The organism is Romboutsia sp. 1001713B170131_170501_G6 (genome assembly GCF_015668195.1).
Taxonomy (GTDB): Bacteria; Bacillota; Clostridia; order Peptostreptococcales; family Peptostreptococcaceae; genus Romboutsia_C.
The window spans coordinates 440,800-498,470 of sequence record NZ_JADPFC010000002.1 but is presented as its reverse complement, the minus strand read 5'-3'; the positions used below and the strand labels follow the sequence as shown (position 1 = coordinate 498,470).

General features: G+C 28.6%; 56 protein-coding genes and 2 other annotated features (2 of these 58 only partly in view). All 56 genes read left to right on the top strand.

The window, feature by feature from the left end; translation table 11 throughout:
- Positions 1-1,053 carry the 3' portion of an EF-P 5-aminopentanol modification-associated protein YfmF gene (yfmF, locus tag I4U89_RS08175; RefSeq protein WP_195939886.1) on the top strand. The gene continues 213 nt to the left of window position 1, outside the view, so only the last 1,053 of its 1,266 coding nucleotides appear in the window; the start codon falls outside the window, past its left edge; it ends in the stop codon at positions 1,051-1,053.
- 13 nt (positions 1,054-1,066) lie between these two features.
- On the top strand, positions 1,067-2,359 hold the full coding sequence (yfmH, locus tag I4U89_RS08170; protein ID WP_195939885.1) for an EF-P 5-aminopentanol modification-associated protein YfmH: 1,293 nt from the start codon (positions 1,067-1,069) through the stop codon (positions 2,357-2,359).
- Between the two features lie 263 nt (positions 2,360-2,622).
- Entirely contained in the window at positions 2,623-3,387 is a 765-nt protein-coding gene (lgt, locus tag I4U89_RS08165) for a prolipoprotein diacylglyceryl transferase (RefSeq protein WP_334298965.1), read from the top strand.
- A 24-nt stretch (positions 3,388-3,411) separates the two neighbouring features.
- Entirely contained in the window at positions 3,412-4,347 is a 936-nt protein-coding gene (rsmH, locus tag I4U89_RS08160; protein WP_195939883.1) for a 16S rRNA (cytosine(1402)-N(4))-methyltransferase RsmH, read from the top strand.
- 280 nt (positions 4,348-4,627) lie between these two features.
- Complete coding sequence (locus I4U89_RS08155) at positions 4,628-4,981, top strand: hypothetical protein (RefSeq protein WP_195939882.1); 354 nt, start codon at positions 4,628-4,630, stop codon at positions 4,979-4,981.
- A gap of 15 nt (positions 4,982-4,996) precedes the next feature.
- Positions 4,997-6,976, top strand: a complete 1,980-nt coding sequence (locus tag I4U89_RS08150; protein WP_243279174.1) for a stage V sporulation protein D — start codon at positions 4,997-4,999, stop codon at positions 6,974-6,976.
- A 225-nt stretch (positions 6,977-7,201) separates the two neighbouring features.
- On the top strand, positions 7,202-8,575 hold the full coding sequence (locus tag I4U89_RS08145; RefSeq protein ID WP_195939881.1) for a UDP-N-acetylmuramoyl-tripeptide--D-alanyl-D-alanine ligase: 1,374 nt from the start codon (positions 7,202-7,204) through the stop codon (positions 8,573-8,575).
- A gap of 38 nt (positions 8,576-8,613) precedes the next feature.
- Entirely contained in the window at positions 8,614-9,585 is a 972-nt protein-coding gene (mraY, locus tag I4U89_RS08140; protein ID WP_092924153.1) for a phospho-N-acetylmuramoyl-pentapeptide-transferase, read from the top strand.
- 16 nt (positions 9,586-9,601) lie between these two features.
- Positions 9,602-10,963 (top strand): UDP-N-acetylmuramoyl-L-alanine--D-glutamate ligase, encoded by a 1,362-nt coding sequence (gene murD, locus I4U89_RS08135; protein WP_195939880.1) that lies wholly within the window; start codon positions 9,602-9,604, stop codon positions 10,961-10,963.
- Positions 10,964-10,996: 33 nt separating this feature from the next.
- Positions 10,997-12,127, top strand: a complete 1,131-nt coding sequence (gene spoVE / locus I4U89_RS08130) for a stage V sporulation protein E (RefSeq protein ID WP_195939879.1) — start codon at positions 10,997-10,999, stop codon at positions 12,125-12,127.
- 14 nt (positions 12,128-12,141) lie between these two features.
- Complete coding sequence (murG, locus tag I4U89_RS08125; protein WP_195939878.1) at positions 12,142-13,380, top strand: undecaprenyldiphospho-muramoylpentapeptide beta-N-acetylglucosaminyltransferase; 1,239 nt, start codon at positions 12,142-12,144, stop codon at positions 13,378-13,380.
- Between the two features lie 75 nt (positions 13,381-13,455).
- On the top strand, positions 13,456-14,718 hold the full coding sequence (murA, locus tag I4U89_RS08120; RefSeq protein ID WP_195939877.1) for a UDP-N-acetylglucosamine 1-carboxyvinyltransferase: 1,263 nt from the start codon (positions 13,456-13,458) through the stop codon (positions 14,716-14,718).
- Positions 14,719-14,827: 109 nt separating this feature from the next.
- Positions 14,828-15,550: a cell division protein FtsQ/DivIB gene (locus I4U89_RS08115; protein WP_195939876.1), complete on the top strand. Its 723-nt coding sequence runs from the start codon at positions 14,828-14,830 to the stop codon at positions 15,548-15,550.
- Positions 15,551-16,089: 539 nt separating this feature from the next.
- Positions 16,090-17,259, top strand: coding sequence for a cell division protein FtsZ (gene ftsZ / locus I4U89_RS08110; RefSeq protein ID WP_195939875.1), 1,170 nt, complete (start codon positions 16,090-16,092; stop codon positions 17,257-17,259).
- A gap of 417 nt (positions 17,260-17,676) precedes the next feature.
- On the top strand, positions 17,677-18,513 hold the full coding sequence (locus I4U89_RS08105; RefSeq protein WP_195939874.1) for a sigma-E processing peptidase SpoIIGA: 837 nt from the start codon (positions 17,677-17,679) through the stop codon (positions 18,511-18,513).
- Between the two features lie 28 nt (positions 18,514-18,541).
- The gene (gene sigE / locus I4U89_RS08100) at positions 18,542-19,264 is read left to right on the top strand and encodes an RNA polymerase sporulation sigma factor SigE (RefSeq protein WP_195939873.1); all 723 of its coding nucleotides are present in this window, start codon (positions 18,542-18,544) and stop codon (positions 19,262-19,264) included.
- Positions 19,265-19,343: 79 nt separating this feature from the next.
- Positions 19,344-20,117 (top strand): RNA polymerase sporulation sigma factor SigG, encoded by a 774-nt coding sequence (sigG, locus tag I4U89_RS08095; protein ID WP_092924178.1) that lies wholly within the window; start codon positions 19,344-19,346, stop codon positions 20,115-20,117.
- Between the two features lie 118 nt (positions 20,118-20,235).
- Positions 20,236-20,712 carry a hypothetical protein gene (locus I4U89_RS08090; RefSeq protein ID WP_195939872.1) on the top strand — a complete coding sequence of 159 codons (477 nt, stop codon included), beginning with the start codon at positions 20,236-20,238 and terminating at the stop codon, positions 20,710-20,712.
- Between the two features lie 2 nt (positions 20,713-20,714).
- Entirely contained in the window at positions 20,715-21,380 is a 666-nt protein-coding gene (locus tag I4U89_RS08085) for an accessory gene regulator ArgB-like protein (RefSeq protein ID WP_195939871.1), read from the top strand.
- A gap of 39 nt (positions 21,381-21,419) precedes the next feature.
- Positions 21,420-21,539: a cyclic lactone autoinducer peptide gene (locus tag I4U89_RS08080; protein WP_092924187.1), complete on the top strand. Its 120-nt coding sequence runs from the start codon at positions 21,420-21,422 to the stop codon at positions 21,537-21,539.
- Positions 21,540-21,604: 65 nt separating this feature from the next.
- Positions 21,605-23,278 (top strand): bifunctional diguanylate cyclase/phosphohydrolase, encoded by a 1,674-nt coding sequence (locus I4U89_RS08075; RefSeq protein WP_195939870.1) that lies wholly within the window; start codon positions 21,605-21,607, stop codon positions 23,276-23,278.
- Between the two features lie 69 nt (positions 23,279-23,347).
- Positions 23,348-23,611, top strand: a complete 264-nt coding sequence (locus tag I4U89_RS08070; protein WP_195939869.1) for a YlmC/YmxH family sporulation protein — start codon at positions 23,348-23,350, stop codon at positions 23,609-23,611.
- Positions 23,612-23,632: 21 nt separating this feature from the next.
- Positions 23,633-24,091, top strand: coding sequence for a transcriptional regulator NrdR (nrdR, locus tag I4U89_RS08065; RefSeq protein WP_195939868.1), 459 nt, complete (start codon positions 23,633-23,635; stop codon positions 24,089-24,091).
- 1 nt (position 24,092) lies between these two features.
- The gene (gene pgeF, locus I4U89_RS08060) at positions 24,093-24,803 is read left to right on the top strand and encodes a peptidoglycan editing factor PgeF (RefSeq protein WP_195939867.1); all 711 of its coding nucleotides are present in this window, start codon (positions 24,093-24,095) and stop codon (positions 24,801-24,803) included.
- A 17-nt stretch (positions 24,804-24,820) separates the two neighbouring features.
- Positions 24,821-25,510 (top strand): winged helix-turn-helix domain-containing protein, encoded by a 690-nt coding sequence (locus tag I4U89_RS08055; RefSeq protein ID WP_195939866.1) that lies wholly within the window; start codon positions 24,821-24,823, stop codon positions 25,508-25,510.
- Between the two features lie 23 nt (positions 25,511-25,533).
- A complete protein-coding gene (locus tag I4U89_RS08050; RefSeq protein ID WP_195939865.1) occupies positions 25,534-26,829 on the top strand; it encodes a HAMP domain-containing sensor histidine kinase in 1,296 nt (431 codons plus the stop codon).
- Positions 26,830-26,914: 85 nt separating this feature from the next.
- Complete coding sequence (locus tag I4U89_RS08045) at positions 26,915-27,844, top strand: YIEGIA domain-containing protein (protein ID WP_195939864.1); 930 nt, start codon at positions 26,915-26,917, stop codon at positions 27,842-27,844.
- Positions 27,845-27,862: 18 nt separating this feature from the next.
- Complete coding sequence (locus I4U89_RS08040) at positions 27,863-28,792, top strand: YIEGIA family protein (protein ID WP_195939863.1); 930 nt, start codon at positions 27,863-27,865, stop codon at positions 28,790-28,792.
- A gap of 1 nt (position 28,793) precedes the next feature.
- The gene (locus tag I4U89_RS08035; protein WP_195939862.1) at positions 28,794-28,994 is read left to right on the top strand and encodes a capping complex subunit for YIEGIA; all 201 of its coding nucleotides are present in this window, start codon (positions 28,794-28,796) and stop codon (positions 28,992-28,994) included.
- Positions 28,995-29,101: 107 nt separating this feature from the next.
- Entirely contained in the window at positions 29,102-30,430 is a 1,329-nt protein-coding gene (locus tag I4U89_RS08030; protein ID WP_195939861.1) for a DUF512 domain-containing protein, read from the top strand.
- Between the two features lie 15 nt (positions 30,431-30,445).
- Positions 30,446-31,774, top strand: coding sequence for a ribosome biogenesis GTPase Der (der, locus tag I4U89_RS08025; protein WP_195939860.1), 1,329 nt, complete (start codon positions 30,446-30,448; stop codon positions 31,772-31,774).
- Positions 31,775-31,797: 23 nt separating this feature from the next.
- Positions 31,798-32,403 (top strand): glycerol-3-phosphate 1-O-acyltransferase PlsY, encoded by a 606-nt coding sequence (gene plsY / locus I4U89_RS08020; RefSeq protein WP_166505897.1) that lies wholly within the window; start codon positions 31,798-31,800, stop codon positions 32,401-32,403.
- 23 nt (positions 32,404-32,426) lie between these two features.
- The gene (locus I4U89_RS08015; protein WP_195939859.1) at positions 32,427-33,449 is read left to right on the top strand and encodes an NAD(P)H-dependent glycerol-3-phosphate dehydrogenase; all 1,023 of its coding nucleotides are present in this window, start codon (positions 32,427-32,429) and stop codon (positions 33,447-33,449) included.
- Positions 33,450-33,773: 324 nt separating this feature from the next.
- A complete protein-coding gene (spoIVA, locus tag I4U89_RS08010; RefSeq protein ID WP_195939858.1) occupies positions 33,774-35,246 on the top strand; it encodes a stage IV sporulation protein A in 1,473 nt (490 codons plus the stop codon).
- Between the two features lie 231 nt (positions 35,247-35,477).
- Positions 35,478-36,959 carry an alanine/glycine:cation symporter family protein gene (locus I4U89_RS08005; protein ID WP_195939857.1) on the top strand — a complete coding sequence of 494 codons (1,482 nt, stop codon included), beginning with the start codon at positions 35,478-35,480 and terminating at the stop codon, positions 36,957-36,959.
- Positions 36,960-37,292: 333 nt separating this feature from the next.
- Positions 37,293-38,381, top strand: a complete 1,089-nt coding sequence (locus I4U89_RS08000; protein WP_195939856.1) for an HlyD family efflux transporter periplasmic adaptor subunit — start codon at positions 37,293-37,295, stop codon at positions 38,379-38,381.
- 8 nt (positions 38,382-38,389) lie between these two features.
- The gene (locus I4U89_RS07995) at positions 38,390-39,091 is read left to right on the top strand and encodes a YggS family pyridoxal phosphate-dependent enzyme (RefSeq protein WP_195939855.1); all 702 of its coding nucleotides are present in this window, start codon (positions 38,390-38,392) and stop codon (positions 39,089-39,091) included.
- Positions 39,092-39,138: 47 nt separating this feature from the next.
- A complete protein-coding gene (locus I4U89_RS07990) occupies positions 39,139-39,591 on the top strand; it encodes a cell division protein SepF (protein ID WP_092924241.1) in 453 nt (150 codons plus the stop codon).
- Positions 39,592-39,616: 25 nt separating this feature from the next.
- The gene (locus tag I4U89_RS07985) at positions 39,617-39,877 is read left to right on the top strand and encodes a YggT family protein (protein ID WP_195939854.1); all 261 of its coding nucleotides are present in this window, start codon (positions 39,617-39,619) and stop codon (positions 39,875-39,877) included.
- Between the two features lie 12 nt (positions 39,878-39,889).
- Positions 39,890-40,675: a YlmH family RNA-binding protein gene (locus tag I4U89_RS07980; protein WP_195939853.1), complete on the top strand. Its 786-nt coding sequence runs from the start codon at positions 39,890-39,892 to the stop codon at positions 40,673-40,675.
- A gap of 13 nt (positions 40,676-40,688) precedes the next feature.
- Positions 40,689-41,216, top strand: a complete 528-nt coding sequence (locus I4U89_RS07975; protein WP_166505891.1) for a DivIVA domain-containing protein — start codon at positions 40,689-40,691, stop codon at positions 41,214-41,216.
- A gap of 69 nt (positions 41,217-41,285) precedes the next feature.
- Positions 41,286-41,519, top strand: a binding site (T-box leader).
- A gap of 104 nt (positions 41,520-41,623) precedes the next feature.
- Positions 41,624-44,731: an isoleucine--tRNA ligase gene (gene ileS, locus I4U89_RS07970; protein WP_195939852.1), complete on the top strand. Its 3,108-nt coding sequence runs from the start codon at positions 41,624-41,626 to the stop codon at positions 44,729-44,731.
- Positions 44,732-45,128: 397 nt separating this feature from the next.
- On the top strand, positions 45,129-46,817 hold the full coding sequence (locus I4U89_RS07965) for an AbgT family transporter (RefSeq protein ID WP_195939851.1): 1,689 nt from the start codon (positions 45,129-45,131) through the stop codon (positions 46,815-46,817).
- A 382-nt stretch (positions 46,818-47,199) separates the two neighbouring features.
- Complete coding sequence (locus I4U89_RS07960) at positions 47,200-47,469, top strand: hypothetical protein (protein WP_195939850.1); 270 nt, start codon at positions 47,200-47,202, stop codon at positions 47,467-47,469.
- Positions 47,470-47,639: 170 nt separating this feature from the next.
- Complete coding sequence (locus I4U89_RS07955; protein WP_195939849.1) at positions 47,640-48,668, top strand: ABC transporter substrate-binding protein; 1,029 nt, start codon at positions 47,640-47,642, stop codon at positions 48,666-48,668.
- Positions 48,668-49,750, top strand: a complete 1,083-nt coding sequence (locus I4U89_RS07950; protein WP_195939848.1) for a FecCD family ABC transporter permease — start codon at positions 48,668-48,670, stop codon at positions 49,748-49,750. The genes I4U89_RS07955 and I4U89_RS07950 overlap by 1 nt, the downstream gene beginning before the upstream one ends.
- Positions 49,751-49,752: 2 nt before the next feature.
- Positions 49,753-50,604, top strand: a complete 852-nt coding sequence (locus I4U89_RS07945) for an ABC transporter ATP-binding protein (protein WP_207744147.1) — start codon at positions 49,753-49,755, stop codon at positions 50,602-50,604.
- Between the two features lie 95 nt (positions 50,605-50,699).
- Positions 50,700-50,924 (top strand) — a binding site (T-box leader).
- 59 nt (positions 50,925-50,983) lie between these two features.
- Positions 50,984-51,682, top strand: coding sequence for a 5'-methylthioadenosine/adenosylhomocysteine nucleosidase (locus I4U89_RS07940; RefSeq protein WP_195939847.1), 699 nt, complete (start codon positions 50,984-50,986; stop codon positions 51,680-51,682).
- A 15-nt stretch (positions 51,683-51,697) separates the two neighbouring features.
- Positions 51,698-52,708: a tryptophan--tRNA ligase gene (gene trpS, locus I4U89_RS07935; RefSeq protein ID WP_195939846.1), complete on the top strand. Its 1,011-nt coding sequence runs from the start codon at positions 51,698-51,700 to the stop codon at positions 52,706-52,708.
- Between the two features lie 122 nt (positions 52,709-52,830).
- Complete coding sequence (locus I4U89_RS07930; protein WP_195939845.1) at positions 52,831-53,214, top strand: DUF5665 domain-containing protein; 384 nt, start codon at positions 52,831-52,833, stop codon at positions 53,212-53,214.
- Positions 53,215-53,217: 3 nt separating this feature from the next.
- A complete protein-coding gene (locus tag I4U89_RS07925; protein WP_195939844.1) occupies positions 53,218-53,718 on the top strand; it encodes a TraR/DksA family transcriptional regulator in 501 nt (166 codons plus the stop codon).
- Between the two features lie 6 nt (positions 53,719-53,724).
- Complete coding sequence (locus tag I4U89_RS07920) at positions 53,725-54,495, top strand: polysaccharide deacetylase family protein (RefSeq protein WP_195939843.1); 771 nt, start codon at positions 53,725-53,727, stop codon at positions 54,493-54,495.
- Positions 54,496-54,560: 65 nt separating this feature from the next.
- A complete protein-coding gene (lspA, locus tag I4U89_RS07915; protein WP_195939842.1) occupies positions 54,561-55,016 on the top strand; it encodes a signal peptidase II in 456 nt (151 codons plus the stop codon).
- Complete coding sequence (locus tag I4U89_RS07910) at positions 55,016-55,927, top strand: RluA family pseudouridine synthase (RefSeq protein WP_195939841.1); 912 nt, start codon at positions 55,016-55,018, stop codon at positions 55,925-55,927. Before lspA ends, I4U89_RS07910 begins: the two co-directional genes overlap by 1 nt.
- Before the next feature lie 228 nt (positions 55,928-56,155).
- Positions 56,156-56,689, top strand: coding sequence for a bifunctional pyr operon transcriptional regulator/uracil phosphoribosyltransferase PyrR (pyrR, locus tag I4U89_RS07905; RefSeq protein ID WP_195939840.1), 534 nt, complete (start codon positions 56,156-56,158; stop codon positions 56,687-56,689).
- 107 nt (positions 56,690-56,796) lie between these two features.
- Positions 56,797-57,671 carry the 5' portion of a uracil-xanthine permease family protein gene (locus I4U89_RS07900; RefSeq protein ID WP_195939839.1) on the top strand. The gene runs 370 nt beyond the window's last position, so 875 of the gene's 1,245 nt are visible here — the first part of the coding sequence; its start codon is at positions 56,797-56,799; its stop codon lies beyond the right edge, outside the window.

Below are 57,671 nucleotides of genomic sequence, written 5' to 3'. Positions count from 1 at the left end.
TTATATGGTTCATCTGTTATGGGAGATGTATCTAAAAGAGGAGAACGTCAAGTAATAAGTTTTAAAATAATAAGTACTAATCAAAAATATTTAGACGAAAAGATATTTAAAGATGTAATTGAGTTTTTTAATGAAATAGTAAATAAACCTTTAGTAATAGATAATGGATTTAAGAAAGAGTACGTAGATATAGAAAAAAGAAATCTAAAAGATAGAATACAAGCAAAAATCAATGACAAAGGTAGATATGCACTTGAAAGATGTTTTGAGGAAATGTGTAAAGATGAAAGATATAGTATAAGTGAATATGGATACGAAGAAGACCTAGAAAAAATAAATGAAAAAGACTTATACGAACACTACAAGAAAATAATAAAAACATCTCCAATAGACATAGTTGTAGAAGGAGATTTTGATGAAAAAGAAGTAAAAGAAATAATAACTAAAAACTTTACCTTTGAAAGAGGTGAAATAATAGATATACCAAGAACTACTTATGAAAAGAAAGTAGAAAAAGTAAAAACTATTGAAGAAAAAATGGATATAACTCAAGGTAAATTAGTAATAGGATATAGAGCAAATATAGACTATAGTGATGAAAATAAATACTATCCACTAATAGTTGGTTCTAATGTATTAGGTGGTGGACCACATTCTAAGATGTTTGTAAACATAAGAGAGAAAGAAAGTTTATGTTACTATATATATTCATCAGTTGAAAAATATAAATCTATATTATTTGTATCTTCTGGAATAGAATCTCAAAACTATGAAAAAACAGTAGAATTAGTAGGTAAGCAATTAGATAGTGTTAAAAAAGGAGAAATATCTAAAGAGGAAATAGAAAACAGTAAAAGTGCTTTAATAAACTCTATGAAATCATTAGGAGATAGCATAGGAGGAATGTCTGATTTTTATTTTGCACAGGGAATGAGTAAAACAAATTCTACAGTAGAAGAAATAATAAACAAAGTAGCAAGCGTAGAAATTGAAGATATAGTTAAAGCATTTGAAAATATAGAACTTGATACTATATATTTCTTAAGAAATTAGTGAGGTGATAGATATGGATAAAATAGTTAATGATATACTAAATGAAGAAATGTACTATGAAAAGTTAGAAAATGGACTTGATGTTTACTTTATGCCTAAAAAAGGATTTACTAAAAAATATGCAGTATTAGCTACAAACTATGGTTCTAATGAACTAGAATTTGTACCTATTGGAGAAAAGGAAAAAATAAGAGTAAATGAAGGAATAGCACATTTTTTAGAACACAAAATGTTTGAACAACCAGATGGCGGAAATGCTTTTGATAAATTTTCTAAATGGGGAGCAAGTGCAAATGCATTTACTAACTTTACTATGACAGCATATTTATTCTCATGTACTGAAAATTTCTATGATAGCTTAGAACATTTAATAGATTATGTACAAACTCCTTATTTTACAGATGAAAATGTTGAAAAAGAAAAGGGAATAATAGAACAAGAAATAAAAATGTATAATGACGATCCAGATTGGAATGTATACTTTAACTGCCTTAAAGCATTATATGTTAATTATCCAGTAAGAGTAGACATTGCAGGTACAGTTGATAGTATATATAAAATAACAAAAGAAGAATTATATAAATGTTACAATACTTTTTATAACCCAGGAAATATGGCGCTATTTGTTGTTGGTGACTTAGAGGTAGATAAGGTTATGGATGTTGTTAAAAAATCTAATAATTATGATGTAGATAAGTTATCTAATAAAATAGAAAGATTTTATCCAAATGAACCTAAAGAAGTAAATGAAAAGGAAGTAGTTGCAAAATTCCCTATATCTATGCCAATGTTTAATATAGCATTTAAGGATGATAATGTAGGTATAAAAGGAAATGAACTACTTAAAAAAGAAATAGCTACTGAAATATTAATAGATATAATATTTAAAAAAGGTAGTAGGTTATATGAAGATTTATATATGAGCGGATTAATAAATGAAAACTTTGGAGCAGGATTCTCATCTCAAATAGACTATGCATTTACAATAATAGGTGGAGATTCAAACAATCCAAGAGAAGTAAAAAATAAAATATTAGAGTATGTAGAAAAATACAAAAAAGAAGGCTTAGATAAAAAAGAGTTTGAAAGAATAAAGAAAAAGAAAATAGGAAACTTCTTAAAATACTTCGACTCTGTAAACTTTATAGCTAACAATTTTATAGCATATAAGTTCAAAGAAATAAACTTATTAGATTATTTAGATGTATTAAAATCAATAGAATTTAAAGAAGTAGAGGATAGATTACACTCTCATTTAAAAGAGGAATATTGTGTAATATCTATAGTAGAGCCATCAGCAAAATAAATACTAGTTTATATTGACATAAATAAGGCAGGTTATATTAATAATATAATCTGCTTTTATTTTGTTATTTTAATTTCATTTTAGAAATTCATGTATAAGAATATTCAAATTAAACTTGCATGAGGATAAAATTAACTAAATATTAAATATAATACTATTAACATTGAATAATTAACATATATAAGATATATTAATAGTATTAAAATATTATAGAGAAATTCATAATTAATTCAAGTTTTATATTTACAATTAAATAAAAACAAATTCAAGAGGTGAAAAATATGGACAGAGTAGCATTTAACATATTTGGGATAGATGTTATGTGGTATGGAGTACTAATGGCTACAGGAATGATTTTAGGAACTATAATAGCTTTAAGGGAATCAAAAAGAGTTGGAATTAAAGAAGATGATGTACTAGATTTAGCTATAGTTGCTATACCAACAGGTTTATTATGTGCAAGGCTGTATTATGTAATATTTAATTGGGAATATTATTCTCAATATCCTTCTCAAATACTAAACTTTAGAGGTGGAGGAATGGCTATACACGGAGCTTTAATAGGAGGAGTGTTAGCTGGATACATATTTACAAAAATAAGAAAAATAAATTTCTTAAAAATGGCAGATACAGTTATAATAGGTATGCCTTTAGCTCAATCTATAGGTAGATGGGGCAACTTTATAAATGGAGAAGCTCATGGAGGACCAACAACTCTACCTTGGGGCATAATGGTAGATGGTGTAAAGGTTCATCCAACGTTTTTATATGAATCTATTTGGGATTTAGGAATATTTATATTCCTATGGTTATTTAGAAAGAAAAAGAAGTATGAAGGACAAATAATAGTATATTATATTATACTATACTCAACAGGAAGATTCTTTATAGAAGGTCTTAGAACGGACAGTTTAATGTTAGGACCTATAAGAATGGCACAAGCTATTAGTTTGATAGGAGTTATAGGTGGAATTATTTGTCATATATACTTATCAAAAAAAGCAAAGAAAGAAAATACAGAAGAATAAAGTTAGGTTAAGGAGAATATCAAAATGGAATTTCATCACGTATCAGTACTCTTAAATGAGTGTATAGACAATTTAGATATAAAACCAGATGGAGTGTATGTAGACTGTACAATGGGTGGTGCTGGACACTCAAAAGAAATAGTAAAAAGATTATCAGATAAAGGATTATTTATAGGATTTGACCAAGATAAAAATGCTATAGCTACAGCAAAGGAAAGATTAAGTGAATATAGTGATAGAGTAAGATTTGTTCACAGTAACTTTGAAAATCTAAAAGAAGAATTAGAAAAAATTGGTGTAAATAAAATAGATGGAGTTTTAGCTGATTTAGGAGTATCATCTCATCAATTAGATGAGGCTGATAGAGGATTTTCATATATGCAGGACGCGCCACTTGATATGAGAATGGACGTAAGATGTGATTTTTCTGCATATGATGTGGTAAATACATATAGTGAAGATGAATTACACAAAATAATAAAAGAATACGGAGAGGAAAACTGGTCAAAACGTATTGCTAAGTTTATAGTAGAAGAAAGAAAAGAAAAACCTATAGAAACAACAGGTGAACTTGTAGAAGTAATAAAAAAGGCAATACCTAAAAAAGCTAGAATAGATGGACCCCACCCAGCTAAAAGAACTTTCCAAGCTATAAGAATAGAAGTAAATAATGAATTAGGTGTAATAACTAAAATGATAGATGATGCAGTATCTATAATGAATAAAGGTGGAAGAGTTTGTATAATAACATTCCATTCATTAGAAGATAGAATAGTAAAAAATGAATTTAGGGATTTAGCATTAGATTGTGTATGTCCATCTCATATACCAATGTGTCAATGTGACAAAGAATCACTTGTAAAGGTAATAACAAGAAAGCCAATATTACCAACTGACGAAGAAATAGAAGTTAACCCAAGAAGTAGAAGTGCAAAACTAAGAGTGTGTGAAAGAATATAATAAAAAAGAGTGTGTTGTGATTTTATAATCACAACACACTCTTTTTATTTTCATAAAGGAAAAGTTCATTAAATAGATTATGTAAATTGATGTAATAAGAAAAAATTATTTTGTTATATATAATTATTTCCTAGTTTTTTTGTTTGTTATTGTATTTATTTTACGATGAAAGTTTAAAGGAAGGCAATGTATAACCTTGAAATATATAAATACTTTACAAATTTAAATTTAGCAATAAGCTTATATAAAATAAATCAAAAGATAGAGTGAAGGTGGATTAATGGAAAAAAATAATAAAATCAAGGATATAAACGAATATAAAAAGAGAAAAAAGAATAAACATAAAATTATAAGAGTAAAAAAAATAAAAAAAATGATTTTTATTCTATCATTATCAGTAGGAGTTTTTATGACGGTAATAATAAATATATGTGGATATTCAGTAATCGGAGAACTTAAATATAGCATAGGCAATCTCAAAAAAGAATTGAGAAAAGAAGAAATAAGGCTAGAGGAAGCAAAAGCTAAGGCAGATACTAAAACATCAATACATGAAATAGAAAAAAGGGCTAGAGAAGAACTTAATATGGATTATCCTACAAAGGATCAAATAAGATACATACAGATTAAGTAGTAAGGGGGAAAATAATTGAGTAAAAAAGTAAAGAGAATAAGTAAAAAGAGATTAGTGCTTGTTCTTATGTTAGCATGTATACTTTTTTTAGGACTAACATTTAGAACAGGATATCTTCAACTCGTAAAAGGGGAGTGGTTAAGTACCAAGGCAATTGAACAACAAACAAGAGAGATTCCTATAGAGCCTAAAAGAGGAACTATATATGATAGAAATATGAAAGAGTTAGCCGTAAGTGTTACAAAATACACTGTATGGTGTAAGCCTGTAGAAGTCAAAGACAAAAAAAGTGCAGCAACACAAGTGGCTGAAATTTTAGACAAAGAATATGAAGATATATACAAGCTAGTAAACAAAAAAAACATGGCGTTAGTTAAAATAGAAAGATGGATAGATGATGATAAAGCAACAAAAATAAGAGAGGCTAAAATACCAGGTATCTGGGTAGCAGAAGACAATCAAAGATACTATCCATATGGAAACTTTGCTTCTTATGTATTAGGACATACATCAAGTGATTCTCAAGGAATAGCAGGTATTGAGATGCAATATGATAAGTATTTAAAAGGTCAGGCAGGAAAATTAATAGTAAGTACTGATGCATCAGGAAGAGAAATACCAAGAGGAATGGAACAGTACTATGAACCTGTTCAAGGTAAGGGGTTAGTACTTACAATAGATGAGGTAATACAACATTATACTGAAAAAGCTGTTCAAAAGGCATATGAGGTTAATAATGCTAAAAGGGTAACAGTTGTAGCAATGGACCCTAAAACAGGAGATATACTATCTCTAGCATCAAAGCCAGATTATGATCCAAATGACCCAAGAACCCCAATATATCCATATTATCAAGAAGAATTAGATAAATACAGTGATAAAGATAAGATACAAGGATATTATAAAATGTGGAGAAATCCAGTTATAAGTGATACTTATGAACCAGGTTCAACATTTAAACTTATAACATCATCATCAGGATTAGAAGAAAATGTTATAAAAGAAAATGAGAAGTTTACATGTACAGGTGGAGTAACCATCAAAGGTCAAAGAATAAAATGTTGGAGACATTATAGACCTCATGGAGAGCAAAGTTTTAAAGAAGGAGTACAAAATTCTTGTAACCCTGTATTTGTAGAAGTTGGTAATAGATTAGGAGTATCAAAATTATATGATTACATAGAAGGCTTTGGTTTTATGGATAAAACCAATATAGATCTTCCAGGAGAAGCAAAAGGTATATTATATAATGAAAAAAATGTTGGTCCAGTAGAGTTGGCTACTATATCTTTTGGTCAATCTATATCTGTAACTCCAATACAACTAATAACAGCAATATCATCTATAGCTAATGATGGTAATAGAATGGAGCCTAGATTTGTAAAAGCTTATACAGATAATCAAGGAAATGTAACTGAGGAAATAAAACCTACGAAAGTTAAACAAGTAATATCAGAAGAAACATCAAAGAAGATGATGGAAATAGTAGAGTCTGTTGTAAGTCAAGGATCAGGTAAAGCTGCATATATACCAGGATATAGGATAGGTGGAAAAACAGGGACTGCTCAAAAAGTTATAGATGGAAGGTATGCACAAGGAAAATATATATGTTCATTTATAGGCATAGCTCCAACTGATGACCCACAAATAGTAGTACTTGCAATAGTTGATGAACCAACAGGAGTAAGTGCTTTTGGTAGTACAACAGCAGGACCTATAGTAAAAGAAATAATGAATGATGCACTACCTTATTTAGGAGTAGAGCCAAAATATAGTGAAGAAGAAAAAGAAGAATTTGAAAAAAATAAAGTTACAGTTCCAGACGTAAGGGACCTAGCGATAGAAGATGCTGTAAAGGCATTAGAAGATGTTAATTTAATACCTAACCTAGACACGGACATAGAAATTCCTAAGGGAACTAAGGTTATTGATATGTTTCCAAAACCTGGTATAAAGGTAGATGAAGAATCTAGCATAGCGCTTTATTTTAAATAAATAATTAATATGTATAAAAGATTTATAATACTTATAGAGAAAAATGTAAAAATTTGTAATTGAAAAGCAAAAGATTATTAACATCTGTTAGAAATACCTTCAAAAAAACAACAATATATTATATAATTATAAAGTTAAGAGTAGAAGGGGGGCAATGTATAACACATACATTGCCCTTTATTCAGAAAATTAAGTTAAATTTAATAACTTAAAGGAGGTTGAAAGATGAAAAGTCTAACAGTAGCTGATATAGTTATTGCAACGAAAGGTAAATTAACACTAGGCGATGAAAATTTCTGTATTGAAGATATAGTTATAGACAGTAGAAATGCAAATGATAAAAATGTATTTGTTGCTATAGTAGGTGAAAATTTGGATGGACATAAGTTTATGAGCTCAGCATATGAAAATGGATGCAAAACTTTTATAAAAAATGAAAGTAGTAGCATAAAATTAGATAGTTCGGACATAAATTTAATAGAAGTCAAAGATACTGAGATAGCACTTGGTGATATAGCAAAATATTATAAAGAACAATTTGATATACCATATATAGGAATAACAGGTAGTGTAGGTAAAACAACTACAAGAGATATGGTATACTCAGCAGTATCATCAAAGTTTAATACTTTAAAAAATGAAGGTAATTTAAATAATCAATTAGGAGTTCCATTAACATTATTTAAATTAGAGGATAGTCATGAATGTGCAGTCATAGAAATGGGTATGTCAGGTTTTAATGAAATAGAATACCTAGCTAATATAGTTAATCCTAAGATAGGAGTAATATCTAATATAGGGTTATCTCATATAGAAAATTTAGGCTCTCAAGAGGGTATATTAAAAGCTAAACTTGAAATAGCCACAAACTTTGATTCTTCATGTACATTAATAGTTAATGGAGACGATAAGTTTTTATCAACATTAAAAAACAAAGAACTTAACTATAATCTAAAAACTTTTGGATTTACAAAAGACAATGATATATATTGTGAAAGTTATGAAATGAATGAAGATAGTATAACATTTACATGTATAATAAATGGTTCCAAAGAAGAAATATTTATACCTACAGTAGGAGAACACAATATATACAATGCAATGGCAGCAGTTTTAGTTGGAATGAGTTTAAATATTTCACTAGATAAGATAAAAGAAGGATTAAAAAACTTCAAAGCTACAAAAATGAGACTAGACATAATAAAAAATGAAAATCTAACAATTATAAATGATGCATATAATGCTAGTCCAGATTCTATGAAAGCAGCTCTAAAAATATTAGGAAGATATAATCAAAGAAGAGTAGCTATACTTGGAGATATGTTTGAAATGGGAGAACATGCAGAGTATGGACATAGATTAGTAGGAGAAGAAGCAGTTAAAAACACTGACTTATTAATAACTATAGGTAACGATTCAAAGTTTATAAAAGATGAAGCAGTAAAGTTAGGATTTAATAGCCAAAATGCATATCATTTTGAAACTAAAGAAGAAGCTATAAGTAAAATAGATAGCTTAGTAAATAAAGAAGATGTAGTTTTAGTTAAAGCATCTAGAGGTATGAAATTAGAAGAAATAGTAGAACATCTTAATAAGTAAATTAACAAAAGAAATAGCCAGCAAGGGAGAGGAGATATATTATGTTAGGAATAACAGAACTTACGTATACATCATTGATTTCGTTTCTAATAGTAATAATATTAGGACCAATTTTTATACCAATGTTAACAAAATTTAAGTTTGGGCAGACTGTTAGAGATGATGGTCCACAAACACATTTAGCAAAAAATGGAACACCTACTATGGGTGGAATATTAATGATGGTAGCAATATTAATAACAGGGCTTACTAGAAGTCAAATTGGAAATGATTTAATAATAGGTCTTATATCAATAATAGGATTTGGTATGGTAGGATTTTTAGATGACTTTATAATAATAAAGAAAAGAAGATCTTTAGGTTTAAAGCCTTGGCAAAAAATAGTGCTTCAATTTGCACTTGCTATATATATATCATACTATCAATATAGTGCATCGCCAAGTGCAGCACAACTTATAATACCATTTACAGATGCATATATAAACTTAGGACCATTATACGTGCCTATAATGACATTTATAATAATAGGTATAGTAAATGCAGTAAACTTAACTGACGGGTTAGATGGATTAGCATCAGGAATAACTTTAATAGTTTCAATATTCTTTATGTTACTTGCATCATACACTACAGTTGCAAATCCTGATGTTGCAGTATTAGCAGCAGCTACAGTAGGAGCATGTTTAGGATTTTTAGGATTTAACTCATACCCAGCTAGAATATTTATGGGTGATACTGGTTCTATGGCATTAGGTGGAGCAGTTGCGGCATTTGCAGTGTTAACTAATTCAATATTATTAATACCATTAGTTGGAGGAGTATACTTTGCAGAAGCATTATCAGTAATACTTCAAGTAGGATCTTTCAAACTAAGAGGAAAAAGAATATTCAAAATGGCTCCTATACATCACCACTTCGAGCAATGTGGATGGCCTGAAACTAGAGTGGTATTTACATTCTGGATAGTTACTGTAGTTTTAGCATGGATAGGAATAATAGCAATATTCTAATTATGGGGGTAATAAAATGAACCTTAATGGAAAAAAAGTTCTATTAGTAGGACTTGCAAAAACTGGTATATCAACAATAAAGCATTTAAATAAATTAGGTGCTAATATAATAGTAAATGATATAAAAGAAAAAGAAAAATTAGAAGATATATTAAACGAATTAAAAGACTTAAACAATATAGAATATATCTTAGGATATCATCCAGAAAACATAGATGATATAGAATTAGTAGTGGTATCTCCTGGGGTTCCACTAGATTTACCATTTATACTAAAGATAAAAGAAAAAAATATAGAACTAATTGGAGAAGTAGAATTAGCTTATAGACTATCTACTAATAATCCAGTATTTATAGGTATAACAGGAACAAATGGAAAAACTACTACAACAAGTTTAGTAGGAGAAATATTTAAAGCTAATAGTAATGATACATATATAGTTGGAAATATAGGTAATCCTGTTATAGATACTGTAGAAGTTACTACTAAAGATTCTGTATTAGTAACAGAACTAAGTAGTTTCCAATTAGAAAGTATAGATACTTTTAAACCACGTGTTAGTGCTATACTAAACTTTACAGAAGACCATTTAAATAGACATCATACTATGGAAAATTATATAGAAGCTAAAGCTAGAGTGTTCAAAAATCAAGATAGTGAAGACTTCTGTATATTAAACTATGATGATGAAAATGTAAGAGCATTAGAAGAAAAAGTTAAAGCTAAGAAAATATTCTTCTCGAGAACTAAAGAATTAAAAGAAGGAATATTCTTAGATAAGAATAACAATATAGTTATAAGATTAGATAAAGAAATAGTACTTTTAAACAAAGATGAACTAAGTTTACCAGGAAATCATAACTTAGAAAACTGTATGGCAGCAGCAATGATTGCATATGTTCTAAAAGTTGACATAGAAGTTATAAGAGAAGTATTAAAAACATTTAAAGCAGTAGAACATAGACAAGAATATGTTAAAACGCTAAATGGAGTAATATTTGTAAATGACTCTAAAGCTACTAATCCAGATTCATCTATAAAAGCAGTACAGTCTTACAAAGACCCTATAATATTAATAGCAGGTGGTATGGATAAGAAAAGTACTTTTGATGAATTTTTAGAAGTAGCTAAAGAAAATGTAAAAGCATTAGTTCTTTTAGGGGAAACAGCAAATTTAATAAAAGAATGTGCAATTAAAAAAGGATTTAAAGAAATATATCTAGTAAAAGATATGGAAGAAGCAGTTAATACATCTTATAAAATAGCAAAAGAAAAGGATGTAGTACTTCTTTCTCCTGCTTGTGCAAGCTGGGATATGTATAAGAGTTTTGAAGTAAGGGGTAATGACTTCAAGGATAATGTAAACAAATTAAAGTAACCTCTTAGTCTTGGGAATGGAGGTAAGTCTTTAATGACTAAGGAAGCTTTAAAAAAACAAATTGAAAAAAATGTTAAAACAGAGTTTGATAGTGTTATATTTTACACTACAATGACTTTAGTATTTATAGGAATCATCATGGTGTTTAGTGCGAGCTTTGTTCAATCCTCCTTTAAGCATCATGATGCTTATTATTTTCTAAAGAGAAATGTAATTTATGCAATACTAGGATTTATTTGTATGATTACTATTTCAAATATAGATTATAAGGTATGGAAGAGAAATACAAAGCCTATAGGTATAGTAGCTATAATACTACTTATATTAGTGCTTACTCCACTTGGAATAAAAGCAAATGGAGCTAGAAGATGGTTAGGGGTAGGTGCATTTACAATACAACCTGCTGAAATAGCTAAATTTGCAACTATAATAATTACAGCTAAATTAATAGAGAAAAAATATGAAAATATAAAGTCTTTTAGAAAAGGGCTTATACCACTAATGCTAGTACCAATTTTATTTTTTACACTTATAATGGGTCAACCAAACATGTCAACAGCAGGAACTATAATATTAGTAACATTTGTTATGGTGTTTGTGGCAGGGATGAGTATGAAAATAGTTGGATTTATGTTTGGAAGTGGTATTGCATTATTCTTAGCACTTGGATTAACTTCAGAGTATAGATTAAAGCGTATATTATCATTTCTAGACCCATTTCAAGACCCATTAGGTAATGGGTATCAAGTCATTCAAGGGCTCTATGCACTAGGCTCTGGAGGGCTATTTGGCATGGGATTAGGAAAGAGCCAACAAAAGTGGTTTTACATACCAGAACCCCAAAATGATTTTATATTTGCTATAATAGGAGAAGAACTAGGTCTTATAGGTTGTGCAGTAGTTATAATGTTATTTGTTATACTAGTGTATAGATGCGTAAGAATAGCATTAAAATGTGACAATATATTTTCTTGTATGGTAGTTATAGGAATTGGTGCACAAATAGGAATACAAGCAGCTTTAAATATTGCTGTAGCAACATCATCAATGCCAGTTACAGGAGTTGCATTACCATTTATAAGTTATGGGGGTACTTCCCTTATAATATTTATGAGTGCTATAGGAATAGTCCTAAATATCTCAAAACATGTCAAAATTAATTAACAGGAGAGGATAAAATGAGAGTTTTATTATCAGGTGGTGGAACTGGAGGACACGTTTACCCAGCCATAGCCATAGCAAATAAAATAAAAGAGGAGCATCCAGAAGCAGAAATACTTTTTGTAGGAACTCAAAAAGGTATAGAATCAGAAATAGTGCCTAAATATGGATATAGATTAGAAACAGTAACAGTACAAGGATTTAAAAGAAAAATTGATTTAGATAATGTAAAACGAATATTTAAGTTATTTAAAGGATTAGAACAATCAAGAAGGGTTGTTAAAAAATTTAAACCAGATGTTGTAATAGGAACTGGTGGATATGTAAGTGGTCCAGTTTTATTTAATTCAGCAATAAACAAGGTTCCAACAGTAGTACACGAACAAAACTCTTTCCCTGGTGTTACTAATAAAATACTTTCTAAGATGGTTACAAAAGTATTAACAAGCTTTGAAGATTCTCATCAAAGATTCCCTGAAGATAGTAGAGGGAAATTAACACTTACAGGAAACCCAGTAAGAAAAGAAATATTAAATGCTAGAAAAAATATAGCGAGAAGAAATTTAGGAATAACTGAAGATAAGAAAATGGTACTTTGCTACGGAGGTAGTGGAGGAAGTGAAGATATAAACAATGCAATGAGATTAGTTATAGATAATATGGTAAAAGAAGACGTAGCATTTATATTTGCTACAGGAAAGTATTACTATGAAGAATTCTCTCAAACTATAAATCACTTAAACTTAAAGCCATACCAAAAAGTAGTACCATATTTAGAAGATATGGCAAATGCATTAGCAGCAAGTGATTTAGTTATAGGAAGTGCAGGGGCTATATCTTTAGCTGAAATAACAGCACTTGGAAAACCATCAATAATTATACCAAAAGCATATACAGCCGAAAATCATCAAGAGTATAATGCTAAAAGTATAGAAAATCAAGGTGCTGGAATAGCAATACTTGAAAAAGATTTAACTCCTGAAAAATTAAATGAAACAGTATTTAGACTTTTAGGAGATAAAGAAAAATTAATAGATATGGCAAATGCAAGTAAGGAAATAGGAAAGCCTGAAGCTATTGAAATAATATATGATGAAATACTAAAAATATATAATGATAACAACAAGCAAAAATCACCATCTAAAAAAGAAAATAAAAAGATAAAAACAAATAATCAAGCAGAAGAAGCACAAAATATTTGTAATAAAGATATAGAACAAGAACAACCAAAAGTAATTGGAATAAAGAAAAAGTAACATATATCCCCTCTAGTACATAATATTTAAATTATAGACCTTATGATTTAATATACAGCACTAGGGGGGATAATTTTGTCTAAGTATATAATTAAAGGTGGCAACAAAATAGAAGGAAAGCTTAATATAAGGGGAGCTAAAAATGCTATATTACCAATAATGGCAGCCACCATACTTAATGAAAGTGTGAGTATTATCCATAATGTACCTGATATATCAGATGTGCATTTTATGATAAAAATATTAGAAAGCATTGGATGTAAAGTCAGTTATAGCGATGGTACACTTATTGTAGATAGCTCTTTTGCTGACCAAGTGGAAATAGAAGAGTGCTACGTTAGAAAAATGAGATCTTCTATAATTATAATGGGAGCAATGATTGGTAGATTTGATTATACTAAAATAAGTTACCCAGGAGGATGTGCAATTGGTTCAAGGCCAATAGATTTACACCTTAAAGCTTTAAAAGAATTAGGTATAAGGATAGAAGAAGACGAAGGTTTTATAAAGTGTTATAAAGATAATTTAGAAGGAAATATAATAAACTTTGAATTTCCAAGCGTTGGAGCTACTGAAAATGCAATTCTAGCTGCAGTTAAAGCAACAGGAATAACCAAAATATATAATGCAGCTAGAGAACCTGAAATAGAAGATTTACAAAATTTTCTAAATAAAATGGGTGCAAAAGTAAAAGGAGCTGGAACTAATTATATAGAAATTGAAGGTGTAAGAAAACTTCGTAAAGTAGAACATGATGTCATACCAGATAGAATAGCAATAGGAACATATATGATAGCATCAGCATTAACTAGTGGTAAACTTGAAGTAGATAATGTAGTAATATCACATATGGAACCTATAAGTGATAAGCTAAGAAGTGCAGGATGTGAAATAGAGTATAAAAATGGTGGATTATTACTTAAACCACCAAGTAAAATCAAATCCATAGATTTAGTTAGGACTTCACCTCATCCAGGATTTCCAACAGATATGCAAGCTCAACTTATGACATTTATGACCCTTTCGGATGGGATAAGTGTATTTCATGAGACTATTTTTGAAAATAGGTTTATGCATTGTGCTGAATTAAGTAGGTTAGGAGCTAATATAAAATATATAACAGAAAATATATGTATGATAAAGGGTGTAGAAAAGTTAAGAAGTGCCAAGGTTAAATCTCCAGACTTAAGAGGAGGAGCAGCTTTAGTACTAGCAGCATTAACTATTCCACAGGAAACAGAAATAAGCAATATATATCATATTGAGAGAGGTTATGAAAATATAGAAAATATATTAAGAGGATTAGGTGCAGATGTATTAAAAATAGAGGAAATATAAAAATAAAAGGCTTTTAAGCCTTTTTTTCATGAAGATTATATTGTATAAAGGATAAATTATATTATTAGTTGTATTAATATTATATAAGATTTTTAAGGAGATATATTTTATGAAAAGATTAAAAAAGGGAGCTTTAATAAATATTTTTATATTAATATTAATAATTATAGTACTTTTATACACATTACTTAATAGCAATGTTTTCAATAGTAATAAAATAAAAATTGAAGGAAATGACAAAATTTCAAAGGACTATATAATTAAAAGTTTAGATTTAAGAGAAGATAAAAATATATTTATGTATAACTTAAAAGATATGGAAAAAGAACTTAAGGAAAATAAATATATAGAAGATGTAAAGTTAAAAAGGGAATTTCCAAATAAACTAAATATAATAATTATAGAAAAAGAAATAGCAGGAATAATTCAAAGTGATGATTTAAAATGCTATATTGATAATAAATGTGAGTTTATTGATAAAGTTAAGAAAGATGAAGAAATAGATAATTATCTTATGATAGATATTGGATATAAGTTAGATAAGAACAATAATATAAAGTTTAAAAAAGAAAAACATAAAAATAATTTATTAAAAGTATTAAAAAACATAAAGAGTTTAACTTTATATAAAAAAATAAATAAAGTTAAAATAGAAGAAGATTATATAAGGATGTACACTCCAAAAGGTCTAGAAATTGTATTTTTAAACAATAAAAATATAGAAGATAATATGAAAAAGACAGAAGCAATATTAATAGATTTACAAAGTAGAAAAATAAGCAAAGGAACAGTTGATTTTACACAGGGAAAAAATCCAATTTACATGCCATAGGTAAGGGTGATTTTATTAAAAATAAGATATAAGAATATAATCATTCGTAGTATACAATTAAAGGTTATGAATGAGGAAAATAACATAACAATAAATTCCTGTAAAAAATATAAACAAAAAGTATTAAAAAACTTGAAAAATATAAGTGTTTCAAAGTAAAATAAAGAGGGTAAGCATTTATGATATGGATATTAAGAAGATTAATCTTAGGTATAGTAGATTAAAATTATATATCGTTTACTTATCCTATGTATTATTTACTATATATCTGTATAGATACTTATAAGTAAGGATTCTATATTTGGTGCAATAAAGTCTTGGTTTTAAGGTAAATATGTCGCTAAACTAGTGTTTAGGTCGAGATTATATGACAACTTATAAGTTATTAGAAGACATATTGTTACAAATTTAAGAAATAAAAAAAGAGGAAATTGAATGTTTTTGTGGAATAACTTAGTTAATTATTAACAAAAACAAGAATTAAATGATATAATTAATACATACATTTACTTATAATCATAAAATAAGGAGGTTACGCGATGCTAAACTTTGACGTTGAAACAGATGGACTTGCACAAATCAAAGTAATAGGTGCAGGTGGCGGTGGAAACAATGCTGTTAATAGAATGGTTGAAGCACAGCTTCAAGGTGTTGAATTTATAGCTGTTAATACTGACAAACAAGCTTTACTTACATCAAAAGCAGAATATAAGATTCAAATAGGTGAAAAATTAACAAGAGGACTTGGAGCGGGAGCAAATCCTGAAGTAGGAAAAAGAGCCGCTGAAGAAAGTAAGGATGAAATAGTAAAGGTACTTCAAGGTGCTGATATGGTATTCGTTACAGCTGGTATGGGTGGAGGAACAGGAACAGGTGCTGCTCCAGTTATAGCTCAACTTGCTAAAGAAATGGGAATACTTACAGTAGGAGTAGTTACAAAGCCATTCTTATTTGAAGGTAAAGTAAGAATGAAAAATGCAGAAAATGGTATAGCTGAATTAAAGTCAAAGGTTGATACATTAATAACTATACCTAATGATAGACTTTTACAAATAGTACAAAAGAATACATCTATGCTAGACGCATTCTCTATAGCAGATGACGTATTAAAGCAAGGTATACAATCTATATCTGATTTAATAGCTGTACCAGGACTTATAAACTTAGACTTTGCTGACGTTACTTCTGTAATGAAAGAACAAGGACTAGCTCACATGGGTCTAGGAAGTGCTTCAGGTGAAAATAGAGCTATAGAAGCAGCTAGACTAGCTATACAATCACCACTTCTTGAAACATCAATAAGAGGTGCTAGAGGAGTTTTACTTAATATAACAGGAGGACCTAACTTAGGATTACTTGAAATAAATGAAGCATCGACTTTAGTTAATGAGTCATGTGACCCAGAAGCAAACATAATATTCGGGGCATCTATAAGAGAAGACCTAGGTGAAGAAATAATGATAACTGTTATAGCAACTGGTTTTGATGAAAATAATCATGACTTAGGTTACAAGATAGCTGAAAAACCAAAAGCTACTTCAAGACCTACTTTAAATACACAGCCAACACAACCAGCACCACAAATGCAAAAAACATCAATAATAGAAGAGAAAGAAGAGATCATAGCTCCAAAAGAAGAACCTAAAAGAGCTAGCTTTATGGAAGATGATGAAATGGAGATACCAACTTTCTTAAGAAGAAGAAGATAAAGAAGTCTAAATGACTTCTTTTTTTATGTATAAAAAATTTATATTAAGCATAAATTTGATTGAAAATTATATATAAGATATATAAATGAGCCTATAAATGTAAAAAAATTTTATAAACTGATGATATTGGTGGATATATGAAAAAAGCGAAATTTTTTATATAAAAAATTAGTTATTATACTTTTAAGAATAAAAATTAATAACTTTGAATAAATATTAGTATAGAGAATAACAAAGTTAATTAAATAAAAACAATATAACAATACTATATAAATATTAAATAGAAAAGAAAGCAGAATGCTTTCTTTTTTTGTGAATTTTTACACTAAAATAAATGGGTTTCGACCATTAAAAATGACATAAAATTATAAACTATCTAACTTATAATATACACAAAGGTTAAAGGAGGTTAGCTTAATGTATATAGAGTACTACATTATAGAAAACCTATTAATAAATTATATTATTATAAGTTGTACATCTATACTAACAAAAAAATATAATAACAATAAAAAAAAATGGATATGTGCATCTGTAGGTACATTATATTCAATTGCGTATATTTTTCCACAACTAGATATATTATTTACGCTACCACTCAAGATTATTATCATAGGACTAATAACATTATTTTTATTTGATTATAAAAACAAAAAAGAATACTTTAGAGTATTGTTGGTATTTTTATTAGTTAATATATTTATTTCTGGAACTACATTTTTTATAATTTATTTCACAGGTATAAGTCATTTAAAAATATCATTTTTAATCATTTGTGCATATATAAGTTGTGAACTTTTAAAATATATCTATAATGATATAAGTTTAATGAGGCAAATAAAGGAGAGTACAAAAGAAATTGAAATAACATTGCTTAATAAGACATGTAGTTGTAGGGCATTATTAGATACAGGAAATTTATTAAAAGATCCTTTAAGTAATAATGACATAGTAATAGTAAAATCCAAAGCTTTAAGAAATATAATTCCAAGCTATCTCTATAATTATGAATATGATGATATAGATATAGTTGAGATTGAAAGTATAATAGATAATTTAGAAAGTGATATTGCATCTAGAGTAAGGGTTATACCGTATAAGCATGGAGGAAGTAGTAAAAATAATATAATGTTTGGTATAAAAGCTGATTATATAGAAATTGATAAAACTAAAATAGGTAATATCGTAGTTGGAATATCAGATTTTGATGATGATAAGTACAATGCTATACTAAATCCTAGTATATTATCGTAAATAAAACAAACAAAAGGGGGAGGTTATTATGAAGTCATTAATTGTAAAGTTATCTATCAGAATTAAGGAAGTACTAATTAAATTTAAAATTTTTAAACCAAAAGGTGTGTATTACATGGGGGGCGTAAATGTATTACCACCACCATTAAATTCAGATGAAGAAAGTGAACTATTACAAAGGTTAGAAAAAGATGAAGAAGTAAAAACAATTTTAATAGAGAGAAATCTAAGATTAGTAGTATACATATCTAGAAAATTTGAAAATACTGGAATTGATATTGAGGATTTAATATCAATTGGTACTATAGGTCTTATTAAAGCTGTAAATACATTTAAGTTAAATAAAAATATTAAATTAGCTACTTATGCATCAAGATGTATTGAAAATGAAATCCTAATGTATCTTAGAAAAAATAATAAAAAGAAGGTAGAAGTATCTTTTGATGAACCTTTAAATATAGATTTAGATGGAAATGAACTACTACTTTCAGATGTATTAGGAACAGAAAATGATGAAATCTATAAAATAATAGAAGAAGAGATAGATAAAGATTTACTAGTTATGGCTTTAGATAGATTATCAGATAGAGAAAAGCAAATTATGGAATTAAGATTTGGGTTAATAAATAGGGGAAGGGAGAAAACTCAAAAAGAAGTAGCTAATATACTTGGAATATCTCAATCTTATATATCTAGATTAGAAAAAAAAATAATATCAAGATTAAAAAAGGAAATGAAAAAATTTATATAATTATCTCTTAAAAGTATAAAAAAATATGATGTGTAAATAATTTCATATAGATAAAACTTTTAAGAGAGGACTGAAATTTATGCAAATTAATAAAGTTGAAATCTGTGGTGTAAATACATCTGAACTTCCAGTACTTAAAAATAATCAGATGACCGAACTTCTTCACAAGATAAAAGATGGAGATGAAGAAGCAAGACAGCAATTTGTAAGAGGGAATTTAAGACTAGTTTTAAGTGTAATACAAAAATTTAACAATAGAGGGGAGAACATAGACGATTTATTTCAAATTGGATGTATAGGACTTATAAAGGCTATTGATAACTTTGACTTAAGTCAAAATGTAAGATTCTCAACTTATGCAGTCCCTATGATTATAGGTGAGATAAGAAGATATTTAAGAGATAATAATCCAATAAGAGTAAGTAGGTCATTAAAAGATATTGCATATAAGGCCTTACAAGTAAGAGAAAGGCTTGTTAGATCAAATTCAAAGGAACCTACAGTATCTGAGATATCTAAGGAATTAGAACTACCTATTGAAGATGTTGTAATGGCATTAGATGCAATACAAGACCCTATATCATTATTTGATCCAGTTTATCAGGACAATGGAGATGCAATATTTGTTGTGGATCAAGTTCAAGATAAAAAAGATACTGATGAAAATTGGTTACAAGAAATTGCCTTAAAAGAAGCCATAAAAAAATTAAATAGTAGAGAAAGGTTAGTTTTAGACCTTAGGTTTTATAAAGGAAGAACTCAAATAGAAGTAGCTGATGAGATAGGTATATCTCAAGCACAAGTATCAAGAATAGAAAAAAACGCATTGAAAAATATGAGAAAATATATATAATATATAGTATAAGAGAAATCGTTGGTATATAATGCCAACGATTTTTCTTAGAACTGAGAAAACACTTTTAAACATTGGAAAAATTTTCTTAATATGTGATAAGAATAGGAGTTAGACCATGTTAACATCATCAATAGGGTATATGATCTTGCGTACATTTCCAGAAAGTATAGTAACTATATTTTGTGGAATGTTGCTTATGGGAATAAAATTAGATAACAAAGAAATATTAAAAAAAGGATTTTTATTAGGTGTGATAGTAATAGCAATAAGATCTTTACCTATAAATTTTGGAGTACATACAATATTATCTATGATAGCTTTAGGTATAATGTTATACAAAATGTCAAAAGGTGATTTGTTAAGAGTAGTAATATCCACATGCTTATTTTTTATAGCTCTTGCCATGAGTGAAGGTATATATATTTTTATAGCAACAACTTTATTAAGTATACCAATAGAAATTTTAACTAATCAAGACGGACCTATTTCAGCTATAAGAACGTTACCATCGCTTTTGATAGCTATAGGAATTGTATTTTTACTAAAAAAATTGGTTATGGAAAATGTGAATCAATATATTAAGAGAGGATAATTATGGGGATAATAGAGGAGTTATCGTTAAAAACGTCGAATAAGTTAGGGAAGAAGCTTGATAAAAACAATGAAGAAATAGCAGTTATAAACTATGGTCTATTTACCATATTGCATACTAGTTTAGCAATAATTGTAACGATGGTAGTAGGCTTATTAACTAAAACCTTAATTGAAATTATGACAATATCTATAACATCTGCTATTTTAAAAAGGTACTCTGGAGGTGTGCATGCAACAAGTCCAGAAAGATGTACTTTAATAGGAGTTATATTAGCATATATACTATCTTATATATCAATAAGTATAATGGATATTGATATGAGTATTACTATATTAATGATAATATTTATAATAGGATTTTCTTATTATATTTTATATAAAAAATGTCCAGTACCATCAAAGAATAAACCTTTGAAAAAAGAAAGTACTAGAAAAAAATTAAGAAAAAAAGCTTTTAATTTAATTAATATATATGTAGTTTTAATTATAATATTACTTAGTATATATTTAATAAATAATGTTACAATTGCAAAAAGTATAGCCTTATCAATGGTACTGGGAATAGGACTTCAAGTGTTTGTATTAACTAGCCTAGGGGGCAAGCTTATTAATTTGTTAGATAATCTTTTTAATATAAATAAGTTTTTATCTAAAAATATATCTTAAATATATTTAAGAAAAAATAAAATATAAGGGGGAAATAAGATGGATTTCTTATTAGGTTCAGTATCTGATTTATTAACTAAAGTTGCAGAAGGAGCATCAACATATTGTATGCTTATATTCTTTGAACCGGAAGTACCAAAGTCATTAAGAGAAGAATAATAAAAAATCATGAGGATTTATTCCTCATGATTTTAATTTAATAAAGACAGTTCTAGGTGAAATCTATGCAAAATTTTGATAAAAAAAGAAATAAAAAAGTTTTTGAGATAATAGTTATACTAAAAGTTATATACGTTATATCGTGCTTATTAGCTATAGCAAGTTTTGTAACTTTTGAAGAACAAGCAAAGGATGCTATAACTATTACAATATCAATAAGTATAATATTAACAATTTTAATGGGTTACTTTTTATGGATATCTATTTATTCTAAAAATAGAATAGATAAATCTCCTAAATTTTTAGATTACTTAGAAACATCTATACTAATAGGAATGTTTATACTAGTAGTATTTTATACAGGAAAAGGAGAAAGTGGATATAAATTACTTAGTATATTTATAGTTATAATATCATCAATACAATTTGGAAAAAACTATGGTGCTTCAGCGTCTATTATTCAAATAGTAGCAATACTAGTTATTAGTATAATGTTTACAAGTGAAGATAAAGAAATGTTAAGATTATATTTTGAAAGAGATTTAGTCCTTAGTGCAGCCTTATTTGTTATAGCTATTATACTAGGTATGTATGTTGATACAGAAAGAGAACATAGTAAGGAGTTAAGAGAATTAGCAAATAAAGACGAACTAACTGGATTATATAATCATAGGTATTTTCAAGAATATCTTAATAATACACTAATAGAAGCAGATAAAAATAATAAAGAAGTTTCTTTATTATTTATGGATATAGATTATTTTAAAAATTATAATGATGTAAATGGGCATCAAGCTGGAGATTTATTACTTGAAAAGATCGGAAAAATATTAAATGCAAGTATGAGGGAAAATGATATAGTAGCAAGGTATGGTGGGGAAGAATTTGCAGCAGTACTCCCTGATACAACAGAAGAAGATGCTATAAAAATTGGTGAAGATATAAGAAATGCAATACAACAAACTAAGTTTGAAGGTCAAGAAAATCAACCAAACAAAAATATTACCATATCAATAGGTGTCTCATCTTATCCAAATAGAGCTATTAATAAACATCAGCTTATAAACACAGCAGATGATGCATTATATAGAGCAAAATCTTTTAATAAAAATAGAGTAGAGTCATACCATAGTATATTATATGACTTATGTAGAGAAATAAATATACCAGAAGAAACAATAAAATCATTAAAAACATTTATAAATATGATAAATATAAAGGATAGATATACATATGGCCATACAGAAAGGGTAGTTATTTATTGCAAGTGGTTTGCGCAGTCTATGGGATTAAGTGAACACGACCAAGTACAAATACAGATAGCAGCATATTTACATGACATTGGTAAGCTAGAAATTCCTGAAGAAGTTTTAAATAAAAAAGGTAGACTTACAGATGAAGAATTTAATATGCTCAGAAATCATCCTCAAGCAGGAGTTGATCTTATACACCATATAGCACCACTAAAGGATTTTAGATCTATAATAAGACACCATCATGAAAGGTATGATGGTAAAGGTTATCCAGATAAACTTCAAAAAGATGAGATTCCGTATTTGGCAAGAATGATTACCATTGCAGATAGTTTTGATGCAATGACATCTAATAGACCATATAATACAAGAAAGAGCCATGAAGAAGGAATACAAGAACTGAGAGCTAATGCCGGTACTCAATTTGACCCATATTTAGTTGAGAAATTTATAGAGATGTTAGAAAAATATAAAGATAATTTTTAAAAAATAACCTATAAAGGTTATTTTTTTTTGTACAAGTACATATTTATTTTTGTAAGGGAGGGGATTATAATGTTAAGAGTATCTGATATAATGGAAAAGGAAATCATAAACATTAAAAATGGAAAAAGAATGGGATTTATAACTGATATAAATTTAGATATAAATGAGGGAAAAGTAATGTCTTTTACAGTTAGTGGAGATGGAGGAAGAAGTCTGTTTTCAAGAGGTGATGAAGGACAAGTTATATTTTTTAATGATATACTAAAGATAGGTTGTGATACTATAATAGTAAATATAGGTTCAGAACTTAATATAGACGATTTTAATATATAGCAAACAAAGGAGGATATAGATATGCAATGCCCTTACTGCAACTATAAAGAATCTAAAGTAGTAGATTCAAGACATACAGACAGAAAGTCTATAAGAAGAAGAAGAGAGTGTGAATCTTGTAAAAAAAGGTTTACTACTTATGAAAAAATAGAGATGACGCCTGTAATGGTAGTTAAAAAAGATAATAATAGAGAATATTTTGATAGAGAGAAGTTAAAAAGTGGAATATTAAAGTCTTGTGAAAAAAGACCTGTATCAATAGAACAAATAGATGACATAGTGTACTATATAGAAAATGAAATAAATAAGCTTTACATATCTGAAATAGAAACCAGGGAAATTGGAGAAATGGTAATGGATAAACTAAAAGAGGTTGATGAAGTAGCTTACGTTAGATTTGCATCTGTATATAGACAATTCAAAGATATAAATACTTTTGTAGCAGAGCTAAAAAATATATTAACAGAGAAAGGTAACTAGCATGGAAAAATTCATAAGAGTAAATGAAATAGAGAAAAATTTAGACTTTGTAAACTTAGCTGTAACTCTTAAAAATGTAGATGCAAAGTCAAAAGATGATATGTTAACTGTTTGTAAAAAAGGAAATTTTAATTTTAAAAACTTAACAAGTAATGTTCAAATACATTCAGATATAGTTAATGTAGTCGAAAAATGTGATATAGGATTAAAAAAGGATGGAGATGCACTTATAACAAACTTAACAAATACTCCCCTATTAATATTTACAGCAGATTGTGTTCCAATAGCTTTAATAGACAAGAAAAATAAAGCTATTGGACTTATCCATGCTGGATGGAGAGGAACTTATTCAAAAATAGTTAAAAATACTATAGATAAAATGATAGAAAAATATAACACTAATCCAGAAGATATAGTAAGTGTTATAGGTCCATCTATAGGTAGATGTTGTTATGAAGTATCAGAAGAGCTTATAGAAAAATTTAACACAATTCTTACAAACAAAGATGAAAAATTTTATATAATAAAAGAAGGGAAGTATCATCTAGATTTATGGAATGTCAATGAACAAATATTAAAAGAATGTAATGTTAAAAAAGAAAACATAATAAACTTAAATATTTGCACAAGTTGTGAAAGTGATAGATTCCATTCTTACAGAAAACATGATAAAACAAATGAAAGAATAGGTATGATACTAGAGATAAAATAAAGAGGTGAATTAATACCATGAAAGTAAAAGTACTTGTTATAGATGATGAAATACATATAGTAGAGCTTTTAAAGTTCAATTTAGAAATGTCAAACTATGAAGTTGACTATGCATACGACGGAATAGATGGATATATAAAGGCAAGAGAATTAAAGCCTGATTTAATATTATTAGACTGGATGTTACCTAATATAAGTGGTATTGATGTACTTAAAAAGATAAGAAGTGATAAAGAATTAGCTAACACACCAGTTATAATGCTTACTGCTAAAAATATGGAAAATGATAAAGTAGAAGGGCTTGAATTTGGTGCCGATGATTATATGACAAAGCCATTTAGTGTAAAAGAACTACTTGCTAGAATAGGTACTGTACTTAGGAGGTGTAATATAAAAGTAAAGACTAAAGAATCTACATTATCTACGGGAGACCTAAAAGTTGATTTAAGTAAACATGAGGTGTATAAAGGAAGCGAAAAAATAGAACTTACTCTTAAAGAATTTGAGTTATTAAAACTTTTACTAGAAAATAAAGGAAAAGTTCTTTCTAGAAATTATTTACTAGATAAAATATGGGGATATGAGTATTATGGGGAGACAAGAACAGTAGATGTTCATATAAGATATCTTAGAAAGAAAATTGAAAGTGAAAATGATTCGGACAAGTATATTCAGACAATTAGAGGAGTTGGATATAAAATTGATTAAAATATAACTTAGGAGATAACAACATGGAACAGTTAAGTACATTTGGGTATTCTATTTTATTAATATCTATAATAATCTCTATATTGTCAATACGATATACTTTAAGATTAAGAAAGTATTTAGAAGAATTTATATATGTTTCTAAAAAAATAAGTAATAAAGAATTTCATTCTAGAATAAGTAGTACAGCTAAAGGTGATTTAGGTGAACTAAGCAAAAACTTTAATGAAATGATAGAAATAATGGATAAAACTATAAGTGATTTAGACTATAGCAATTTACAAAAAACTTCTATACTAAAAAGTATATCTCATGGAATTTTAGCTATAGATATAGATGGAAATATAATGCTTATAAATGAAGAAGCTAAAAGAATGTTAAAATGTGATAATGGTATATTGGTAGAAGGAAAAAATATAAAAAATGTAATAAAAGAAGAAAAATTATTAGAAGAAATAAATACTTTTAAAGGTTGGAAGCAAAATAAAACTGATGAACTAAAAATTAATGATGATTTAGTATATAAGGTTAGTATAGATCCAATATATCTTGAAAGTATAAAGCACATAATAATAGGTTCTATAATAAACATACAAGATATAACTGAAAAAGTTAAATTAGAACATATGAGAAGTGATTTTGTAGCAAATGTTAGCCATGAATTAAAAACTCCTTTAACATCAATAAGTGGATTTGTTGAAACTCTAAGGCTAAATGAAAATATTGATGTACAAACTAGAAATCGATTTTTAAGTATAATCGAAACTGAATCAGATAGATTAAAAAGATTGATTGATGATATATTATTACTTTCATTTATTGAAAATAATGAAAAGATAGTTTATGAAGGTGTATCTTTATATAATGTCTTTTTAGAAGTATATGAAATGACTAATTATATAGCAAAATCTAAAAATATAAACTTAACTTATGAATTTGATGATAAATCAATTGTAGTATTTGCAAATAGAGATTATATAAAACAAGTATTTTTAAATCTAATAGATAATGCTATAAAGTATACTCCAGAAAATCAAGGTAAGACAGTAAAGGTAACTGTAGGTACAAAACAAGATAAAATTATAATAAAAGTAAAAGATGAAGGTATAGGTATACCTAAAGAAGATATAAATCGTATATTTGAGAGATTTTATAGAGTTGATAAAGCAAGAAGTAAAGAAGTAGGCGGTACAGGTTTAGGTCTTGCTATAATAAAGCATATAGTTAAGTCTTTAGGCGGAACAATAGAAGTAAAAAGTGAATTAAGAAATGGTAGTGAATTCATAGTTAATATACCTGAGAAAATTTCCTTTAAATAAAGGAAATTTTTTTTTATTTTTGCACAAACTATTATCATATCTTAAAATTAGGAACAATAGTTGTAAAAACAAAGGAGTTGATATGATGGAAGAGAGTGTATTAAGGGAAGGTGTTTTTAGACATTCGTTTATGGTAGCATCTATCCTAGGTATATTATGCAGAGCATTAGTTCTTAGGGTTGTAGATAAACAATATCCAAGAAGGCCTCAGGATTATCTAGAGCAAATAATAACATCAGCACTAGCTGCATTTTTAGGAGCAATAGCACTTCCGGCTCTTTTAGAAAATGAATTCTCTGCATTAACATTTTTTGCAATAGCAATACAACAATTTCAAGGCTTGGCAGAGCAAGAAAGAATAACCTTAAAAAATATTGACGAAGCAGAGATAGTGCCAAAAGGATCAGCTTATGTAGAAGAGATAGCTTCGACTTATGAATCTAGATGTTATATAAGTTTACTATCATCATTAATGGCATCAGGGTTATTTATACTATTTAATAACTATTTATTATATGGATTTTTAGTATCAACGATAGCAGCAGCTATAGGTGCTGGAATTATAGGTCTTATAATAAGAAGATATTTAAGAAGAGATAGTATAGCAGATGTGGCAGAAGTTAGAGAAGCTAAGATTCATTTTGATAAATCAGTGCTTAAAGTAAATGGAGTTTATATAAGTAATATAGGCTTAGAAGATACTAGAAATAGATATTTAAATGAAGGACTAGCAATAGAAATAATTCCTAAAAGCTTAGGTGATTTTGGCATAGTAAGTGATATAGGACAAAGACAAGCCATAATACATAATATATTTATCCATATGGGTGTAGATAAAGATGTAGATGAAAAAGACATATTAACTATATCAGAAACGGATTTTGATAAACGTTCAGTAGTAATACCTTTTATTCCAATAATGAAGGATATAGAAACTATGATTGAAATAGCAAGAAGTACTCCTATTATAGAAACAGCAAAAGGCAAAAATAGTGATTACAAAAAAACTTTATAAAAATAAAGAGGTGGTATTATGGATACAGCATTTGTAGTGGCCTTATCAATAGGTGTGCTATCTAGGTTAATAATGTTAAATGTAGATAAAAAACAATACCCTACACAACCAAACGTGCTTTTAACACAACTTGTGTTAGCATTTGTAGCTTCAGCATTAGGAGCATTAGTTGTTCCTGCTTTACTAGAGAAGTCATATACATCAATTACATTTTTATCATTGGCAGCAGAACAATTTAGAAAAGTAAGAGAAAGTAGAAGAAATACACTTCAAAACTTAGAAGATATTCAATTAGTTAAAAGAGGAAGTGCGTTTATAGAAGAAATAGCAAGGACATATGAAGTAAGAAATTATATGTGTATAGTAACATCTTTTTCAACTATATCTTTGTATCATTTTATGATAAAAGAATTTAATATATCTCAAAACAATAGCTTGCTTATAAGTGGGGTATTTGGACTTATATTAGCTATAATACTTAAAAAATTATTAAAAAGAAAGTCTATTAGTGACATAGCAGATGTTCGACAAGTAGAAATAAAATTTGTTGATGAATCAATTCTTCAAGTAGGAGATTTAAAGGGAATAACAAATGTAGGCCTTGAAAGTGATAGACAAAGATTTTTAGAAAATGGAATAGGTATAGAAATTATACCAAAAGACAACAATTATATAAATGCAAGTGTATTATATGATGCGGGACAAAGGCAAGCTATAGTATATAATATATATTCAAGAGTAGGACTTTTTAGAGACGATAATGAACCAGCATTTGTACCCCTTCCAAGAAGACATCCTCAGAAACAAAGTATAATGATAGCTTATATACCAATAGAGAGAGATGTAGAAAAAGTATTAGAGGCTGTTAGGTCTTGCCCAATATTATCTAGTTCAAAAGGTAGAAATCTATCTATTAATTATAAAATAGGCGAGAAAGGAAGTGTATAATATGGGAGAAAATATGGGTTTAACAGAATATACATTAGCAGTAATAACTACAGATAAAAACATGAAATTTGGTGGAGGATGTCCTATATTTTATGCAGAGGATGATAAAGAACTTCAACATAAAGCAATGCTTATGGCAAAGAGTGTTGGAGGAATGGTTCATGATATGACAAATGGAACATTAATCGTAGTTAAACATTAAAGGTACCTTTTAGGGTACCTTTTAACTTATTGCAAATATTGACTAATTTCAGCAAACCGTGGTATTATAAAACGATGTAATCATATGGAGAAAAGTGGTGAAAGTTCATGGAAGTAAATGTAAAGAAAATGAATAATGTAGTCAGCAAAGTTTATAATAATAGTATTGCAGAGGAACTAGGAATAGAGGTAGGAGACATACTTATTTCTATAAATGGCCAACCAATACAAGATATAATAGAATATAGATTTTTATTAAGTGATGAATACCTAGAAGTTGAGATACAAAAAATAAATGGTGAAATATATGTATATGAAATAGAAAAAGAATATGATGATGATTTAGGTATAGAGTTTTCTAACCCTATAATAGACAAAGCTAAAAGTTGTAGAAATAAATGTGTATTTTGCTTTATAGACCAACTGCCAAAAGGAATGAGAGAAACTCTTTACTTTAAAGATGATGATTCAAGATTATCATTTTTACAAGGTAACTTTGTAACTCTTACAAATATGAGTGAAGAAGATATAGATAAAATAATAAGATATAGAATAAGTCCAATAAATATATCAGTTCATACTACAAACCCAGAACTTAGACAGAAGATGATAAAAAATAAGTTTGCAGGTAAATTATATGATATAATGAAAAGATTAGCAGATGCACAGATACAAATGAACTGTCAAATAGTTTTATGTCCTGGATACAATGACAAAGAAGAATTAGAAAGAACCGTATCTGATTTAGCTAAATTATATCCATATGTAAATAGTGCAGCAGCAGTTCCAGTAGGTATAACTAAGCATAGAGATCATTTACCTAACTTAGAGATATTTAATGAGAAAACTGCAGCAGAGACTATAGAACAAGTTGAAAAACTACATGAAAAATATCTAAAGGAATTAGGAACGAGATTTATATTCCTATCAGATGAATTTTATATAATGGCTAATAAAAAATTATTAGACTATGATGAATATGAAGGATTTATACAATTTGAAAATGGAGTAGGAATGGTTAGTAAGCTTGAAAGAGAAATACAAGAACAACTAGCTACTTTATGCGAAGAAAAAATAAACACAAAAAAGAAAGTTTCTATAGCCACAGGGCATTCTGCATATGAATTTATATGTAAAATGGCAAAAGAAATAATGGATAAATGTCCTAATATGGAAATTAACGTTTATAAGATAATAAATAACTTCTTTGGAGAAACAATAACGGTTTCTGGGCTTATAACAGCTACAGATATAATGGATCAATTAAAAGGTATAGATTTAGGAGAGACTCTTTATATACCAAGAAGTATGCTAAAAGCAGATGAAGATATATTTTTAGATAATATAACTTTAGAAGAATTAAACAATAAAATGGGAATTGAAGTAATACCTTGTTTAAATGAAGGTAAAGACTTTGTTGATAAAATATTAAAGTAGAGAAGGGAGATTATTATGAGCAATAGCAATAATAGACCGATAGTTGCAGTAGTAGGAAGACCGAATGTTGGAAAATCAACATTATTTAATAAACTAGCAGGAAAAAGAATATCTATAGTAGAAGATACTCCAGGAGTAACTAGAGATAGAATATTTACTGAAGTTGAGTGGTTAGACAGATACTTCACATTAATAGACACAGGTGGTATAGAGCCAGATAATGGAGATATAATATTATCTAAGATGAGAAATCAAGCAATGCTTGCTATGGACATGGCTCACGTTATAATGTTTGTAGTTGATGGGAAGGCAGGACTTACAGCAGCAGATAAAGAAGTTGCACAAATACTTAGAAAGACTAGTAAACCAGTTATATTAGTAGTTAACAAAATAGATAATATAAATCAATTTGATAATATATATGATTTTTATGAATTAGGATTAGGAACTCCATTTGCAATATCTAGTGCTAATGGAATGGGACTTGGAGACTTACTAGATGAAGTAATAGCATTTTTCCCTAAAGGATTAAACACAGAGTATGACGAAGATATAATAAAGATAGCTATAACAGGAAAGCCTAATGCAGGAAAGAGTTCTATAGTCAACAAGATGTTAGGTGAAGAAAGAGTTATAGTAAGTCCAATAGCTGGAACTACTAGAGATGCTGTAGATACTTATCTAGAAAGAGATGGACAACAGTTCATGCTTATAGATACAGCAGGTATAAGAAAGAAAAGTAAGATATATGAAACAGTAGAAAAATACAGTGTTATAAGATCTATGGCAGCAGTAGATAGAGCAGATGTTGTAATGATAGTAATAGATGCAGCAGAAGGTATAACTGAACAAGATACAAAAGTTGCAGGTATAGCACATGATGAAGGTAAAGGATGTATATTTGTCGTTAATAAGTGGGACTTAATAGAAAAAGACAACAAGACTTTAGGAAATTACACAAAAGATATAAGAGAAAAATTCCCATTTATGATGTATGCACCAGTACTATTCGTTTCTGCTAAAACTAATCAAAGAATGAATAAAATATTAGAAACAGCTGAATTTGTGGCAAATGAAAATGCTAAGAGAGTGTCAACTTCAGCATTAAATGATGTAATAGGTGAAGCTGTAATGTTAAATCAGCCACCATCAGATAAAGGAAAGAGATTAAAAATATACTATGGTTCTCAGACAGGAGTTAAGCCACCTAAATTCACGCTATTTATAAATGACAAGCAATTAACTCACTTCTCATATCAAAGATATCTTGAAAATAAGATAAGAGAAAACTTTGGATTTGAAGGAACTCCTATACACTTTGAGTATAGAGAAAAAAGAAAGTAATAAAAAACCTAAGGGGGAATAGAATGCTTAACTATTTAATAATTTTTATAATTGCTTATCTTTTAGGAAATATATCAACATCATATATTATTGCTAGAAGATTAGCAGGAGTGGACATAAGAACTCAGGGTTCTGGTAATGCAGGTTCTACTAATGTACTTAGAACTCTTGGAAAAAAGGCAGGTCTTATGACATTTGTAGGAGACTTATTAAAAGGAATAATAGCCGTATTATTAGCAGGAATAATTGCTAAATATATTGGACTAGACCCACTTACAGCTAAGTATATAGCTGTTGTAGGAGTTGTTAGTGGCCATAACTGGCCAGCATTTTTAGGATTTAAAGGTGGAAAAGGAGTTGCTACATCTTTAGGTTCTATGATAGCAGTCAATCCTATAATGGCTCTAAGTTGCTTTTTAGTATTTTTAATAATAGTTTATATAACTAAATACGTATCACTAGGATCAGTACTTAGTATATCACTTTCTCCAGTAATAATGATATTTAGTCAAAATACAAAGGGTGTATTAGTTACATTATTTTTAACTCTATCAGTTATATATACTCATAGAGAAAACATAAAAAGACTTATAAATAAAACTGAAAGAAAAATTGGAGAAAAAAAATAAATATTAGCTAGGTGGTGTTTTTAATGAAAAAAGTATGTATTTTAGGAGCTGGAAGCTGGGGAAGTGCATTAGGTCTAGTACTAGCTAAAAAAGGCTATGAAGTAAGCATGTGGACTTTAAGTCAAGAACAAGCTGATAAAATAAATAAGACAAAAGAAAATATAGATTATTTACCTGGGGTTTTATTCCCAAATAATATAACACTTACAACATCTTTAGAAGAGGCAGTACTAAATAGTAAAATTATAGTATTAGCAGTACCTTCTCAAGCTATAAGAAGTGTTTCAAGTAACCTAAAGCCATTTGTAAAAGATGAACAAATAATAGTAGATGTTGCAAAAGGATTAGAAAGAGGAACTGGACTTAGACTATCAGAAGTTGTAGCTGAGGAGCTTCCAAATAATCCTTACGTGACTTTATCAGGTCCATCTCATGCAGAAGAAGTTGCAAGAGATATACCTACTACAGTAGTAGTTGCATCAGAAAATATAGAAGTGGCTCAAATAGTTCAAGATATGTTTATGACACCTAAATTTAGAGTGTATACTAATCCTGACGTAGTAGGAGTTGAACTTGGTGGGGCTCTTAAAAATATAATTGCATTTGGTGCTGGTATATGTGATGGCTTAGGGTATGGAGATAATGCAAAAGCTGCACTTATGACTAGAGGTATAAGAGAGATAGGAAGATTAGGCGTTAAGATGGGTGCTAATTTATCTACTTTCTCAGGACTATCAGGTATAGGTGACTTAATAGTTACTTGTACAAGTATGCATAGTAGAAATAGAAGAGCAGGAATTCTTATAGGGCAAGGAAAAAGTTTAGAAGAAACTCTTGCTGAAGTTAAAATGGTAGTAGAAGGTATAACTGCTACAGAAGTTGCTTATGATGTTTCTAAAAAGTTAGGAATAGATATGCCAATCACAAGTGCAATATATTCTGTACTTCACGAAAGTGCAAACCCAAATGAAGTAGTAGCAGATTTAATGATGAGAAATAAAACACATGAAATAGAAGAAGTAGTAGAAGATAAGCTAGGATTTTAATCCTAGCTTTTTTGTGCTTAAGGAAATTATGATACTTTAAAAACTATGGGTAACTGTTGCAGTTAAGCAATGCCAATCAGTTTGTAAAGCGTAAAAAAGACATTTTAAAGTGCTTCGCCGACACGTCGCTCAAGCAACGGACAAAGTCGTTGGCGATATGAAGTGTAGCGCCCACGCAGTGGCTTAAGCGAAGCGAATTTTTTGTTTTAGAAACTTAAAATATACAAGCATGATTTATATATAAATTTAGAAATTATTAGTAATAATAGGGGACAGATAAAAATATACTTTATTAAGAAACTATATGCAGGAGGGGGAAAATTAATGAATAACATATATGAAGACATAGCTAAGAGGACTCAAGGAGATATATATATAGGTGTAGTAGGTCCTGTTAGAACGGGTAAATCTACATTTATAAGAAAGTTTATGGAAAAATTAGTAATACCGAATATAGACAATGAGTTTAAAAAGGAAAGAACAAAGGATGAAATACCTCAAAGTGGTTCAGGTAAGACAATAATGACAGTAGAACCAAAATTTGTTCCAGCAGATGGAGTTGAAATAAAGGTTAGAGATACTGTAAATTTAAAAGTTAGAATGGTTGATTGCGTTGGGTACATAGTAGATGGAGCTTTAGGACATGAAGAAGATGGTAAACAAAGATTAGTATCAACACCATGGTCACAAGAAGCTATGACATTTGAGCAAGCAGCAGAGATAGGAACTAAAAAAGTTATAAGAGATCATTCAACATTAGGTATAGTAGTTATAACAGATGGTTCAGTAACAGGTATAGATAGAAAGAGTTATTTACAAGCAGAAGAAAGAGTTATAAATGAGTTAAAATCTTTAAATAAGCCTTTCGCTATTGTATTAAATACACTTGACCCGTACAGTGAAGATATAGAATTATTAAGATCTGAGCTAGAAGAAAAGTATGAAGCTCCTATAGTACCATTAAATGTATTAGCTATGGATGAAGAAGATATAGAGAGCGTTATGGAAACAGTACTTTATGATTTCCCATTAAATGAAATAAGAATAAATTTACCTCAATGGATAGAAGGATTAGAGAGAAATCATTGGATAAAGAATAATATAATATTTACATTAAAGCAAAGTATAGAAGAAATTGGAAAAATAAGAGATATAGATAGTATAGTAGCAGGATTTTCTGAGTTAGAATTCTTAGAAGATACATCAGTTGATAATGTTGAACTTGGAGAGGGTGTTATAAGTATCGACTTATCTGCTAAGCAAGATTTATTCTACAATGTACTAGAAGAAAAGAGTGGATTTAAGATAGATGGAGACCACCAACTACTTAGCTTAGTAACTAAGTTATCTAGGGTTAAAAATGAATATGATAAGATAGAATCTGCTTTAATAGATGCAAAAACAAAAGGCTATGGAGTTGTAGCCCCATCTTTAGAAGAGTTAAGTTTAGAAGAACCAGAAATAATAAAACAAGGAAAACAATATGGAGTTAAATTAAGAGCAAATGCACCTTCACTTCACATAATAAAAGCTGATATATCTACAGAGATAGCACCTATAGTTGGAAGTCAAAATCAAGGTGAAGAGATGATAAAATATATGCAAGAGGAATTTGAACAAAATCCTAATGAAATATGGTCATCAAATATGTTTGGAAAATCTCTACATGACTTAGTTAAGGAACAATTACAAAGCAAGTTATATACAATGCCTGAAGAAATAAGAGTTAAAATACAAAAAACTTTACAAAAGATAATAAATGAAGGAAGTAGTAATATAATAACTATATTATTATAAAATGCATTGATAAAAATTAGATAATTAATTAAGATAACATTTAAATGTAGGAAAGGTTAAAAGCCTTTCCTATTCTTATATAATTATATACTGAAGTTAAAATCATTATATAAGAATTTTCTAAATAGTCAGAAAATACTTGAAATTTAAGTAACAAATATCTAAAATTAATAATATAATCTATTAAATTTAAAAATTTTATAGATTATATATTAAATAAGGGGGTATGTTATGGAGCGTATTGTTTATGCAATAAATGATATTATTTGGAGTAACTGGCTAGTATTTTTGTGTTTAGGTTCAGGTATTTATTTTTCTTTTAGAACCAAATTCTCTCAAATAAGGCACCTTAAAGAAATGGTAACTTTATTATTTAAAGGAGAAAAATCAGCTCAGGGTATTTCATCATTTCAAGCTCTATGTACAGCATTAGCAGGTCGTATAGGTACAGGTAATATAGCAGGGGTAGCAACAGCAATAGCAATGGGAGGACCAGGAGCACTATTTTGGATGTGGGCAATAGCATTTTTAGGTGCAGGATCAGCATTTGCAGAATCTACATTAGCACAAGTTTATAAAGAAGAACATGATGGATTATATCGTGGAGGGCCAGCATACTATATTGAAAAAGGACTAGGAAATACTAAGTTTTCTAAATGGTATGGAATATTATTTGCATTAGCAACAGTACTAGCAACAGGTTTATTATTACCTGGTGTTCAATCTAACTCTATAACTGTAGCAGTAAACAATGCTTTTAAGATAGATTCAATGATAATAACAGTAGTCTTAGTTATATTACTAGCACTTATAATATTTGGTGGAATAAAAAGAATAAGTTCTGCAGCAGAATTAATAGTTCCGTTTATGGGAGGAATTTATATATTAATGTCTCTTATAATAATAGCTGTTAATATAGAACAATTACCAAGTGTGATAGGATTAGTGTTTAAGTCTGCATTTGGAGCAGAGCAAGCATTTGCAGGAATAATAGGTTCAACAATAGCTTGGGGAGTAAAACGTGGAGTTTACTCAAATGAAGCAGGTCAAGGAACTGGACCACAAGCTGCAGCAGCAGCTGAAGTAAGTCATCCAGCTAAGCAAGGTTTAGTTCAAGCATTTTCAGTATATGTAGATACTTTATTCGTATGTTCAGCAACAGGATTTATGATACTTATGACAGGAAGCTATAATGTTCATGGAGTAAATGGAGCTATGATAGTTGAGAATTTACCGGGAGTTGAGATAGGACCTATATATACTCAAACAGCAGTAGATTCATTGATACCAGGATTTGGGTCAGCTTTTGTATCTATAGCATTATTCTTCTTTGCGTTTACTACGATAATGGCATACTATTATATAGCAGAAGTTAATATTATATATATAAGTAAGAGAATATTTAAAGGAAAAACAACTAAGTTATTTATAAATATACTTAGGGTTATATTATTAGGAGCAGTTGCATTTGGTTGTGTAAAGACAGCATCTCTTGCATGGACTATGGGGGATATAGGTGTTGGAAGTATGGCTTGGTTAAATATAATAGCTATACTTTTATTATCAAATGTAGCCATGAAGTGTTTTAAAGATTATGAAGAACAAATGAAAGCAGGAATACCAAGAGAAGAAAGAATATTTGACCCAATAAAACTTGGAATAAAGAATGCTGATTTCTGGGAAGAAAAAGTTAAAAAAGAATCTAATAAATAAAAATAGTGTAGGCTATTAACTCATATAGCCTACACTTTTTTATGCTTAAGGAATTATAATACTTTAAAAACTGTGGGTAACTATTGTAGTTAAGCAATATCAATCAGTTGGTAGAGCGTAAAAAAGACATTTTGAGCAACTGACGAGGTCGTTGGAGATATGAAGTGTAGCGCCATGCAGTGGCTTAAGCGAAGTAAATTTTTTACTAGTATTAAATTGTAAGTAAAATTGAATATACAAGCAAATATTTAGGATTTAGAATTATCACAATAAAAGGAAATACAATATTACTTGAAGAACTAATAAAGTACCTATAATTAAAGGGGGAAATGTATGAAAAATAAGAGGATATCTAAAATATTAATACTAGGAATATTTATATATTTTGTATTTCAAATTGGTATATTTTTAATAGGTGAAAATACTAAAACTATGACTGTAGAATTAGAGGAAATGGAACTTAAAATGAATACAAAAGGACTTGTAATAAAAGACGAGAGTGTAATTTTATCAAGTGCAGATGGGACGTTAGAAAATTTACATGAAAAAGGTGAAAAAGTACAAAAATCAGAGAATATAGGATATATATATAAGGATATAGATATAGAAAAAATAAATTCAGATATAGAAAATTTAGACAAAGAAATAAAAAAGTTAAAGGAACAAATAGATAGTCAAGATAATAGTGCATTAAAACATATTTCAGCTAATCAGTTAGAAAATAGTAAAAATAAAAAAGCAATCCTAGAAAAAAAGGCAAAAAGTTCTACATCTTATGTAAAAGCGGATATATCAGGAGTAATATCCTATGCAATAGATGGAAATGAAGAAAAGTATAATACAGATAGTATAGATTATTTAACTAAAGATGATATAGAGGATACTAACAATAATTATACAGATATAAATTTAAATAATAAGAAAGTTAAAGAAAATGATCCAGTATTTAAAATAGTTAATCCAAATGATGTATATATAGCAGTATGTATAGAAGAAAAATATAAGAAACATTTTGAGGTAGGTAATAAGATAAAAATATCTTTTAATGAAGAAATATTAGATGGTAAGGTTAATAAGGTTAAAAAAGATAATGATGATATCATAGTAATACTAAAAATAACTAGCCAAAATATAGGAATTTATGATACAAGAGTAGAAGAATTTGATATAATATATAAGCATATAGAAGGTTTTAAGATACCAAAGAAATCTATAAAATCAGTTAACGAGAAAAAAGGGGTATATATATTGAATCAGCAAACTAACAATATGGAGTTTGTTGAATTAAGTAATGTTGCCTATGAAGGTGATGATTATATATTCGTAAAAAATAATAGTGGTGATAAAGAAAAAATGATTGCATTACATGATGAGGTTATATTAAACCCAAATATTATAAATAAGAAAATAAAAATAAAGTAGGTGATAAAGTGTCAAGTGTAAAAGAAAATTTAGATATAGTAAGAGAAAAAATAAAAAATAGTTGTACTGTTTCTAATAGAAAAATTGATGAAGTAACTTTATTAGCAGTAACTAAGACTGTAGATGTAGATAAGGTTTTAGAAGCTATAGAAAATGGAGTTACAGATGTTGGAGAAAACAAGCCACAAGAACTAGCTAGAAAGTATGAAGTTATAGGCGATAAAGTAAATTGGCATTTAATAGGAAGTTTACAAACTAATAAGGTAAAGTATATAATAGATAAGGTTTATATGATACACTCTTTAGATAGAATAGCTTTATGTGAAGAAATACAAAAAAGGGCAGAGAAAATAAATAAGACTATAAATTGTTTAGTACAAATAAATATATCAAAAGAAGAAAGCAAGCATGGTATATATAAAGAAGATGCTATAGATTTTATAAAAGAAGTAGCAAATAATTATAATAATATAAAAATTAAAGGTCTTATGACTATGGCACCTTTTACAGAAAATAAAGATGAAGTTAGAAAAGTATTTAGAGGATTAAAGGAATTAGCTGTAGAAATTGATAAGTTAAATATAAACAATGTTTCTATGGAATATTTATCTATGGGAATGAGCAATGATTATGAAATAGCAATAGAGGAAGGGTCTAATATAGTTAGAGTTGGAACCTCTATATTTGGAGCCAGAAATTACGATAAGTAGATTATATGAATTTAAAATTTGATTAATAAATAAGGAGGAAGTCAATAATGGGAGATAACATGATAACTAAGTTTAAAAATTGGTTTATAGAGGAAGATGAAGATTATATCGAAGAAGAAGAAATAATTGAAGATGAACTAGACATGGAACCAGAAATTGGAACAGCTATAAAAAATACTAACATAGTAAAGTTACATACTAACACTCAAATGAAGGTTGTAATAGTAGAACCTAAAAAATACGATGAAGTTACAACTATAGCGGATCATTTAAAAAGTAAGAGAACTGTAATAGTTAACTTAGAAAATTTAAAAGATCCAGTTGCTAAGAAGTCTATATTTGACTTTATGAATGGAGCTGTATATGTTTTAGAGGGAAGTATACAAAAAGTATCTAAAGCTATATTTATACTTGCACCAAATAATGTAGATATAGATGCAAATTTAAAAAAGGAATTAGAAAACAGCAAGACACTTTTCCCTTGGCAAAATAATAAATAAAATATAAAAGTAAAGGGGTTAAATAATGAGTACTATAGGATTGGCTTTATATTATCTATTTGATATATTATCTTGGATAATAATTATAAAGAGTTTTATGTCTTGGATTCCTAATGGGATGGGAAGTAAGTTATACTATATATTAAATAATATAACAGAACCAATCGAAGGTCCTATAAGGTCTATAATGTATAAGTACAATAGTGGACCGGTAGATTTTTCACCAATGATAGCAATATTAGTATTAATGTTACTAAAGAGGGTGGCACTAATCGTGTTCTATTAAGAGGAGATAATAGTGGACAGGCTAAAATTAACTAATCATATTAAGGATATAGAATTAAAAAATAAAATGTTTAAGGTTATAGATAAAGCTAATGCCACAATGAAAAATTATGATGTAAGACAAACGGAATTTTTAAATCCTTATGAAATAAAAAATGCTATTGCTATTTTGAATTCTTATAGTGATTTAAAATACTCTGTTGATGGTGGACATAAAGAGGCTGAAAGAAGTAAAATATTTATATATCCATTTTATATGGAGTATGAAGATATAGATGATAATCTTAAATTTATACAAGTAGAAGGTAATTTTAAGTTTAAAAGCATATCACATAAGGACTATTTAGGGTCTCTTATGGGTCTTGGTATAAAAAGAGAGATGATAGGAGATATTATTATACACGATAGTTTTTGCCAAATAATTGTAAGTTCAGATATATGTGATTTTATAATTATGAACTTACAAAAAGTATCGACAAATAGTGTTTCAGTGTATGAAATATCAAGAGAAGATATAATAGAAAACTCATTAAATTATAAAGATATATCATTTACAGTATCATCAAGTAGGCTAGATTGTATTATAAGTGGATTATATAATATATCAAGACAAGAAAGTTTAAAATATATAAATGCAGAAAGAGTTTTTGTTAATTATGAAAAGATAACATCTGCATCTAAAGAAATAGAAAATAATTCACTAATATCAGTTAGAGGTAAAGGTAGGGCAGTAATATCTAAAATAGGAGATATTACTAAAAAAGGCAGAATAAAAGTTTGTGCTAAGTTAATAATATAGGAGGGAGAAAAGCATGCTTACTCCAATAGAAATAGAAAATAAGGAATTTAAAAAAGGAATAAGAGGATACAGAGAAGAAGAGGTTGATGAATTTTTAGATGCAGTTAAGGAAGATTATGAACATCTATGTAGAGAAAATTCAGACCTTAAAGAAAAAGTAAGATTATATCAAGATCAAATAAACAAATATGAAAATATAGAAGAAACATTAAAAGCTACACTTATAAGAGCTGAAAGTGTTGCAGAAGATACTTGTACTGCTGCAAATAAAAAAGCTAAGATAATAGTAGAAGAAGCCGATTTAAAAGCAAGACAAATAATTGAACAAGCTAATAATCAAGTAATAGAAATAAGAAAAGAATATAATGAAATGGTAAAAGAATTTAAAGTATTTAGAAATAAATTTAAATCTTTACTAGAAGATGAAATAAGAAGTATAGATGAAATATTCTATAATGTTGATGAAAATGATATGAGAGCTTTTGAGACAACATTATTTGATATGCCAATAGAAAAAGAGGCAGCAGCTACATTAGATTAATATAAAATAAAAAGTAATTGACTATTTTGACGATTTGTTATAAAATCTCATATTATAAACAAAAATATAAAAAAAGCTATGATGGAGACAGTAAGCTTTAGATAATTTTACAGAGAGTTGGGTTGCTGAGAACCAATAAATTTATAAAGTGGAAAATCACTCCGAAGCTGCAGGCTGAAAAAGTATTTGATTAAGCTGTGCCGGTAAAGTGCCGTTATACTATTTAAGTGCTATACATAAGTAAAGTATATTTTATATATGTATAGAATTAGGGTGGTAACGCGATTAATACTCGTCCCTTGTTTTAGGGGGACGAGTTTTTTAATACAAAAAATTAAAATGTAAATTAGTTAGGTTTAAATATTCTAACAAAATTTAGATAACAATTAATATGAAAGGGTGATACTATGTCAAAGTTTAAGTCATTAGTTGACTCTTCTGTAAAGCAAGCAGAAGCAGAAGTTTCTAAGTATTGGAATGATATAAACATACTTGAGAAAACTTTAGAAAAAGGGAAAAATGATCCAAGTTTCGTATTCTATGAAGGTCCTCCAACAGCAAATGGAAATCCAGGAATACACCATGTTATAGCTAGAACATTAAAAGACTCTGTTTGTAGATACCAAACTATGAATGGAAAGCAAGTAAAAAGAAAAGCTGGTTGGGATACACATGGTCTACCTGTTGAAATACAAGTAGAAAAGGAATTAGGTTTATCTGATAAGCAAGAAATAGAAGCTTACGGAATAGATAAATTTAATCAAAAGTGTAGAGAGTCTGTTTTCACTTATGAAAAACAGTGGAGAGATATGACTGAGAGAATGGCATACGAAATAGACTTAGATAATCCATATATAACTTTAGATAACAACTATATAGAATCTGTATGGTGGATATTAAACAAGTTCAACAAAGAAGGATATGTATACGAAGGTCATAAGATACTTCCATACTGTCCAAGATGTGGAACTGGTCTTGCATCTCATGAGGTTGCACAAGGATATAAAGAAATAAAAAATAATACAGTAATAGCTAAGTTTAAAAGAAAAGATGCTGAGGAATATTTCTTAGCATGGACAACTACACCTTGGACATTACCATCAAACGTTGCATTAACAGTAGGTCCTGAAATAGACTATATAAAAGTTAAGCAAAATGATGAAGTTTACTATGTTGCTAAGGCTTTAGCTAACAAGGTTTTAGGTGAAGACTACGAAGTATTAGAAGAAATGAAAGGTAAAGATTTAGAATACATAGAGTATGAACAATTAATGCCTTTTGTTGAAGCTGATAAAAAAGCATTCTTCTTAACTTGCGGAGACTACGTTACAACTGAAGATGGTACAGGTATAGTACATACTGCACCAGCATTTGGTGAAGATGACTACAACTTAGGTAGAAAGTATGATTTACCAGTACTTCAACCAGTATCTGAAGCAGGTAAATTTACAACTACTCCATGGGAAGGAAAATTCGTTATGGAAGATGGAGTAGATGTTGAAATAATAAAATGGTTACACGGTGAAAATAAATTATTTAGCAAAGAAAAAGTAGCTCATAATTATCCTCACTGCTGGAGATGTCAAACTCCACTTTTATACTACGCTAAGCCAAGCTGGTATATAGAAATGACAAAATTAAAAGACCAATTAATAGCTAACAATAAGACAGTTGAATGGTATCCAAACTTCGTTGGTGAAGGTAGATTTGGAAACTGGTTAGAAAACTTAAATGACTGGGCTATATCAAGAAGTAGATATTGGGGTACTCCACTTAATATATGGAAGTGTGAATGCGGACATAGAGATTCTGTAGGTTCAAGAGAAGAATTAGCTCAAAAAGCTATAGAAGAAGTAGATCCTAAAACAGTAGAACTTCACAGACCATATGTTGATAATATACATCTAAAATGTGAGTGCTGTGGTAAGCCTATGACAAGAGTAACAGATGTTATAGACTGTTGGTTTGACAGTGGTTCAATGCCATTTGCTCAACATCATTACCCATTTGAAAACAAGGAAAACTTTGAAGAGTTATTCCCAGCAGATTTCATCTGTGAAGGTATAGACCAAACTAGAGGATGGTTCTATTCATTACTTGCTATATCAACATTTGTTATGGGTAAAGCTCCATATAAGAGAGTTTTAGTTAATGACCTTGTTTTAGATAAAGAAGGTAAGAAGATGAGTAAGTCTAGAGGAAATACAGTAAATCCATTTGAGTTATTTGACCAATATGGAGCAGATGCCTTAAGATGGTACTTATTATACGTATCTCCACCATGGACTCCAACAAGATTTGATGTTGATGGATTAAAAGAAGTTCAAAGTAAGTTCTTAGGAACTATGAAAAATGTATATAACTTCTTTGCATTATATGCAAATACTGATAATATAAATCCAACTGACTTCTTTGTAGAATACAAAGATAGACCAGAATTAGATAGATGGATATTATCTAAGTTTAACAACTTAAAGAAAGAAGTAGAAGAAAACTTAGAGATATTTGAATTAAACAAAACAGTTAGAACTATTCAAGAATTTATAAATGAAGATTTATCTAACTGGTATATAAGACGTTCAAGAAGAAGATTCTGGGCGACTGAATTAACTGAAGATAAAAAATCAGTTTACAACACAACTTATGAAATATTAACAGAGCTTTGTAAGCTTATAGCTCCATTTACTCCATATATATCAGAAGAAATATACAGAAACTTAACTAATGAAGTTTCAGTACATTTAAGTACGTATCCAAAAGCTAATTTAGATTTAATAAACAATGAATTAGAAGAGAAGATGGACTTAGTTAAAAACCTAGTTACATTAGGTAGAGCATCGAGAGAAGCTACAAGAATAAAGGTACGTCAACCAATACAAAAAGTATTAGTAGATGGTAAGTTTGAATCTACTATAAGTGACGTTGTAGACTTAATAAAAGAAGAACTTAACGTTAAGGAAGTTGTATTTGCAAAAGATTTATCAGAATACATGAACTTTAGCTTAAAACCAAACTTTAAAGTTTTAGGACCAATACTTGGTGCTAACATGAAGTTCTTTGCTGGTGCATTAAATAAATTAAATCCAAATGAAGTTGTTCCTAAATTAGAAAATGGTGAAAGTTTTGCTGTTGATATAAACGGAGAAAGCTTTGAGTTTAACAAAGACCATGTTTTAATAAACATATCAGCTAAAGAAGGATTTAATGTAACTATGGAAAACAACTTATTTGTTATATTAGATACAACATTAACAACACAGTTAATAGAAGAAGGATATGCAAGAGAATTTATATCTAAGATACAACAAATAAGAAAATCTAATAACTTTGATGTTTTAGATAACATAGTTATAGAATTTAATTCAGATGATGAAATAGCTAAAGCTGTAGAAAATTATGATGAATATATAAAATCAGAAACATTAGCTGTAGAAATAAATAGAGTAGAAGATGAAACTTTAGAAAGTCATAACTTAAATGATCATATGACTGGAATAAAAGTTATAAAGAAATAATTTTAAAAAGTACCTCAATATGAAATATTTCATATTGAGGTACTTTTTTGTAAAACTTAATTAAAAGTTTTTTTAAATTAGTTAGATTAAAAATACTATTAAATTTAAAATACGAAATTATATTAAAAATATTTAATAATGTAAGTATAAAGATGAGTATTAGTTAAAAAAAATTAAAAAAATATACAAAAAAACATAAAAAATGAAATTAAGTTAGAAAAAAACATTAAAAGTTGCTTTAAAAGTTAAAGTATAAATCATTAAAAAAATTTTAAAATAAAATAAAAATAAGAGAATAGATTAATAAATTAGAAGTTTCAGAAAAATTATGAAATCGTTGTCGTGATGTGTTAGAATAAGTTAAGTAATTATGGAATATAAATAGGGGAGGAAAAGTATGGATGTAAGTGTAAAATCACAAAAGAAACAAAAACAAGGCTTCATGGACAAAATAGAGAAGCTTGGTAACAAATTACCACACCCAGTGCTAATGTTTATATACATAGCAGCATTTGTTTTAGTTTTATCAGCAATACTAGGAAGTTTAGGGGTGGTAGCTAAAACTCCTTTAGGTGATTTCCCAATAAACAATTTATTAGGGCAAAAACCAATAGAGGTGTTAAAAGTAGGGGCAACAGGAACAGAAGTAGCAGAAAGATATTCAAATGGTCTTTCTTATGTTATAGGAACTGCGATAGCTAACTTCATGAACATGTATGCAATAGGTACTATACTTATAATAATGTTAGCAATAGGACTTATGGAACAAAGTGGATACTTAACAATGGCAATGAAAAGTATAGTTCAAGCTACACCTATGAAATTAGTTACTCCAGTTGTAATATTCTTAGGGGTTATGTCTAATATGGCATCGGATGCAGGGTATGTTGTATTAATACCACTTGCTGCATTAATGTATTACACATTAGGAAGAAATCCTATAGCAGGTCTTGCAGCAGGATTTGCAGGGGTTTCTGGAGGATTCAGTGCAAACTTATTTGTTAGTTCAACAGATGCATTACTATTACCATTTACTCAAGCAGCAGCTGAGACTGGTGATGCTATGGCAGGTACTCAATTAGCATCAACTTTATCAGTTACAAGTAACTGGTTCTTCATGATGGCATCTACATTCTTAATAATATTAATAGGAACTATAGTTGTAGATAAGTATATTGAGCCTAGATTAGGTAAATATAATAGAGCAGAAGCTGAAGTTGAACCAGAACATGAAATAACTCCAGCAGAAAAAAATGCTTATAAATTTACAAATAAAATAATGTTAATATTATTTGCTTTAATAATATTAACAGCTTTACCAATAGATAAAAATAATACTATACCTTTAGTAGGTGATTTATCAACTACAGTAGAGTTATGGGGGAAAGATGCACAAGGTAACCCGGCTTTAGTTGCGCCAGATGGATTCTTAAACTCTATATTCTTTAAAGGTGATATGGTTATAATGATAATGTTCGTTATATTCGCTGTAAGTGGATTAGTATACGGATTTAAATCAGGTAAGTTCAAAAAAAGTGCAGATATAGTACCAGCAATGGTTAGAGCAATGGCAGATATGGCTCCAATAATAGTTATATTATTCTTTGTTGCTCAATTTATAAACTACTTTAACGATTCTCACCTAGGAGTTTTAGTTGCATCATTAGGAGCTAAATTAGTACAACAAATACCAGAAGGAAGTATGTTCATGAGTATAGTATTAATGGTTGCATTTATATTCTTAACTGCATTTGTTAACTTATTCATGGGAGGAGCTTCATCTAAGTGGGGACTTCTTGCTCCAATATTTGTTCCAATGTTAATGGTTGCAGGGTTTACACCAGCAGGTGTTCAATTAATATACCGTATAGGTGACTCTTCAACAAATGTAATATCTCCATTAATGAGCTACTTAGGGGTTATAGTAGTATTTGGACAAAAATATAAGAAAGATTTCGGAGTAGGTAACTTAATAAGTACAATGATGCCAATAGCTATGGCATTCTTAATAGGATGGACTTTATTTGCTATAGTATGGGCTTTAACAGGATTACCTATAGGACCTAAAACGGCGTTCTTTATATAAGGGGTTTAAAATTAACTACATATAATATTTTATAGAAAGAGGTAAAGTTAAGTTTATGCTTAAATTTACCTCTTTTTTATATTCACTCAAAATTATTAGGTTACTTAATCATGTAAAGTTATAAAATACTAAATATATAGATTAAAAAACTGGATTTAAAAATATTTCAAGGTTAAATTTAAATAAATATTTAAATTTAAGGTGAAACAAAAAACAATGTAAAAATAGATAAAAAAAACTAAATAATAATAAAAAGCTGTATAAAACTAAATTTTCTGAAAAAAAATATTATATTTACGTTAAAAAAAAAAGAATATATAATTAAATTGTAAGATAAATGAAAAGGGGTACCGAAGTACCTATTCTATTAGGGGGATACAATATGTTAGGGACAAAAAATATGAGATTACATCATGATCCACATATAAATGGATGTTGTGGAAATGGGGAAGAAAATTGTTGTGGAAGTCATAATCATGACCATATACATTTACATACACACGAACATGGACATGAACATGAACATATAAATGGATTAGGACATGACCACAATCATGAAGATGGTTTTACAGGAGTTCATACACATGACCATAATCATACACATGAGCATGGGCATGACCACAGTGGTGAACATGGGCATAGCCATGAATAGATAGTAAAAATTAAATAATTGATAAAAATAAAGCCATGAAGGTTTAAATTACAAAGATTTATTTGATATATCTTTGTAAAAACTCATGGCTTTTTGTAATGTAATTAGTAAATTTATGGTAAATTAAATAATAGTGTTTATATAAAAACATACTTAGGGGGAAAATAAAAATGATAAAAAGTAAAAGTTTAAGAAGGTTTTTAGCAGTATTAATGGTGGCAGGAATAAGCTTAAGTATAGTAGGATGTTCATCAGACAAAAAAGAAACTAGTCAAAAACCAGAAACACAAGTAGCAGAAAGTAATTTTACACCAGTAGAATTTACGTATTCAGATGGAGCAAAGGATTATAATGTTAAAGTAGAAAAACCAAGACAAAAGGCAGTTACATTATCTCAATTTATGACAGAAATGTTATTAGCCCTTGATTTAGGAGATAAAATGGTAGGAACAGCTCTTTTAGATAACCCAATACTTCCAGAGTTTGAAAAAGCTTATAATAAAATACCAGAACTTAAAGTTGGAGAAGGACATTCTATATCAAAAGAAGGATTTATAGCAACAGGTGCAGACTTTGTTAGTGGATGGGACTCATCTATAAATGAACAAACAACAGGAGCACCAGAGGAGTTAATAGAAAAAGATATAACTCCATTTATGGCAAAATCATATAATCCAGATGCAACAGTGGAAACTGTATACGAAGACTTTGAATTATTAGGAAAAATATTTGGAGTAGAAAATAAAGCAACTGAAGTAGTAAATAAAATAAAAAGTGACATAAAAGCTGTAACTGATAAAGTTGGGGAAATAAAAGAAGAAGATAGAGTAAAAATGATGGTATATGATTCTGGTGAAAAGGATGCTATGGTAGTAGGAAGTGGTCTTGCAAACAACTTAATAGAATTAGCTGGCGGAAACAATGTATTTGGAAAAGATGCAGATAAACCATACATAAATGTTTCTTGGGAAAGCATAGTAGCTAAAAATCCAGAAGTTATATTAGTAACTGACTTTTTAGCTGGTCAACCAGCTAAGGAAAAAATAGATTTCTTAAAGAGTCACCCAGCACTTAAAGACGTACCTGCAATAAAGAATAATAAAATATATGTAGTAGGATTAGCTGATTTATCTCCAGGTGTTAGAAATCCTAAGCTTATAGAAGAAATGTATGGATACTTCTTTGAGGAATCTAAATAATGCAAGCTAGTATAGAAAACTCAAGAAACCTTTCTAAAAAGAAAGGTTTCTTGTTTTGGACTATAGCTTTAATAGTATTATTAGCAGGTACAATAGTTGGAGCAATAGCTATAGGAAGTACATATATAGAACCTGGAGAAGTGTATAAAATTTTATTAAACAAGTTGTCAAATGGAATGTTATTTAGTGGTGTTGGAGAAGTCATGACCCATAATATAATATGGGAAATTAGATTTCCAAGAGTTTTATTAGGAGCAATATGTGGAGCTGGTCTTGCAATATGTGGAGTATTAATGCAATGTGTAACCAAAAACCCTATAGCAGAACCGTATATATTAGGAATATCATCTGGTGCATCATGTGGAGCCGTTGCTGTTATTGTTTTAGGAGGAGTTTCATCTCTTGGAATAAATAGTATAACATCAGGTGCATTTGTAGGTTCTATTATTTCAGGAGTGTTAGTATTTGCAATAGGCACACAGATGGGAAAAACAACATCAACAACAAGGTTAGTCCTTACTGGTATGGCAATATCTACAATATTTTCAGCACTTACTAATTTACTTATATATTCAGCAGATAACTCAAATCAAGCTAAAAATGCACTTTTCTGGACTGTTGGAAGTTTAGGAGGAGCTAAATGGGATGTTTTATTAATTCCATTTGTGGCATTATTAATAGTAATGATAGTAGCTTTTTTAATGTCTAAGTCTTTAGATATATTACTTCTTGGAGATGATAGTGCTATAATACTTGGTATAAATGTAAAACTTATAAAATCAATAATACTTATATTAGCAACATTTTTAACATCTACATTGGTTGCGATAACTGGAGCCATTGGATTTATAGGACTTGTTGTTCCTCATGTATGTAGAACAATAGCTGGTAGTGATCATAAAAAGTTAATAGTACTTTCTGCATTAGTAGGCTCAATATTTTTAATAGCATCAGATATTGCCGCAAGGGGTCTTTTCCCACCAATAGAAATACCAATAGGTATAATAACTTCGTTAGTCGGAGGACCGTTCTTCTTGTATTTAATATCTAAGAAAAACTATTCATTTGGAGGAAAAGAATAATCATGAAGGTACAGGTTAAAAATTTAAAGTTTAGTATAGATAAAAAAGAAATATTAAAAGATGTATCTTTTGATGTTCCTAAAGGTTCCTTTGTAGGAGTAATAGGTCCAAATGGTTCTGGAAAATCTACATTGCTTAAAAATATATATAGGCTTTATAAACCATCAGGTGGGAATATATTATTAGATAATAAAGATTTATCTACCATGAAAGATAAAGAGTGTGCAAAAGAGATTGCAGTTCTTGCTCAAGAAAGTAGCTCACAGTTTGATTTTACAGTTGAGCAAATAGTGAAAATGGGTCGTTATCCATATAAGTCTATATTTGAAGATTATTCAAAAGAAGATTTAAAAATGGTTGAAGATATGTTAAAAAAGGTTGGGTTAGATAACTATAGTGAAAGAAGTTTTTCTAATTTATCAGGTGGAGAAAAGCAAAGGACCTTAATTGCTAGAGCATTAGTTCAAAATACTGATTTTTTAATATTAGATGAACCTACAAATCATTTAGATATAGGATATCAAATACAACTTATGGACTTGGTAAAAAGTCTTAATATAACTACATTATCTGCAATACATGATATGAACATAGCATCTATGTATTGTGATTATTTAATTGTCATGAAAGACGGACAGATAATAAAATTTGGGAAAGTAGAAGAAGTTATAACATCAAAAATGTTAAAAGAAGTATTTGGTGTTAATGCATATGTAGGTATAAATCCTATAAACAATAAACTACAAGTATCATTTATGCATAGTCATGACCATGTAAACGGAGTAGGTCATGACCATGTTCACGAAGATGGCTTTACAGGTAAGCATACTCATTACCATGAACATGTATACTAATAAAATTAAGTGTATATATTAAATACAATAATATCACTATATTATATAGTTGACAAATTAAGTTTTTATGAATATCATAGTTTATATATAAATATTTAAATCCAGTGATAAGGATTAGTAATCAAGATATCTTTATAACAGAGAGTTAAGGGTGCTGAGAACTTAGCATAAAGTATTTGACGAATGGACCTTTGAGGAGTAAGGTGAAACACAATAGTGGATTAGCCAAAATCGTGACTGCACGTTATAGCAGGTATAAGTGATATACACTAGGTGTATATAATTTAGGTGGTACCGCGGAAAATATATCCGTCCTATTTATTTAGGACGGATTTTTTTATTGAAAATTTATAGAAAAAATAACTTAGGAGGAAATGTAATGAACAGAATAGGCATAATAGGTGCAATGGATGAAGAAGTAGATATATTAGTAGAATTAATGGATGTAAAAGAAAAGGTTGAAAAAGCTAGCTTAGTATTTTATAAAGGAAATTTAGAAAATAAAGATGTAGTAGTAGTAAGATGTGGAATAGGTAAAGTAAATGCTGCTTTATGTGCACAAATACTAATAAGCGAATTTGGCGTAGATGCAATAGTAAATACAGGCGTTGCGGGAGCATTAAATGCAGATTTAGATGTATATGATATAGTTATATCAACTGATGCTATACAATACGATTTTGATACAACAGTATTTGGAGATAAAAAAGGTGTAATACCAAGAATGAAAAACTCAACATTTGTTGCAGATGAAAGACTTGTAAATGCAGCATTTGAATCATCAAAAGAAGAAACTAAAACTCATAAAGTAGTTAAGGGAAGAGTAGTAACAGGAGATAAATTCATAAGTTCTAAAGAATTAAAAGAAGAATTAGTAAAAGAGTTTGAAGCATTCTGTGGAGAAATGGAAGGGGCAGCTATAGCTCATGTTTGTGAGTTAAACAAAGTTCCATTTGTAATAATAAGAGCAATGTCTGATAGAGCTGATGGAAGTGCAGATGTTGTATATGATGAATTTGTTAAGGATGCAGCTCATAACTCTAAAGATATAGTACTTAATATGTTAAGATCAATATAATAAGAGGTGTTATTAATGAGCGAAAAGAAAATAATATTTAGTGGTGCTCAGCCATCTGGGAAAATGACTTTAGGAAATTATCTAGGAGCTATACAAAACTGGACAAAACTTCAAGATGAGTATGATTGTTTTTATAGTGTAGTTGATTTACATGCTATAACAGTTCCACAAGAGGCTAAAAATTTAAGAGCTAATACTATGGAATTACTTGCACAGTACTTAGCTTGTGGATTAGATCCAGATAAAAACACAATATTCATACAATCTCATGTAAGTGCACATACTGAACTTATGTGGATATTAAACACAATGACTTATATGGGAGAGTTAAGTAGAATGACTCAATTTAAAGATAAGTCACAAAAAAGTGAAGCTAACTTAAATGCAGGATTATTTACTTATCCAGTATTAATGGCAGCAGATATACTTTTATATCAAACAGATTTAGTTCCAGTTGGAGAAGATCAAAAGCAACACTTAGAATTAGCTAGAGACTTAGCAACTAGATTTAACAATAGATATTCACCAACATTTAAAGTGCCTGAGCCATATATACCAAAAGAAGTTGGTAGAGTAATGAGTTTACAAGAACCAACTAAAAAAATGAGTAAGTCAGATGAGAATGAAAATGCATTTATACTATTAGCAGATGATGCAGATACAATAAGAAGAAAGATAAAAAGAAGTGTTACAGATTCAGTAGGGGTTATAAAATATACTGATGAGCAACCAGGAATAAAAAATCTACTTGAGATATATTCAAAATTAGACAATAAATCAATAGAAGAACTAGTAAGTATGTATGAAGGCAAAGGTTATGGTGATTTTAAAGGTGATGTAGCTGAAGTTATAGTTGAATCTTTAAGACCTATAAGAGAAAAATATCTTGATTTATTAAATAATAAAGATTATTTAGAAAATGTTTATGCAATGGGTGCTGATAAAGCTGAAAGACATGCTAGAAAAACATTAAGAAAAGTATACAAAAAAGTAGGATTAATAGAAAGAAAATTCTTACCTAGATAATAATTCAAATTAAAGGATTATGTGTGAATTTAAATATATAAATTTATGCATAATCCTTTTCGTATTTTTAATCGAAAAAATCACATAATAAGTCTATATGAAAGTCATTCATAAAGGATGTGATGCACATTAAGTACAAAGAAAATAATGACCTTGATAAACAAAATCCTATAAATATGAGAGACCTTGATAAAGCTATGAATGAACTTAATATATGTGAAAAAACTACAGAAGATCTAGGAACTATAAGAAGATACCTAGAAAGATTAACTCTTATAATAGAAAGAAGTAGAATAAGAGAATATATGATGCTAACAGATAGCAAGAGAAGATTGTTCACAATAAATTTTATAGCAGGTTTAGGAAAAGGATTTGGTCAAGCCATAGGTCTATCAATACTTGCTGCATTTGTTTTTTACCTATTAAGTAAATCGGTGGATTTACCTGTAATAGGAGAGTATATAGCAAGATTAATGGATATAGTAGATGAATATAGAAGGAGGTAATATATGAATACTCAAAAGTACAAAGAAGAACTACTAAAAGAAAAAGAAAAGTTATCAAGTTTAATAAATGAAATGCAAGATAATACAGTATTTGGAGATACAAGTGAGCACACTAGTGAAAAGTATACATCTGGAGAATTATCTAGTTATGATAATCATTTAGCGGATATAGGGACAGAAGTATATATGCAAGATATGCAAAATAGTTTAACGATTCATGAAAAAGGTAGATTATTTAATGTAGAAAATGCTTTAAATAAAATAGAGAATGGAACTTATGGTATATGTGATATATGCAAAAATAATATTGAAGCTGATAGATTAGATATACTTCCAGAAACAAATTTATGTAGTAAATGTGCAAAACACCAACCAGATATGCATCTAACTAGCAGAGAAGAAGGTCAAAATTTAATAAATGAAGGTCCTATATTTTATGATGAAGTATTATTAAAATTATATGAAATGAACAAAATGCCAAAGGAAGAGTCTGATAAAGACTAATATATGATGAAAAAAATACTATATGTTATTTGTATATCTGCAATTTTTGTATTTGGAGTGTTTAAATTAGAAAATGTAAATACAATAGAAGCTAATAATTTAACTAGCGACAATTTTAAAGAATATGAAGATATAATAATAAAAAAAGGAAGAGATGATAAAAAAGTAGTAGCATTAACCTTTGACGATGGACCAGATGAAGATTTTACTCCACAAATACTAGATATACTTAAAAAATATAATGTAAAAGGGACTTTCTTTGTAGTAGGAGAAAAGGTAGGATATAATGGTGACATAGTAAAAAGAGCATTTAAAGAAGGACATGAAATTGCTAACCATACATTTACTCACATAAATGTATCTAAAAAATCTTATGATGAAATAAATAAAGAGATTATAGATACTCAAAATATAATAAAAGAAACTATAGGTGAGTATCCAACATCATTTAGACCTCCATATAGAGCCGTATCTAAAAATATGTGTGATATAATAAAAAACAATGATATGGATATAATACTATGGTCAAATATAGACCCTAGAGACTGGTCTAACCCAGGAGTTGATTATATAGTTAATACAATTACATCAAAGGTTGAAAATGGAAATATAATACTTTTACATGATTATAATAAAGTGAGAAGTAAAACTTCACAAACTATACAGGCATTAGATATGTTTATTCCTAAACTAAAAGAAAAAGGATTTGAGTTTGTTACTATACATGAACTCAAAGATAGTCTAGATAAAGATCGTGAAACGCAAAAACAACAATAGGCTTCCAATAAGGGAGCCTTTTTTTGTATAATATAATATATATAAAATTTTGGGAGGAAAAAATATTGGCGTACATATTAATGATAGCTGTATTGATAGGAATAGATCAACTTTCTAAATTATGGGTATTAGGGCACCTAAAAGGAATAGGTAGTATACCAATAATAGAAAATGTGTTTCATCTAACTTATGTAGAAAATAGAGGAGCAGCTTTTGGAATGTTGCAAAATAATCAAATCATATTTATAATAGTTGCATTAGCGGCATCTATATTTGGGTTATACTACTTAAATACTAATAAGAATTTAAATTTATTAGGAAAATCAAGTATAATACTTATAATATCTGGAGCCTTAGGTAACTTAATAGATAGAGTAAGACTTGGATTTGTAGTTGACTATTTTGATTTTAGATTTATATGGGAATACGTATTTAATATTGCAGATGTATTTGTAGTAGTAGGAACTATAATGCTATGCATATATATTTTATTTTTTGAGGAAGAAAAGCAGGTGAAGTAATGGACGAAATAAAAGAATTTTTAGTTCTTGATGAAGAAGAGGGAGATAGATTAGATGTATATTTATCTTCTCAATTGGGAGATATGTCAAGAAGTTATATACAAAAGATAATAAAAGACAAAAAAGTTAGCGTAAATGGTAAGACTGAAAAAGCTAAGTATTTAGTCAAAGAAGATGATAAAATAATTATAGAAATACCAGCACCAAAGTTACTAGAGGTATTACCACAAGATATACCTATTGATATAGTTTATGAAGATAGTGATGTAATGATAGTTAACAAACCTCAAAATATGGTAGTTCATCCAGCACCAGGGAACTATGAAGGAACTTTAGTTAATGCAATATTATATCATTGTAAGGATAATTTATCATCTATAAATGGAGTAATAAGACCTGGCATAGTTCATAGAATAGATAAAGATACATCAGGACTTTTAATGATAGCTAAAAATAATAATGCTCATAATTCTTTAGCAGAGCAATTAAAAGACCATTCTATAACTAGAGAATATGAATTTATATGTCATGGTGTAGTAAAAGAAGATAAAATAACTGTAGATAAGCCAATAGGAAGAAATCCTAAAGATAGACTTAAAATGGCAGTGGTTAAAGATGGAAAGAGAGCTGTTACTCATTTTGAAGTTGTTGCTAGATATGAAAACTTTACACATATGAAAGCAAGACTTGAAACAGGAAGAACTCATCAAATAAGAGTTCATGCTTTATCTATAAACCATCCTCTTTTAGGAGATCCTGTATATGGGCCTAAAAATAATAAATTTAAAGTGGAAGGTCAAACATTACATGCTAAAAAGATTGGTTTTATACACCCAACTACTAAAGAGTATATAGAATTTGATTCAGAATTACCTAAATATTTTAAGAATATAATCAATAAACTTAAATAGGTCTTGAAAAATATATGATATAGATATATAATATAAAAAATAAAAGAAATACCTTTAAGTGATACAGAGATATCATAAGGCAAAAGCTATATAAATATATAATATATCAAATTGTATTAGTTGATTAAATTTATTAATTTTACTGATACTTAATTAGAATATATAAGCTTCTTGTCTTGTGATAAGAAGCTTTTTTAAACAAAAATTTTATATAATAGGAGGTCACCGATGATAGAAAAGGCCCAATTAATGGATGAAAAAGCAATTGGTAGAGCTATAACAAGAATAAGTCATGAAATAATAGAAAGAAACAAAGGTATTGAAGATATAGTTTTAGTAGGTATAAAAACTAGAGGGTTACCTATAGCTAATAGGATATCTAAAAGAATTGAACAGATAGAAGGAAGTAAGGTTAACACAGGAGAAGTGGATATAACTTTATATAGAGATGATTTAAAAGAAGTAGATATAGACCCTGTAATAAATGGTTCTAATATAGACTTTGATATAAATGATAAGAAAGTTATACTAGTTGATGATGTATTATATACAGGAAGAACTGTAAGAGGTGCACTAGATGCAATAATGGATATTGGTAGACCAAAATCTATACAGCTTGCAGTATTAGTTGATAGAGGACATAGAGAATTACCTATAAGAGCAGATTATGTAGGAAAAAATGTACCAACATCAAATAAAGAAATAATATGTGTTAAACTAGTAGAAATAGATAAAGAAGATTCAGTAACAATAAATGAATAATAAGATACACTATAATCAGAAAATAAAATAGTGCCTTTTAATTCAGTACAGAGAGACTGAAAAAGGGAGAAATATTTCTCCCTAAAAAATTTATGGGAGGTTTTTTTATGAAAAAAACAGTAATGTCATTACAACATCTATTAGCAATGTTTGGAGCAACAGTGTTAGTTCCTATATTGACAGGATTTAATCCTGCAGTAGCAATATTTTGTGCAGGTGTAGGAACTTTAATATTCCATGCTTGTACAGGTGGAAAAGTACCAGTATTTTTAGGTTCAAGCTTTGCGTTTATACCAGTAATATTAGCAGCTAAAGAAGCTTATGGCGGAGATTTAGCTTATGCTCAAGGTGGTATAATGGTAGCGGGACTTATATATGTAATAATGTCTTTTGTAGTTAAAATGGTAGGAATAGATAAAATAAAGAAATATTTCCCACCACAAGTAACAGGAGCTATGATAGGTGTAATAGGTCTTAACTTATTACCAACAGCATTTAATATGGCTTCATCAAACTTATTAATAGCAATAATAACTTTAGGAATAGCATTTTGTATAAATAAGTTTGCAAAAGGATTTATAAAGCAATTAGGAATATTAATAGCGGTTATTTCAGGATATGTAATATGTTTAGTAATGGGATTAGTAGATGTATCTACAATAACACAAGCAAGTTTAGTTGAGATACCAAAGTTTACATTACCAAAGTTTAGCTTAGAAGCTATAGTAATAATAGCACCAGTAGTTTTAGCCGTATTTATGGAACATATAGGAGATATGACTACAAATGGAGCAGTAGTTGGTAAGAACTTCATAGAAAACCCAGGATTAAATAAAACTTTACTAGGAGATGGTTTAGCAACTATGGTAGCTGGATTCTTAGGGGGTCCTGCAAATACTACGTATGGAGAAAATACAGCAGTTTTAGCTATAACTAAAAACTACGATCCTTCTTTATTAAGAAGAACAGCAGTATTTGCTAT

Coding starts and splice junctions, on each gene's coding strand:
- yfmH (WP_195939885.1), top strand. CDS start 1,067: ATGGATAAAATAGTTAATGATATACTAAATGAAGAAATGTACTATGAA.
- rsmH (WP_195939883.1), top strand. CDS start 3,412: ATGGAATTTCATCACGTATCAGTACTCTTAAATGAGTGTATAGACAAT.
- I4U89_RS08155 (WP_195939882.1), top strand. CDS start 4,628: ATGGAAAAAAATAATAAAATCAAGGATATAAACGAATATAAAAAGAGA.
- I4U89_RS08145 (WP_195939881.1), top strand. CDS start 7,202: ATGAAAAGTCTAACAGTAGCTGATATAGTTATTGCAACGAAAGGTAAA.
- murD (WP_195939880.1), top strand. CDS start 9,602: ATGAACCTTAATGGAAAAAAAGTTCTATTAGTAGGACTTGCAAAAACT.
- spoVE (WP_195939879.1), top strand. CDS start 10,997: ATGACTAAGGAAGCTTTAAAAAAACAAATTGAAAAAAATGTTAAAACA.
- murG (WP_195939878.1), top strand. CDS start 12,142: ATGAGAGTTTTATTATCAGGTGGTGGAACTGGAGGACACGTTTACCCA.
- I4U89_RS08115 (WP_195939876.1), top strand. CDS start 14,828: ATGAAAAGATTAAAAAAGGGAGCTTTAATAAATATTTTTATATTAATA.
- ftsZ (WP_195939875.1), top strand. CDS start 16,090: ATGCTAAACTTTGACGTTGAAACAGATGGACTTGCACAAATCAAAGTA.
- I4U89_RS08105 (WP_195939874.1), top strand. CDS start 17,677: ATGTATATAGAGTACTACATTATAGAAAACCTATTAATAAATTATATT.
- sigE (WP_195939873.1), top strand. CDS start 18,542: ATGAAGTCATTAATTGTAAAGTTATCTATCAGAATTAAGGAAGTACTA.
- sigG (WP_092924178.1), top strand. CDS start 19,344: ATGCAAATTAATAAAGTTGAAATCTGTGGTGTAAATACATCTGAACTT.
- I4U89_RS08090 (WP_195939872.1), top strand. CDS start 20,236: ATGTTAACATCATCAATAGGGTATATGATCTTGCGTACATTTCCAGAA.
- I4U89_RS08085 (WP_195939871.1), top strand. CDS start 20,715: ATGGGGATAATAGAGGAGTTATCGTTAAAAACGTCGAATAAGTTAGGG.
- I4U89_RS08080 (WP_092924187.1), top strand. CDS start 21,420: ATGGATTTCTTATTAGGTTCAGTATCTGATTTATTAACTAAAGTTGCA.
- I4U89_RS08075 (WP_195939870.1), top strand. CDS start 21,605: ATGCAAAATTTTGATAAAAAAAGAAATAAAAAAGTTTTTGAGATAATA.
- I4U89_RS08070 (WP_195939869.1), top strand. CDS start 23,348: ATGTTAAGAGTATCTGATATAATGGAAAAGGAAATCATAAACATTAAA.
- nrdR (WP_195939868.1), top strand. CDS start 23,633: ATGCAATGCCCTTACTGCAACTATAAAGAATCTAAAGTAGTAGATTCA.
- pgeF (WP_195939867.1), top strand. CDS start 24,093: ATGGAAAAATTCATAAGAGTAAATGAAATAGAGAAAAATTTAGACTTT.
- I4U89_RS08055 (WP_195939866.1), top strand. CDS start 24,821: ATGAAAGTAAAAGTACTTGTTATAGATGATGAAATACATATAGTAGAG.
- I4U89_RS08050 (WP_195939865.1), top strand. CDS start 25,534: ATGGAACAGTTAAGTACATTTGGGTATTCTATTTTATTAATATCTATA.
- I4U89_RS08045 (WP_195939864.1), top strand. CDS start 26,915: ATGGAAGAGAGTGTATTAAGGGAAGGTGTTTTTAGACATTCGTTTATG.
- I4U89_RS08040 (WP_195939863.1), top strand. CDS start 27,863: ATGGATACAGCATTTGTAGTGGCCTTATCAATAGGTGTGCTATCTAGG.
- I4U89_RS08035 (WP_195939862.1), top strand. CDS start 28,794: ATGGGAGAAAATATGGGTTTAACAGAATATACATTAGCAGTAATAACT.
- I4U89_RS08030 (WP_195939861.1), top strand. CDS start 29,102: ATGGAAGTAAATGTAAAGAAAATGAATAATGTAGTCAGCAAAGTTTAT.
- der (WP_195939860.1), top strand. CDS start 30,446: ATGAGCAATAGCAATAATAGACCGATAGTTGCAGTAGTAGGAAGACCG.
- plsY (WP_166505897.1), top strand. CDS start 31,798: ATGCTTAACTATTTAATAATTTTTATAATTGCTTATCTTTTAGGAAAT.
- I4U89_RS08015 (WP_195939859.1), top strand. CDS start 32,427: ATGAAAAAAGTATGTATTTTAGGAGCTGGAAGCTGGGGAAGTGCATTA.
- spoIVA (WP_195939858.1), top strand. CDS start 33,774: ATGAATAACATATATGAAGACATAGCTAAGAGGACTCAAGGAGATATA.
- I4U89_RS08005 (WP_195939857.1), top strand. CDS start 35,478: ATGGAGCGTATTGTTTATGCAATAAATGATATTATTTGGAGTAACTGG.
- I4U89_RS08000 (WP_195939856.1), top strand. CDS start 37,293: ATGAAAAATAAGAGGATATCTAAAATATTAATACTAGGAATATTTATA.
- I4U89_RS07990 (WP_092924241.1), top strand. CDS start 39,139: ATGGGAGATAACATGATAACTAAGTTTAAAAATTGGTTTATAGAGGAA.
- I4U89_RS07985 (WP_195939854.1), top strand. CDS start 39,617: ATGAGTACTATAGGATTGGCTTTATATTATCTATTTGATATATTATCT.
- I4U89_RS07975 (WP_166505891.1), top strand. CDS start 40,689: ATGCTTACTCCAATAGAAATAGAAAATAAGGAATTTAAAAAAGGAATA.
- ileS (WP_195939852.1), top strand. CDS start 41,624: ATGTCAAAGTTTAAGTCATTAGTTGACTCTTCTGTAAAGCAAGCAGAA.
- I4U89_RS07965 (WP_195939851.1), top strand. CDS start 45,129: ATGGATGTAAGTGTAAAATCACAAAAGAAACAAAAACAAGGCTTCATG.
- I4U89_RS07960 (WP_195939850.1), top strand. CDS start 47,200: ATGTTAGGGACAAAAAATATGAGATTACATCATGATCCACATATAAAT.
- I4U89_RS07955 (WP_195939849.1), top strand. CDS start 47,640: ATGATAAAAAGTAAAAGTTTAAGAAGGTTTTTAGCAGTATTAATGGTG.
- I4U89_RS07950 (WP_195939848.1), top strand. CDS start 48,668: ATGCAAGCTAGTATAGAAAACTCAAGAAACCTTTCTAAAAAGAAAGGT.
- I4U89_RS07945 (WP_207744147.1), top strand. CDS start 49,753: ATGAAGGTACAGGTTAAAAATTTAAAGTTTAGTATAGATAAAAAAGAA.
- I4U89_RS07940 (WP_195939847.1), top strand. CDS start 50,984: ATGAACAGAATAGGCATAATAGGTGCAATGGATGAAGAAGTAGATATA.
- trpS (WP_195939846.1), top strand. CDS start 51,698: ATGAGCGAAAAGAAAATAATATTTAGTGGTGCTCAGCCATCTGGGAAA.
- I4U89_RS07930 (WP_195939845.1), top strand. CDS start 52,831: ATGCACATTAAGTACAAAGAAAATAATGACCTTGATAAACAAAATCCT.
- I4U89_RS07925 (WP_195939844.1), top strand. CDS start 53,218: ATGAATACTCAAAAGTACAAAGAAGAACTACTAAAAGAAAAAGAAAAG.
- I4U89_RS07920 (WP_195939843.1), top strand. CDS start 53,725: ATGAAAAAAATACTATATGTTATTTGTATATCTGCAATTTTTGTATTT.
- I4U89_RS07910 (WP_195939841.1), top strand. CDS start 55,016: ATGGACGAAATAAAAGAATTTTTAGTTCTTGATGAAGAAGAGGGAGAT.
- pyrR (WP_195939840.1), top strand. CDS start 56,156: ATGATAGAAAAGGCCCAATTAATGGATGAAAAAGCAATTGGTAGAGCT.